The 57,353-nt window shown below is 59.3% G+C and carries 52 protein-coding genes (1 of these 52 running past the window's edge); 17 read left to right on the forward strand and 35 right to left on the reverse strand.

Annotated features, from left to right (window positions below):
• Positions 1–43: 43 nt before the first annotated feature.
• Both aspS and hisS read right to left on the reverse strand, forming a co-directional pair.
• On the reverse strand, positions 44–1,840 hold the full coding sequence (aspS, locus tag ACRDT3_RS00005; protein ID WP_431491005.1) for an aspartate--tRNA ligase: 1,797 nt from the start codon (positions 1,838–1,840) through the stop codon (positions 44–46).
• A gap of 89 nt (positions 1,841–1,929) precedes the next feature.
• Positions 1,930–3,252, reverse strand: a complete 1,323-nt coding sequence (gene hisS / locus ACRDT3_RS00010) for a histidine--tRNA ligase (protein WP_431491006.1) — start codon at positions 3,250–3,252, stop codon at positions 1,930–1,932.
• A gap of 143 nt (positions 3,253–3,395) precedes the next feature.
• Here hisS and ACRDT3_RS00015 point away from each other — a divergent pair, with 143 nt between their 5' ends.
• Both ACRDT3_RS00015 and ACRDT3_RS00020 read left to right on the forward strand, forming a co-directional pair.
• Entirely contained in the window at positions 3,396–4,754 is a 1,359-nt protein-coding gene (locus ACRDT3_RS00015) for a DUF349 domain-containing protein (RefSeq protein WP_431491007.1), read from the forward strand.
• A 60-nt stretch (positions 4,755–4,814) separates the two neighbouring features.
• Positions 4,815–5,438 (forward strand): hypothetical protein, encoded by a 624-nt coding sequence (locus ACRDT3_RS00020; RefSeq protein WP_431491008.1) that lies wholly within the window; start codon positions 4,815–4,817, stop codon positions 5,436–5,438.
• 27 nt (positions 5,439–5,465) lie between these two features.
• Here ACRDT3_RS00020 and ACRDT3_RS00025 read toward each other — a convergent pair whose 3' ends face one another.
• The 9 genes from ACRDT3_RS00025 to pdxT form a co-directional block, all read right to left on the reverse strand.
• Positions 5,466–7,733, reverse strand: a complete 2,268-nt coding sequence (locus ACRDT3_RS00025) for a RelA/SpoT family protein (RefSeq protein ID WP_431491009.1) — start codon at positions 7,731–7,733, stop codon at positions 5,466–5,468.
• Between the two features lie 238 nt (positions 7,734–7,971).
• A complete protein-coding gene (secF, locus tag ACRDT3_RS00030) occupies positions 7,972–8,940 on the reverse strand; it encodes a protein translocase subunit SecF (protein ID WP_431491010.1) in 969 nt (322 codons plus the stop codon).
• The gene (secD, locus tag ACRDT3_RS00035; RefSeq protein ID WP_431491011.1) at positions 8,933–10,675 is read right to left on the reverse strand and encodes a protein translocase subunit SecD; all 1,743 of its coding nucleotides are present in this window, start codon (positions 10,673–10,675) and stop codon (positions 8,933–8,935) included. Before secD ends, secF begins: the two co-directional genes overlap by 8 nt.
• 60 nt (positions 10,676–10,735) lie before the next feature.
• Complete coding sequence (gene yajC, locus ACRDT3_RS00040) at positions 10,736–11,146, reverse strand: preprotein translocase subunit YajC (protein WP_431491012.1); 411 nt, start codon at positions 11,144–11,146, stop codon at positions 10,736–10,738.
• Between the two features lie 187 nt (positions 11,147–11,333).
• On the reverse strand, positions 11,334–12,383 hold the full coding sequence (ruvB, locus tag ACRDT3_RS00045) for a Holliday junction branch migration DNA helicase RuvB (RefSeq protein ID WP_105658278.1): 1,050 nt from the start codon (positions 12,381–12,383) through the stop codon (positions 11,334–11,336).
• 26 nt (positions 12,384–12,409) lie between these two features.
• Positions 12,410–13,027, reverse strand: coding sequence for a Holliday junction branch migration protein RuvA (gene ruvA, locus ACRDT3_RS00050; protein WP_431491013.1), 618 nt, complete (start codon positions 13,025–13,027; stop codon positions 12,410–12,412).
• Between the two features lie 108 nt (positions 13,028–13,135).
• Complete coding sequence (gene ruvC, locus ACRDT3_RS00055; RefSeq protein ID WP_431491014.1) at positions 13,136–13,735, reverse strand: crossover junction endodeoxyribonuclease RuvC; 600 nt, start codon at positions 13,733–13,735, stop codon at positions 13,136–13,138.
• A 3-nt stretch (positions 13,736–13,738) separates the two neighbouring features.
• The gene (locus ACRDT3_RS00060) at positions 13,739–14,497 is read right to left on the reverse strand and encodes a YebC/PmpR family DNA-binding transcriptional regulator (RefSeq protein ID WP_431491015.1); all 759 of its coding nucleotides are present in this window, start codon (positions 14,495–14,497) and stop codon (positions 13,739–13,741) included.
• A gap of 3 nt (positions 14,498–14,500) precedes the next feature.
• The gene (gene pdxT / locus ACRDT3_RS00065) at positions 14,501–15,112 is read right to left on the reverse strand and encodes a pyridoxal 5'-phosphate synthase glutaminase subunit PdxT (RefSeq protein ID WP_431491016.1); all 612 of its coding nucleotides are present in this window, start codon (positions 15,110–15,112) and stop codon (positions 14,501–14,503) included.
• A gap of 158 nt (positions 15,113–15,270) precedes the next feature.
• On the opposite strand from pdxT, the gene ACRDT3_RS00070 reads away from it, so the two are divergent.
• Both ACRDT3_RS00070 and ACRDT3_RS00075 read left to right on the forward strand, forming a co-directional pair.
• Positions 15,271–16,104, forward strand: coding sequence for an aldo/keto reductase (locus ACRDT3_RS00070; protein WP_431491017.1), 834 nt, complete (start codon positions 15,271–15,273; stop codon positions 16,102–16,104).
• Between the two features lie 43 nt (positions 16,105–16,147).
• On the forward strand, positions 16,148–16,783 hold the full coding sequence (locus ACRDT3_RS00075) for a DUF6226 family protein (RefSeq protein ID WP_431491018.1): 636 nt from the start codon (positions 16,148–16,150) through the stop codon (positions 16,781–16,783).
• Position 16,784: 1 nt separating this feature from the next.
• On the opposite strand, the gene ACRDT3_RS00080 is transcribed toward ACRDT3_RS00075, so the two are convergent.
• Positions 16,785–18,002, reverse strand: a complete 1,218-nt coding sequence (locus ACRDT3_RS00080; protein ID WP_431491019.1) for a CapA family protein — start codon at positions 18,000–18,002, stop codon at positions 16,785–16,787.
• A gap of 76 nt (positions 18,003–18,078) precedes the next feature.
• On the opposite strand from ACRDT3_RS00080, the gene ACRDT3_RS00085 reads away from it, so the two are divergent.
• Both ACRDT3_RS00085 and ACRDT3_RS00090 read left to right on the forward strand, forming a co-directional pair.
• A complete protein-coding gene (locus ACRDT3_RS00085; RefSeq protein ID WP_431491020.1) occupies positions 18,079–20,091 on the forward strand; it encodes a M3 family metallopeptidase in 2,013 nt (670 codons plus the stop codon).
• A complete protein-coding gene (locus ACRDT3_RS00090; protein ID WP_426734231.1) occupies positions 20,091–20,858 on the forward strand; it encodes a GNAT family N-acetyltransferase in 768 nt (255 codons plus the stop codon). Before ACRDT3_RS00085 ends, ACRDT3_RS00090 begins: the two co-directional genes overlap by 1 nt.
• A gap of 72 nt (positions 20,859–20,930) precedes the next feature.
• On the opposite strand, the gene ACRDT3_RS00095 is transcribed toward ACRDT3_RS00090, so the two are convergent.
• From ACRDT3_RS00095 to ACRDT3_RS00105, 3 genes are all read right to left on the reverse strand, one after another.
• Positions 20,931–21,491 carry a dihydrofolate reductase family protein gene (locus ACRDT3_RS00095; RefSeq protein ID WP_431491021.1) on the reverse strand — a complete coding sequence of 187 codons (561 nt, stop codon included), beginning with the start codon at positions 21,489–21,491 and terminating at the stop codon, positions 20,931–20,933.
• Between the two features lie 27 nt (positions 21,492–21,518).
• Positions 21,519–22,397: a class II glutamine amidotransferase gene (locus ACRDT3_RS00100; RefSeq protein WP_431491022.1), complete on the reverse strand. Its 879-nt coding sequence runs from the start codon at positions 22,395–22,397 to the stop codon at positions 21,519–21,521.
• Positions 22,398–22,681: 284 nt separating this feature from the next.
• On the reverse strand, positions 22,682–24,430 hold the full coding sequence (locus ACRDT3_RS00105; RefSeq protein WP_431491023.1) for a hypothetical protein: 1,749 nt from the start codon (positions 24,428–24,430) through the stop codon (positions 22,682–22,684).
• A 555-nt stretch (positions 24,431–24,985) separates the two neighbouring features.
• Here ACRDT3_RS00105 and ACRDT3_RS00110 point away from each other — a divergent pair.
• Positions 24,986–27,088: a restriction endonuclease gene (locus ACRDT3_RS00110; RefSeq protein ID WP_431491024.1), complete on the forward strand. Its 2,103-nt coding sequence runs from the start codon at positions 24,986–24,988 to the stop codon at positions 27,086–27,088.
• A gap of 497 nt (positions 27,089–27,585) precedes the next feature.
• On the opposite strand, the gene pdxS is transcribed toward ACRDT3_RS00110, so the two are convergent.
• The 5 genes from pdxS to ACRDT3_RS00135 form a co-directional block, all read right to left on the reverse strand.
• The gene (gene pdxS / locus ACRDT3_RS00115; protein WP_105658267.1) at positions 27,586–28,488 is read right to left on the reverse strand and encodes a pyridoxal 5'-phosphate synthase lyase subunit PdxS; all 903 of its coding nucleotides are present in this window, start codon (positions 28,486–28,488) and stop codon (positions 27,586–27,588) included.
• Positions 28,489–28,685: 197 nt separating this feature from the next.
• Positions 28,686–29,300, reverse strand: coding sequence for a hypothetical protein (locus tag ACRDT3_RS00120; RefSeq protein ID WP_431491025.1), 615 nt, complete (start codon positions 29,298–29,300; stop codon positions 28,686–28,688).
• 153 nt (positions 29,301–29,453) lie between these two features.
• Entirely contained in the window at positions 29,454–30,020 is a 567-nt protein-coding gene (locus ACRDT3_RS00125) for an HIT family protein (protein WP_431491026.1), read from the reverse strand.
• Positions 30,021–30,043: 23 nt separating this feature from the next.
• On the reverse strand, positions 30,044–32,059 hold the full coding sequence (gene thrS, locus ACRDT3_RS00130) for a threonine--tRNA ligase (RefSeq protein ID WP_431491027.1): 2,016 nt from the start codon (positions 32,057–32,059) through the stop codon (positions 30,044–30,046).
• 120 nt (positions 32,060–32,179) lie between these two features.
• On the reverse strand, positions 32,180–32,815 hold the full coding sequence (locus ACRDT3_RS00135) for a helix-turn-helix domain-containing protein (protein ID WP_431491028.1): 636 nt from the start codon (positions 32,813–32,815) through the stop codon (positions 32,180–32,182).
• An 81-nt stretch (positions 32,816–32,896) separates the two neighbouring features.
• On the opposite strand from ACRDT3_RS00135, the gene ACRDT3_RS00140 reads away from it, so the two are divergent.
• The 3 genes from ACRDT3_RS00140 (at position 32,897) to ACRDT3_RS00150 (ending at position 34,961) form a co-directional block, all read left to right on the forward strand.
• Positions 32,897–34,279, forward strand: coding sequence for an MFS transporter (locus tag ACRDT3_RS00140; RefSeq protein ID WP_431491029.1), 1,383 nt, complete (start codon positions 32,897–32,899; stop codon positions 34,277–34,279).
• Entirely contained in the window at positions 34,276–34,452 is a 177-nt protein-coding gene (locus ACRDT3_RS00145; RefSeq protein WP_431491030.1) for a hypothetical protein, read from the forward strand. The genes ACRDT3_RS00140 and ACRDT3_RS00145 overlap by 4 nt, the downstream gene beginning before the upstream one ends.
• Positions 34,453–34,520: 68 nt before the next feature.
• A complete protein-coding gene (locus ACRDT3_RS00150; RefSeq protein ID WP_431491031.1) occupies positions 34,521–34,961 on the forward strand; it encodes a VOC family protein in 441 nt (146 codons plus the stop codon).
• Here the strand turns inward: ACRDT3_RS00150 and ACRDT3_RS00155 are convergent, their stop codons facing one another.
• The 3 genes from ACRDT3_RS00155 to ACRDT3_RS00165 form a co-directional block, all read right to left on the reverse strand.
• Positions 34,962–38,417 carry a DNA polymerase III subunit alpha gene (locus ACRDT3_RS00155; protein ID WP_431491032.1) on the reverse strand — a complete coding sequence of 1,152 codons (3,456 nt, stop codon included), beginning with the start codon at positions 38,415–38,417 and terminating at the stop codon, positions 34,962–34,964. It lies immediately after the preceding gene.
• A 36-nt stretch (positions 38,418–38,453) separates the two neighbouring features.
• On the reverse strand, positions 38,454–38,762 hold the full coding sequence (locus tag ACRDT3_RS00160) for a hypothetical protein (RefSeq protein WP_431491376.1): 309 nt from the start codon (positions 38,760–38,762) through the stop codon (positions 38,454–38,456).
• Between the two features lie 67 nt (positions 38,763–38,829).
• Positions 38,830–39,228, reverse strand: coding sequence for a helix-turn-helix domain-containing protein (locus ACRDT3_RS00165; protein WP_431491033.1), 399 nt, complete (start codon positions 39,226–39,228; stop codon positions 38,830–38,832).
• A 143-nt stretch (positions 39,229–39,371) separates the two neighbouring features.
• On the opposite strand from ACRDT3_RS00165, the gene ACRDT3_RS00170 reads away from it, so the two are divergent.
• The 3 genes from ACRDT3_RS00170 to ACRDT3_RS00180 all read left to right on the forward strand — a co-directional run bounded on the left by ACRDT3_RS00170 (position 39,372) and on the right by ACRDT3_RS00180 (position 41,702).
• On the forward strand, positions 39,372–40,457 hold the full coding sequence (locus ACRDT3_RS00170) for an S-(hydroxymethyl)mycothiol dehydrogenase (protein ID WP_105661387.1): 1,086 nt from the start codon (positions 39,372–39,374) through the stop codon (positions 40,455–40,457).
• Positions 40,457–41,086 (forward strand): MBL fold metallo-hydrolase, encoded by a 630-nt coding sequence (locus ACRDT3_RS00175; protein ID WP_431491034.1) that lies wholly within the window; start codon positions 40,457–40,459, stop codon positions 41,084–41,086. The genes ACRDT3_RS00170 and ACRDT3_RS00175 overlap by 1 nt, the downstream gene beginning before the upstream one ends.
• Before the next feature lie 103 nt (positions 41,087–41,189).
• Positions 41,190–41,702, forward strand: coding sequence for a hypothetical protein (locus ACRDT3_RS00180; RefSeq protein WP_431491035.1), 513 nt, complete (start codon positions 41,190–41,192; stop codon positions 41,700–41,702).
• Here ACRDT3_RS00180 and ACRDT3_RS00185 read toward each other — a convergent pair.
• Complete coding sequence (locus ACRDT3_RS00185) at positions 41,699–42,427, reverse strand: SOS response-associated peptidase (protein WP_431491036.1); 729 nt, start codon at positions 42,425–42,427, stop codon at positions 41,699–41,701. The genes ACRDT3_RS00180 and ACRDT3_RS00185 overlap by 4 nt on opposite strands.
• A gap of 127 nt (positions 42,428–42,554) precedes the next feature.
• On the opposite strand from ACRDT3_RS00185, the gene ACRDT3_RS00190 reads away from it, so the two are divergent.
• A complete protein-coding gene (locus tag ACRDT3_RS00190; protein ID WP_105661390.1) occupies positions 42,555–42,833 on the forward strand; it encodes a glutaredoxin domain-containing protein in 279 nt (92 codons plus the stop codon).
• Between the two features lie 62 nt (positions 42,834–42,895).
• Here the strand turns inward: ACRDT3_RS00190 and ACRDT3_RS00195 are convergent, their stop codons facing one another.
• Positions 42,896–43,633 carry a lipoate--protein ligase family protein gene (locus ACRDT3_RS00195; RefSeq protein WP_431491037.1) on the reverse strand — a complete coding sequence of 246 codons (738 nt, stop codon included), beginning with the start codon at positions 43,631–43,633 and terminating at the stop codon, positions 42,896–42,898.
• Positions 43,634–43,674: 41 nt separating this feature from the next.
• Between ACRDT3_RS00195 and ACRDT3_RS00200 the strand changes: the two genes are divergently transcribed.
• A complete protein-coding gene (locus ACRDT3_RS00200) occupies positions 43,675–44,343 on the forward strand; it encodes a uridine kinase family protein (RefSeq protein ID WP_431491038.1) in 669 nt (222 codons plus the stop codon).
• Here the strand turns inward: ACRDT3_RS00200 and ACRDT3_RS00205 are convergent.
• Both ACRDT3_RS00205 and ACRDT3_RS00210 read right to left on the reverse strand, forming a co-directional pair.
• A complete protein-coding gene (locus ACRDT3_RS00205; RefSeq protein ID WP_431491039.1) occupies positions 44,340–45,158 on the reverse strand; it encodes a thioesterase family protein in 819 nt (272 codons plus the stop codon). The two genes, ACRDT3_RS00200 and ACRDT3_RS00205, sit on opposite strands and share 4 nt — an antisense overlap.
• 72 nt (positions 45,159–45,230) lie before the next feature.
• A complete protein-coding gene (locus tag ACRDT3_RS00210) occupies positions 45,231–45,806 on the reverse strand; it encodes a helix-turn-helix domain-containing protein (RefSeq protein WP_431491040.1) in 576 nt (191 codons plus the stop codon).
• On the opposite strand from ACRDT3_RS00210, the gene ACRDT3_RS00215 reads away from it, so the two are divergent.
• Complete coding sequence (locus ACRDT3_RS00215) at positions 45,780–46,817, forward strand: NAD(P)/FAD-dependent oxidoreductase (RefSeq protein ID WP_431491041.1); 1,038 nt, start codon at positions 45,780–45,782, stop codon at positions 46,815–46,817. The genes ACRDT3_RS00210 and ACRDT3_RS00215 overlap by 27 nt on opposite strands.
• 678 nt (positions 46,818–47,495) lie before the next feature.
• Positions 47,496–47,699, forward strand: a complete 204-nt coding sequence (locus tag ACRDT3_RS00220) for a cold-shock protein (RefSeq protein ID WP_013349123.1) — start codon at positions 47,496–47,498, stop codon at positions 47,697–47,699.
• Positions 47,700–47,767: 68 nt separating this feature from the next.
• Here the strand turns inward: ACRDT3_RS00220 and ACRDT3_RS00225 are convergent, their stop codons facing one another.
• The 8 genes from ACRDT3_RS00225 to poxB all read right to left on the reverse strand — a co-directional run.
• Positions 47,768–48,982 carry an FAD-dependent oxidoreductase gene (locus tag ACRDT3_RS00225; RefSeq protein WP_431491042.1) on the reverse strand — a complete coding sequence of 405 codons (1,215 nt, stop codon included), beginning with the start codon at positions 48,980–48,982 and terminating at the stop codon, positions 47,768–47,770.
• A 51-nt stretch (positions 48,983–49,033) separates the two neighbouring features.
• Positions 49,034–50,305, reverse strand: coding sequence for an MFS transporter (locus ACRDT3_RS00230; RefSeq protein WP_431491043.1), 1,272 nt, complete (start codon positions 50,303–50,305; stop codon positions 49,034–49,036).
• A 129-nt stretch (positions 50,306–50,434) separates the two neighbouring features.
• Positions 50,435–51,409: a class 1b ribonucleoside-diphosphate reductase subunit beta gene (nrdF, locus tag ACRDT3_RS00235; protein ID WP_431491044.1), complete on the reverse strand. Its 975-nt coding sequence runs from the start codon at positions 51,407–51,409 to the stop codon at positions 50,435–50,437.
• A 214-nt stretch (positions 51,410–51,623) separates the two neighbouring features.
• A complete protein-coding gene (gene nrdE, locus ACRDT3_RS00240) occupies positions 51,624–53,762 on the reverse strand; it encodes a class 1b ribonucleoside-diphosphate reductase subunit alpha (RefSeq protein ID WP_431491045.1) in 2,139 nt (712 codons plus the stop codon).
• A complete protein-coding gene (nrdI, locus tag ACRDT3_RS00245) occupies positions 53,759–54,244 on the reverse strand; it encodes a class Ib ribonucleoside-diphosphate reductase assembly flavoprotein NrdI (protein ID WP_431491046.1) in 486 nt (161 codons plus the stop codon). Before nrdI ends, nrdE begins: the two co-directional genes overlap by 4 nt.
• Before the next feature lie 42 nt (positions 54,245–54,286).
• Positions 54,287–54,517, reverse strand: a complete 231-nt coding sequence (gene nrdH / locus ACRDT3_RS00250; protein ID WP_013349130.1) for a glutaredoxin-like protein NrdH — start codon at positions 54,515–54,517, stop codon at positions 54,287–54,289.
• A gap of 515 nt (positions 54,518–55,032) precedes the next feature.
• Positions 55,033–55,770, reverse strand: a complete 738-nt coding sequence (locus ACRDT3_RS00255) for a YggS family pyridoxal phosphate-dependent enzyme (protein ID WP_431491047.1) — start codon at positions 55,768–55,770, stop codon at positions 55,033–55,035.
• A gap of 75 nt (positions 55,771–55,845) precedes the next feature.
• On the reverse strand, positions 55,846–57,353 hold the 3' portion of the coding sequence (gene poxB, locus ACRDT3_RS00260) for a ubiquinone-dependent pyruvate dehydrogenase (RefSeq protein ID WP_431491048.1). Its footprint extends 217 nt past the window's final position; only the last 1,508 of its 1,725 coding nucleotides appear in the window; the start codon falls outside the window, past its right edge; the stop codon is at positions 55,846–55,848.

The raw sequence follows: 57,353 nt of genomic DNA on the forward strand, positions 1-57,353 counted from the left end.
ACGCATGAATGCGTTCCATCCGGCTTCTTGAAGCTGCGTAATCCTACTTGGCTTCGGCCTTGGCTGCGGTTTCTTCAGCCTTCTTCTCTGGCTTGAAGTCGATGCCGGCTTCCTTGCGCTGCTGCGGGGTAATTGGCGCAGGAGCGGCGGTCAGCGGATCGAAGCCGCCACCGGTCTTCGGGAAGGCGATGACGTCACGGATGGACTCCGAATTGGTCAGCAGCTGCAGTACGCGGTCCCAGCCCAGTGCGATGCCGCCATGCGGTGGGGCACCGTACTTGAAGCCCTCGAGCAGGAAGCCGAACTGGGTGTCGGCCTGCTCCTGGGTCACGCCCATGAGCTTGAAGACGCGTTCCTGGATGTCGCGCTTGTGGATACGGATCGAACCGCCACCGATTTCGTTGCCGTTGCAGACGATGTCGTAGGCGTACGACAGGGCCGAGGCCGGGTCGGTGTCGAAGGTGTCCATGAACTCCGGCTTAGGGCTGGTGAACGCGTGGTGCACAGCGGTCCATGCGCCCGCGCCCACGGCCACGTCGCCCGAGGCGACAGCGTCGGAAGCGGCTTCGAACATCGGCGCATCGACGATCCAGACGAAAGCCCAGTCGCCTTCCTTGATCAAACCGGTGCGGTGGCCGATCTCGACACGGACCGAGCCGAGCAGTGCGCGGGATTCGTTCTTCTTGCCGGCGGAGAAGAAGATGCAGTCGCCTGGCTGCGCGCCGGTGGCTGCGGCCAGGCCGGCCTTCTCTTCATCCGAGAGGTTCTTGGCCACTGGGCCAGCCAGCTCGCCATCTTCCTTGATCAGCACGTAGGCAAGGCCCTTGGCGCCGCGCTGCTTGGCGAATTCCTGCCAGGCATCCAGGGTGCGGCGTGGCTGCGAAGCGCCGCCAGGCATGACAACGGCACCGACATACTCGGACTGGAAGACCTTGAAGGAGGTGTTCGCGAAGTACTCGGTCATTTCAGCCAGTTCCAGGCCGAAGCGCAGATCCGGCTTGTCCGAACCATACTTGGCCATGGCCTCCGAGTACGCCATGCGGCGGATGGGGGTCGGGACCTGCACGTCGATCAGGTTCCACAGTTCGGTGACCAGCTTCTCGCCGAGCTCGATGATGTCGTCTTCCTCGACGAACGACGCTTCGATATCCAGCTGGGTGAACTCCGGCTGGCGGTCCGCGCGGAAATCCTCATCGCGGTAGCAGCGGGCGATCTGGTAGTACTTCTCGAATCCGCCGACCTGCAGCAGCTGCTTGAACAGCTGCGGGGACTGCGGCAGTGCGTACCACGAGCCCGGTGCCAGGCGCGCAGGCACGACGAAGTCGCGGGCGCCTTCCGGGGTGGAACGGGTCAGGGTCGGGGTTTCGATTTCGATGAAGCCCTGATCGTGCAGCAGGTTGCGTGCGACGCGGTTCGCCTCGGAGCGAAGGCGGATGTTGCGTGCCGGGGTCGGGCGGCGCAGGTCCAGGTAGCGGTGGCGCAGACGCGCCTCTTCGCCGACCTCGACGTGCTCGTCGACCTGGAATGGCAGCGGGGCGGCGGTGTTCAGCACGGTTACGGTTTCCGCGATGACCTCGATCTGCCCGGTAGGCAGGTTCGGGTTCTCGTTGCCCTCTGGGCGGCGCTCGACGTTGCCGACGATCTGCAGCACGAACTCATTGCGCAGCGGATGGAAGTCCTCTTCATCGCGCACGACGACCTGGGCCACGCCCGAGGCATCACGCAAATCCAAGAAGGCGACGCCACCGTGGTCACGGCGACGTGCGACCCAGCCGGTGAGTGTGACCTGCTGTCCAATGTGCTCGGCGTTCAAGACGCCCAGCTGATGAGTGCGTAGCACTACGATCCTTTCGGTCGGTTGGGAAAGTTTCTTCCCATGAAGTTTAGTGCACCGCGGTTGGTGCACGGGCGGGCGATGAAGCCCAAAAACTAGCTGATGGCGATCTTCAGGTCCGCTTCGGCCGGCATCCAGGTGGCTGGATCGGCAGCAAGCTGCTCGCCGGAACGGATGTCCTTGACCTCGTGGGTGCCATCGGCATGGGTGAACCAGACGAACGGAATCCCGCGTCGATCAGCGAATTTGATCTGCTTGCCGAACTTTTCCGCGCTGGCTGCGACCTCGCAGGCGATGCCGCGCTCACGCAGCTGCGAGGCGACATCCTGCGCCTCGTGCCAGGACTCGTCGTTGGCCAAGGTGACATATACCACCGAAGGCACCGAACGGCTCGCGGTCACTACCTCTTCGGCAAGGATGCGCGAGATCAGGCGGGTGACGCCGATGGACAGGCCCACGCCCGGGTAGTTCTTCTTGCCCTTGGACGCCAGCGATTCGTAGCGGCCGCCGGAGCAGATCGAGCCCAGGGATTCGTGGCCCACCAGCACGGTTTCGTACACGGTGCCGGTGTAGTAATCCAGGCCGCGGGCGATGGACAAATCGGCCATGACCTTGCCCGGCGCACGCTTGGACGCGGCATCGATGACCTGCGAGAGCTCATCCAAGCCGGTATCGAGCAATTCGTGGCTGACGCCCAGTGCGCGGACCTGCTCGACGAAAGAGGTGTCCAGGGTGCGGATCTTGGCCAGGGCCAGGGCGGCGGAGGCCTGCTCGGCGGTGGCGCCGGCTTCTTCTACCAGGATCTTGGCGACGCCGTCTTCGCCGATCTTCTCCAGCTTGTCGATCGCGCGCAGTACTGCATCCGGATCTTCCAGGCCCAGGCCGAGGTAGAAGCCCTCGGCCAGCTTGCGGTTGTTAACGCGCAGGCGGAAATCGCCGATCGGCAGTGCTGACAGCGCGTCGGCGATGGTCAATGCCAGTTCCACGTCGTAGCTGAATGGCAAGGTGCCATCGCCCACGACGTCGATGTCGGCCTGGGTGAATTCGCGGAAGCGGCCATCCTGCGGGCGTTCGCCACGCCAGACTTTCTGCATCTGGTAGCGGCGGAAGGGGAAGGCCAGGTGGCCTGCGTTCTCCACCACATACCGCGCAAAAGGCACGGTGAGGTCGAAGTGCAGGGCCAGCGCGTTCGGATCGTTCTTGTCGTCCTCCGCAGCCAAGCGGGACAGCCCGTAGACTTCCTTGTCGATTTCTCCCTTGCGGAGAAGCTGCGCGCGGGTTTCCACCGCACGGGTCTCGATATTGGCGAATCCATGCAGTTCGAAGACATGGCGCAAGGTGTCCAGCACGTGCTGTTCAACAGCCCGTTCGGCTGGAAGCCATTCTGGGAAACCTGATAGTGAGGCCTTGCGTGCCATGAAACTCCTTAGTGCAAATTGGGCTACCTACCCATCTTATAGCCCGAAACCTAAGAAACCTGTGCACGTCGGCTTACTAAGAAGCGGAGGTCACAGGTAGAGTTGGCTAAAGCAAGTGCTCGTAAAGTGAAAGAGTTTCAGCGGTGACCACCAGTCAGCAATCCGACGACAGCCAGAAGACCCCATTGCCACAGGCGCAGAAGCCTGCCGCAAAGCCGGTTGTAGCGCCAAGCGTCGCACACACCACTCCCCTCGAAGAAGCGGCCAAATTTGCCCGCGTGACCGAGGATGGCCACGTCTTCGTAATCATCGACGGCGCCGAGTTCCCCGTGGGCCAATACCCGGACGCAACGCAGGAAGAAGCCCTGGGCTACTTCGTGCGCAAATATGACGACGCGCTCTCGCAGCTGATGCTCTTGGAGCAGCGTGTAGTTGCCAAGGCCCCGGCCGGCGAGCTCAGCAAGGCTGTGCAGGCGCTCTCGGCCACCGTCGCCGAACGCCATATGGTCGGCGACATCCCGGCGCTGGAAGCCCGCCTGGAAAATACGCGCGTAGCCGTCGAGGCATTGACCAGCGAACAGCGCAAGGCCAACGACGAGGCTCGCGCGGAGCAGCTCGCTGCCCGCGAATCCATCGTCGAACAGGCTGAAGCCTTGGCCGGCAAGCGCCCGGAGCAGATCCAGTGGAAGACCGCTTCGGCGGCGATGAACGAGCTGTTCGACGCATGGAAGGGCTCGCAGCGTTCCTCGGTTCGCCTGCCCCGGGCCACCGAAGATGCGCTGTGGAAGCGATTCCGCTCCGCTCGCACTACCTTCGACCGCCACCGCCGCGCATACTTCTCGCAGCTGGATTCGACCAACGCGGCCGCCAAGGAAGTGAAGGAAGAGCTGATCGCTCGCGCCGAGGCGCTGCAGGGGTCCACCGACTGGACTGCTACCGCCGCCGAATACCGCAAGCTCATGGATGAGTGGAAGAAGTCGCGCCGTGCCTCGCGCAAGGACGATGACCAGCTCTGGAGCCGCTTCCGCGCTGCCCAGGATGTCTTCTTCCAGGCCCGCGCAGCAGCAAACGCAAAGATCGATGAAGAGTACTCCCAGAACCTCGTGGTGAAGGAAGCCCTGCTGGAAGAAGCTCGCGCACTGCTTCCCATCAAGGATCTGGCTGCCGCCAAGAACAAGCTGGATTCGATCCGCACCCGTTGGGAAGCTGCCGGCAAGGTGCCGCGCAACGACCTGCAGCGCATTGAGTCTGCTCTGCGCCAGGTCGAGGACGCGGTCAAGGGTGCCGAGGACGAGCAGTGGCGTCGTTCCAACCCGGAGACCAAGGCCCGCTCCAACTCGATGCTCTCGCAGCTGCAGGACACCATCTCCGCCTTGGAGGATGATCTGGCAGCAGCCCAGGCCAAGGGCAACGCCAAGCAGATCGCGGCAGCCCAGGAAGCCCTGGATGCACGCCGCATGTGGCTGAGCACCTTGGAGAAGTCGGCTGCCGACTTCCAGTAAGTAATCCACAGATCGCTTGCAAACCGCCAACGCGGCGGCGCGAACTGGTTCAGTAGCTCTATGGAAACGAGAAATTCCCCAGCTACCGGACCTCGCGCCGCCGCGTTGCGCATTCCCGGGGATCTTTGGATCGCAGGTGAGATGTTCACCCGCAACGAGTTGCACGCCATGGCCCACAACGGCCTGCTGCTCGAGGTCCTCGGTGATTATTTTTTGCCCAGCAGCATCCGGATCAACGCTTCGGTGCGTGCTCGGATTGCAGGTTTCGCCTGTGGACGCGAGCTGGCCCGCGATGCGGTGCTAGCTCGTCAAACTGCAGCCTGGATCCACGGACTCTTGCCGTCAGTGTTCACCTTGTGCATCTACACCAAGAACTACCACCGGCCGTTTTATCCCGGGCACGGCCTGAAGGCCGAATTCGCTCAAATGAAAGTGCCGGATACGGAAATGGTGTTCCGCAGCCGCATCAGGGTCACCACGGCATTGCGCAGCGCCTGCGATTGCGCCAAATATGATCCATTACCCATTGCCAGCCGTGTTCTGGGCACAGTCATGGCCCTGGCAGATCCCTACCTGACTTTGGACGCTATCAAACAAGCCCTGGCATCCGAGGTTCCTTCACCTGAACGGTCCAGGGCCCTGCGCCTAGTGCAGTCCTTCTCCGATTCGGCACAAGCGGCCTAGGCCGCCGCAGCGGGGTGCACCGCGCAGCTAGCGGCGGGACCCTGCGGTGGTGCGGTAGACATCGTAGACGCCATCGATGCGACGCACCTGGTTCAGCACGTGGCTCAGGAACTTGGGGTCGCCCATTTCAAAGGAGAAGCGGGAAATAGCCACACGGTCCTTGCTCGTCTGCACGCTGGCCGAAAGGATGTTCAAGTGGCTTTCGGAGAGAATTCGGGTGACGTCGGAGAGCAGCGACTTGCGGTCCAATGCTTCGACCTGGATTTCCACCAGGAACACGCCGTGGTGCTTGGTGGCCCACGTGACGTTGACCAGTCGATCCGGCTGCTCGGCGAGCTGCGTCAGGTTCAGGCAGTCGGTGCGGTGCACCGAGACTCCGGCGCCACGGGTTACGAAGCCCTGGATTTCATCCGGCGGCACCGGGGTGCAGCATCGCGCCAGCTTCACCAGCACGTCTCCCAGGCCCTCGACGATCACGCCGGCGTCATTGCCCGTAGCGGGGCTCGGAGCCACTGGGCGGACTACCGCTTCCTCATCGACCTGTTCGGCTTCTGGAGGGCCAATCAGAGCCGTTAAGTGCTCAATTACGTTCTGTGCACTGGTATGGCTGTCGCCTACGGACTGGTACAGAGCCGAAATATCCGTGTGGTGCAGTTCGTTGGCTACCGCGGTGAGCAGGTCGTGAGTCATCAATTTCTGCAATGGCAGCTGGTTGCGACGCAGTTCCTTGGTCAGCAGCTCCTTGCCTTTTTCGATGGCCTCTTCGCGGCGCTCCTTGGAGAAGTAACCGCGGATCTTTGCCTTGGCACGTGGTGAACGAACAAAGTTCTGCCAATCCTGGGATGGGCCCGCGCCTTCGGCCTTGGAGGTGAAGACCTCCACCACGTCACCCTGCTTGAGCTCGGTATGCAATGGGACGAGCTTGCCATTGACACGGGAGCCGATGGTGCGGTGGCCCACGTCGGTGTGGATCGAGTAGGCGAAGTCCACCGGTGTGGCACCAACCGGCAAGGACATGATGTCGCCCTTGGGAGTGAAGACATAGACTTCAGCGGAGCTGATGGTGTAGCGAAGGCCATCCAAGAACTCTTCGGAGTCGGCTGTATCCGCCTGCCACTCCATCAAGGAACGCAGCCAATCCATATTCTGTTCCGGTGAGAGCATGGAGTTATCGGTCTGGCCATGCTTGTACTGGAAGTGCGCTGCTACACCGTATTCGGCGCGCACGTGCATATCGTGGGTGCGGATCTGGATCTCTACCGGCTTGCCTTCAGGACCCATCACCGTGGTGTGCAGCGACTGGTAGAGGTTCAGCTTCGGGATCGCAATATAGTCCTTGAAGCGGTTGGGCAGTGGATTCCACTCTGCGTGCACGACGCCAAGGGCGCCGTAGCAATCCTTGACGGTGTCCACCAGGATGCGTACGCCCATGAGGTCATGGATGTCGTCGAAGTCCTTGCCGCGCACGATCATCTTCTGGTAGATCGAGTAGTAATGCTTCGGCCGGCCGGATACCGAGGCATGGATGGCTACATCGCCGAGATCGCCCGAAAGCGTCTGGCGGATCGAGGAGAGGTACTTTTCGCGTTCCGGAGTGCGATCGCCGACCATGCGGACGATCTCTTGGTACACCTTGGGGTGCAAGGCGGCGAAGGACAGGTCCTCCAGCTCCCACTTGACGGTGTTCATGCCCAGACGGTGTGCCAGGGGCGCGAAGATTTCCAAGGTTTCCTTCGCCTTGCGCGAGGAAGATTCCGGGGATACGTACCGCCAGGTGCGGGCATTATGCAGGCGGTCGGCCAGCTTGATCAGCAGCACGCGAATGTCGCGGGACATGGCCACGACCATTTTGCGCACGGTCTCGGCGGGGGCCGCATCGCCGTAGGTGACCTTATCCAGCTTGGTCACGCCATCGACCAGCATGGCGATTTCCTCGGAGAATTCCTTCTTAACCGACTCCAGGGAGTATTCGGTGTCTTCCACGGTGTCGTGCAGCAAGGCGGCGGCAAGAATCGAGCCGGTCATCCCCATCTCCGCCAGGATCGTGGCTACGGCGACCGGGTGGGTAATGTACGGATCGCCGCTCTTGCGCTTCTGGCCTTCATGGTACTTTTCGGCGACCTCGTAGGCGTGGACCAGCAGGTCCAGATCCGCCTTCGGATGCTTGGACTTGACCGTACGCAATAACGGTTCAAGGGTCGGCGATGTGCTCGGGGTGCTCCCCCGGCCAGCAAAGCGCACCAAACGAGAGATAGAGCGTCGTTTCGAATTGTTCAGGTTAGGCGTATTCGCCATGCCCCGCTCCTTCCCGTTGCCGTTGAGTTCTTCCCGAAGCCTGCGTGAAGCCCGATGGAATTCAACGGTAGTTTCGGGCCGCCAGATCACTGGTGGCCGTGCACTGAAAAAACACCTTCTTTAGTTCAAACGTTATAGCACGTTCGCGCGGTGACAACTAATTACGCATCTTCTCGCTTAAGCGAATTGGTGCCCCCAGCAAATGCTGGGGGCACCAAATTCAGATCTTCAGATCATTTTAGGCGGCAGCCATCTTCTTGTCGTGCGCTACCACGTCTTCGTCCTTGTGGCGGAGCCAGTGGAACATTGGCGCCTGAACGAACAAGGTCGACAGGGCCGAGACGATGATACCGACGAACAGCGCCAAGGACAGGTCCTTGAGCGTACCGGCACCCAACAGGTAGGACCCGATGAACAGGATCGCGGCCACTGGAAGGACAGCAACGACCGAGGTGTTGATCGAGCGAACCAGGGTCTGGTTCACGGCGAGGTTGACCAGCTGCTCGAAGGTGCGCTTGGACTGCTGGGTGTAGTCCTTGGTGTTTTCGCGGACCTTGTCGAAGACCACCACGGTGTCATACAGCGAGTAGCTCAGAATGGTCAGGAAGCCGATGATCGCGCTGGGCGTGATTTCGAAACCGGACAGCGAGTAGATGCCCGCAGTCACGATCACCACGGCAATCAGGCCCACAATCGCAGCCAGCGACATCTTCCAGGTGCGGAAGTAGGCAGCCATCAGCAAGCCCACCAGGACCACGAAGACAATCAAGCCAACCAGTGCCTGGCGCGAAACGTCTTCACCCCAGGTCGGGCCGATGAAGTTACTGGTAACTTCATCGCTGGTGACACCGTAGTTCTTCGCGAGCTGGTCGGCGATGGCCAAGGTCTGGTCATCGCTCAAGCGCTCGGTCTGCACGCGCATGGTCCCCGGGGCAATGTTGGTGACCGTTGCCTCGGCGCCCGAAGCCACCGAGGTAACCGCCTTTTCACCAATGGAGATATCGGTTTCCTGCACGTCCGAAACGGTGAATTCAGAACCACCGCGGAAGTCGATGCCCAGGTTGAAGCCGCCCTTGACCACTGGAACCAGGATCGACAGGATCACCAGAATGCCGGCGATCAGGAACCACAAGCGGTGCTTGGAGGTGAACGGGTAGGAACGCTTGCCGGTGTAGAGCTCGTTGCCCCAAGTGACTAGCTTATTCATTGTTCTCCTCCTGGGCCTTGGTCTGCGTGCTGCCAGACTTGCCCGAGCCAGTGGTCTGCTCGGCCTGTGCACGGCGCCGTTCGGCAATGGTCATGCGCTTGGCGGCCTCGACCGAAGCCTTGGCATTCTTCTTGCCGCGGTTGGCCTCGACGTTCTCATCGAAGCGGCGAACCTTGCCTGCACCTTGGTACAGCGGCTTGACGCCAAGCAATGATGGATCCATGCCCGAGAGCGGATGGCCGTTGGCGAAGAACTTGGTGCGTGCCAGCAGGACCAGGGTTGGGTGGGTCAGACCGTACACGACGACGAGGTCAACGATTGCGGTCAGGCCCAGGGTGAAGGCGAAGCCTCGCACGTTGCCCACGGCAACGATGTAGAGCACTACTGCGGCCAGCACGTTCACGGCCTTGGAAGCCAGGATGGTGCGCTTGGCGCGCTTCCAGCCGATATCCACGGCGCTTGCCAATGGCCGGCCTTCGCGCAGCTCATCGCGAACACGCTCGAAGTACACGATGAACGAGTCGGCGATCAGGCCGATGGCCACGATCAAACCGGCCACGCCCGCCAGCGACAAGCGGTAGTTCATGCCCCAGCCGAGCAGAACCAGGCAGAGGTAGGTGAGCACACCGGCCACGAGCAGCGAAGCGATGGTCACCAGGCCCAAGGCCCGGTACTGGAAGAGCGAGTAGATGAACACCAAGATCAGGCCGATAACACCGGCGATGAGGCCTGCGGTCAGCTGGTCAGCACCCAGCGTTGCAGAAACCTGCCGCTCGGACTGGATGTCGAAGCTGATTGGCAGTGCGCCGTACTTCAGCTGCTCGGCCAACGCCTGCGAGCTGTCCTGGGTGAAGCCACCGGAAATCTGCGGACGGCCATCGGAAATCACCGCGTTGGTGGTTGGTGCCGAAATGGTTTCGCCATCAAGCACGATCGCGAACTGGTTCTGCGAACCCTGCAGGGCAATCAGACGCTGGGTGGTGTCGGCGAAGATCTTGGTGCCTTCGGCATTGAACTCGATGACGACAACCCATTCGCCGGTAACCGAACCGTTGACGCCACGGGCCAGTTGCGCGTACGCGTCCTTGATCTTGTCACCGGAGATTTCCTGCGGGCCAAGAATGTACTTGACACCCATATCGCGGTCGCAGGAGATCATTGGCTTGCTTGGGTCAGCGGCTTCGCCGCCACGGTCCTGGAGTTCCACGTCGCAGTCGTAGCCTTCGAACTCCTGGAAGAGCTCTGCGGTGATCCAGTTGGTGTCCGATGGGTTCTCTGGCTCAGCGCTGGGCTTTGGCAGGTCTTCCTTAGGAGTGCGATCTTCCTCGGGAGTCGCTGCGAAGCCACCGGTGATCAGCACCGGACGGAACTCCATGTTGGCCGAAGCCTGGATCAAATCGCGGGTGGTCTGGTCCGGAGTGCCGGGCATCGAGACCACAACGTTGCGACCGGACTGGGTGGTGATTTCCGATTCGGTAACACCGGAACCGTCCACGCGCTGGCGGATGATCTCCACCGCTTGGTCCAGCTGCTCTTGGTTGATCGCTTCGTCGCCCTGGACCCGAGGGGCCAGGATCATCTCGGTGCCGCCTTCGAGGTCGAGGGCCAGCTTCGGTCCCCATCCGGTTTTACCATTCGCTGCACCACCCACCAACACGCCGGTTGCGATGATGAAGACGATCAGCAACCACAGCAACGCTTTGCGCGCCTGCTTAACAGGTCTGATTGATGACATCTAATGTGCTTTCTGGTTCGGGTGGCTTAGGCTTCAGGCCACCGCTATGCTGCCCGGGACTTAGGCGTTGCGCTCGTCCTTGCCTTCATCGTTCAGGCGACGCAGGGACTCTTCCGGGGTTTCGGTGGTGCTGGCGGATTCAGCTGCTTCGTCGGCTACGGCCGGGGTTGCTGCGTCCTTGTCCAGGAAGGTAGCAATGGCCTGGCGGTGCAGGTTCAGCACGACGCCCGGTGCGACCTCGACCTGGACGCGATCCTCTGCGTCAACGCCGACGACGGTGCCGAAGATACCTGAGTTGGTCATCACCTTGGCGCCCGGCACGGTGTTGTTCTTCAGCTTCTCCTGCTGGGCGGACTGCTTCTTGCGGCCACGGAACATCATGAAGATCAGCACTGCGAACAGTGCGACCATCAGGATCAGCGAAGGGTTGAAGCCGCCACCAGCGGCCTGTGCGATTACGAGGGGATTCACGTATTTACCTGCTAACGAATTGTTGCGATTTGATCTAAAGTTCTGGGATGCTGTTGCGGCTATTTCTGGCGTAGAACAGCAAAGACGCCCCACCTCGCCCCGAAACGGGCATAGGTCGGGCGTCTTTAGTCTAATGCGTCACGGTGAACCGGTAGACCATTTACGCGGGCAGTGAAGTAATGCTTGCCTAATCCTCATCGTTTTCATAGCTTTGCGCACTGGCGAAGATGGCATCCTTGGGCATCGCCAAGCCCAGATGCGCCCAGGCTCCGGGCATGGCAATACGCCCACGCGGAGTACGGCCCATCAAGCCTTCACGCACCAGGTATGGCTCTGCGACAGTCTCGACGGTTTCGGTTTCTTCACCCACGGCGATGGCCAAGGTCGATAGTCCCACCGGCCCCCCGCCGAATTTGGTGCACAAGGCTTCGAGCACACCTCGGTCCAGGCGATCCAGGCCACGCGCATCGACCTCGTACATGTCCAAGGCGGCGGCTGCCGCTTTGGCATCGATCTCCTCGAGCTTGTGCACCAGGGCCCAGTCACGCACGCGGCGCAGCAGGCGGTTGGCAATACGAGGAGTGCCGCGGGAGCGTCCGGCGATCTCGGTGAACGCGGCCGAAGTGACGCTCAGATCAAGCATCATGGCCGAGCGGCGCAAAACCAGTTCAAGCTCCTTAACCGCGTAGAACTCCAGGTGGCCGGTGAAGCCGAAGCGGTCGCGCAACGGGCCGGGCAAGAGGCCCGCGCGCGTGGTTGCGCCAACGAGGGTGAAGGGCGGAAGCTCCAGGGGAATGGCCGTGGCTCCGGCGCCCTTGCCGACGATGATGTCCACGCGGAAGTCTTCCATGGCCATGTAGAGCATTTCCTCGGCCGGCCGGGACATGCGATGGATTTCATCGAGGAACAGCACCTCGCCCTCGGTCAGCGAGGAGAGGATCGCGGCCAAGTCACCGGCGTGCTGGATCGCTGGGCCGGAGGAAATGCGCAATGGCGCGTTCATCTCGGCAGCGATAATCATCGACAGGGTGGTCTTGCCCAGCCCCGGCGGGCCAGAGAGCAGAACATGGTCCGCGGTGCGTTCACGGATTTTTGCTGCTTCAAGCACCAGCGAGAGCTGCTGGCGAACGCGGGACTGGCCGACGAAGTCGTCGAGGTTCCGCGGGCGCAGGGCCGCTTCGATTACCCGTTCCTCGGGTTCGCTGCCGGCATTCGTGAGCCCGGTGGAGTCATTCATGGTCAGTTGATCCTCTCGCAGACCGCTTAGGCGCGGGTTCCGCTGGACATGCTGCGCAGTGCAGCACGCAAGATTTCTGCGACGTTGCCGGTGGCAACGACTTCTGGATCAGCCTTGGACAGCGATTTCAGGGTGCTGGTTGCATCCTTTTCGCTCCAGCCCAGGCCGGTCAGCGCCTCGATCACCTGCGGTTCCCAGACACTCGCATTGCCGCCGCCGGAAACCGGGGCCACTGGCGCGCCGGTCGGGATCAGCTTGCCGTTCAGTTCCAGCACGATGCGGCTCGCGCCCTTGGGGCCAATGCCGGAAACCTTGGTGAAAGCGGCGGTGTCCTTGGTGTTCGCCGCGATGCGGACTTCTTCCGGAGAATGCACGGCCAAGATGGCCAGGCCGGTGCGTGGCCCGATGCCCGATACGGAGACCAGGACCTCGAACACATCGCGTTCCTCAGCGGTGGCGAAGCCAAAGAGGGTCATCGAGTCCTCGCGGACCACCATGGAGGTGAATACGGTTGCCTCGCGTCCTGCCTGCAGGGTGGACAGCGTCCCGGGGGTGGCATTGACCAGCATCCCGAAGCCGTTAACGTCAATTACCGCGGTATTCAGGGCTACCGCCTGCACGGTGCCGGTCAATGAGCTGATCATGCCACTCCTTGGGATATATGTTCGATCGAATCCAGTTTATCGAAGATACCTACGAATATCGATCCGCCGCGTTTCCCGGTGGGTCGAGGCCACTGCCCCGCTGGCCGGCTAGCGGCGCACTGCACGGCGCTTCGCCGACGCCTCGGCGGCAATCCACGCCTGCTGCGCACCGGTCAGCTGCGACGAGCCACCGGCATTGGCCGCGGAGGCCGAGGCGTTCGAGCCTGTTGCCGCGCCGCGCCAACCGTGGGTAATCGCCAAGGCCACCGCATCAGCGGCGTCGGCAGGCTTAGGCGGTTCATCGAGCCGGCAGATCTTGGCGACCATCTTGCCGATCGCCGCCTTGGTGGCCTGGCCGGAACCGGTCACCGCGGCCTTGACCTCGGTCGGGGTATGCAGGGCGACCGGAATGCCGCGTCGTGCTGCCGCGGTGATCACGACGCCGGTGACCTGCGCGGTGCCGATCACCGTGGATACGTTCGCCGAGGCGAACACGCGTTCCAAGGCGAGCACATCCGGCTTATGCAGATCCAGCCACGCATCAATCGCGTTGGCGATCGTCAATAGCCGGGCATCCAGCGGGGTGCCCGGTGGGGTGCCGGCGACGGTGACGTCCACCAGCGAAACTTGCCTGTTTGCAGCGACGTCGACCACGGCGAGACCGCAACGGGTCAGGCCGGGGTCGACTCCGACAACACGTAAGGCCAAGCCTTACTGCTCTTCGTCCAGTGCGGCGCGAACTTCATCGGACAGATCAGCGTTGGTGTAGATGCCCTGGACATCGTCCAGTTCTTCCAGCGCGTCGTAGAGCTTGAGGAACTTGCGAGCCCCGTCAACGTCCAGGTCCACCTTCATTGAAGGCAGGAATTCCATTTCGTCGGACTCGTAGGCGATGTCCGCTTCGTCCAGGGCCGTGGCGACAGCGCGCAGGTCCGATGGATCGCAGACGATGGCGAAGGTCTCGTCCTCGTCCAGGATCTCGTCGGCACCGGCATCCAGCACGATCATCAGCAGGTCGTCTTCGGTCAGCTCGCCCTTAGGCAGGCGGACAACGCCCTGGCGGTTGAACAGGTACGCGACCGACCCCGGGTCGGCGATGGTGCCGCCGTTGCGGGTGATGCCCACGCGGACCTCGGAGGCTGCACGGTTCTTGTTGTCGGTCAGGCACTCGATCAGCAGGGCCGAGCCCTGCGGGCCGCGTGCTTCGTAGATGATCTCGGTGTAATCGACGACCTCACCGGTCAGGCCTGCACCACGCTTGACTGCGCGGTCGATGTTGTTGATCGGCACCGAGTTCTTCTTGGCCTTGCTGACAGCAAGTTCCAGTGCCGGGTTGCCGGCCATGTCGGCGCCGCCGGCACGGGCGGCAACTTCAATGCCCTTGATGAATTTTGCGAAGGCCTTGGCGCGCTTGGCGTCGATCGCAGCCTTCTTGTGCTTGGTAGTTGCCCATTTGGAGTGGCCTGACATGCTTTAAGCGTCTCCTCGCGTGAGATTGATGAAAAATTGGTGGATAGCAGTGCTGCCGGTGACTTCCGGGTGAAAGCTGGTTGCCAACAATTTTCCCTGGCGTACTGCAACAATTCTACCCTGTTCGTGATCCGACCCCGCTTGAACGGTGCTGATCACCTGGACGTCCGGGCCAATTTGCACGGCTTCCGGGGCGCGGATGAACACCGCTTCGAGATTTTGCCCGTTGAAGTCCAGCTGGTGCTCGAATGAGTCGACCTGGCGCCCGAAAGCGTTGCGCTTCACCGTCATGTCGATGCCGCCGAAGCTTTGCTGAACCGCGCCATCTCGCGAGATTGCAGGGTTCTCGATGCGGTCGGCCAGCATGATCATTCCGGCACAGGAGCCGTAGACCGGCATGCCATCTGCGATGCGCTCCTTGATGGGATCAGCTAGCCCGTAGTTGCGGGAAAGCCGGTCAATCACCGAGGACTCGCCGCCGGGAATCACCAGCGCGTCGACCTGCTGCAAATCGGCGACGGTGCGCACCATGTGCGCGCGCTGCCCGAGCCGCTCCAAAGAGGCCAGATGTTCGCGGAAATCCCCTTGCAGAGCGAGGACGCCTATTTTCGGCATGGTTCTAACCTTCGTGGTGTTCGGTGGTTGGCAGCACGGAAATGCGCCGAAACAACGTTAAACCCATGGACGCCGTGCGCCAGTTTTGTTTCCCGGTGTGTCGCGGATTCTTCGACCCCGCCTCCCGGTCGGCAGTGAAGCTTGGTAGGTTCGAGGACATGATTGCTGATATTTCTTCCCTCGAACTTGCCGGCGGCGTGAGCATGCCCTCGATCGGTTTGGGCACGTGGCCCATGCGTGGCCAAGAGGCGGCTGCCGCGGTCCTGTCAGCCCTCGAGGTTGGCTACCGCCGCATTGATACAGCGGAGAACTATGAGAATGAGGACGCCGTGGGCAAGGCCCTGGCGCAGAGCCGGCTTGATCGCGATGAAATTTTCGTAACCACCAAGTTCAACAAGCAATGGCATTCGGCCCAAGGCGTGCGCCAGGCGTTGGAGAACTCCCTGGACCGCTTGGGTCTTGAGTACGTGGATCTGTTCTTGGTCCACTGGCCTAATCCCCAGCAGAACACCTACGTTGAAGCCTTCACGGAGCTGGGCAAACTAGTTGACGAGGGCAAGATTCGGGCTGCGGGAGTCTCGAACTTCAAGCCCTACCAGCTGCAGAACGTCCTGGATTCGGGGCTCGTCCCGGCGCTGAACCAGATCCAGGTTGATCCTGAACGGCAAAGCGTCGAATGGCAAGGTTTCAACACCGAGCATGGCGTTCGGACCGAAGCCTATTCCCCGCTGGGACGCAAGAAATCTGGATTCCTTTCACATCCTGCCCTGGTCCGGATCGCCCAAGCGCATGGGAAGAGCAGCGCGCAGGTGACCTTGCGCTGGCATGTCCAGTCCGGGCGGGCAGCGGCACCGAAATCGGCAGACCAGCGGCGGCAGAGCGAGAACCTGGACATTTTCGACTTCCAGCTCACCCAGGCGGAAATGGCCGCCATCAATGCCATGGATACTGGTGCTGGCCCCTTCACCGATTCGGATGAGTTCGGGCACTGAATTCCCGCAATACCTGCATGCGGCAGAAACGGAGAACCCAAACATGCTTCACGGCTACCAGCGCCCAGATATCGAAGTGGCGGATTACTTCGACGAGCACGGTGCGCTGATCCCCTATGGCCAGCGCTGGGATGAGCAGCCTCCAGCGGAGAGCTATTCGCTGACCTCCCATGTGCAACGCTTTGCCCCGTTGCCGCAGGTAGCCCAGGCATTGCTGGATTGGCTGCGCGAGCAGTATGAGGTGCGTTGCTTCGAAGATCCCGGGCTGGCCAGGCAAATGCGGATTAAACCGGGCGATGCGGTGCGTTCTGTTCGCATCTTTCCGGTGGATTCGCGCTGCGCGCCACTGGGCATGGTCTTCACCACGTTTCCCGCGGTGCATCTGGAGCTCGGTGCGTTGTACCAAGCGGTATTTCCGCCGTGCGGCTGCGATGGATGCGACGAAGTTGTCCCAGAAATCCTTGAGGAACTCGAGATCCAGGTCGGTGCCGCCGTGTCCGGAGGATTCGGCGAGTTCCTGGATCGAGGCAGGGGCCGCCTCGTGCACTGTTTCGACGTTGACGGGACAGGATTCAGCGAGCAGTCCCGCGGCCTCGAAGACATATCGCCGGCACGGCTAGCCAGGGCGCGCGCCACTCTTCCCTCAAGCCGCGTGTGGGCACCCTGGCCATTGCGCTAGGTCAGTCCAGCGTCCACTCTTGAAGTCCGTCGTCGAATGCGCCATAGGCATTCACTGTGGCCTTGCTGCGCTTCAAGGAGGCCTTCGCTTCGTCTTCCGGAATGCATCCAGCAGCATCGAAGACTTGGCACCAGGCCACAGGCTCATTCGAAAGCTGGTGCGGAACCCACCGCAATTCGCTGACATCCCATTCACCGGGCGCTTCCTGGGTAAACGTTGCCTTTACGCTGATGCCTTCGCGGTTAAGAATGGTTGGTGTGGCATGTTTTGCCACGGAGTTGCCCAAACCGTAGACGATCCAAGTTCCGTCGTGCTTCTCTATGGGCAATACCGAGTGGGTGTGGTGCATGTAAATGAAATCGAAGACACCGGACTCTGCCAAGGCTCGACCGAGCCTTTTTTGAGACGCTGTCGGTTCGGTGGTGTATTCAGCCCCATCGTGCACGGCAGCCACGACGATGTCCGCTCCCGCCTTGCGAGTTGCCTTGCCCCTGGCTATCAGTTGCTGCGCATCCACCCCGGTATCGACTTGCCAGTCAGCTTCTTCCGGCAATCCGTTGAGCGAATAGGTGCTGGTTACTACACCGAGCTTCACGCCTTCCATTTCCAGGATCGATGGCTTCTCGGATTCTTTTTCACTGCGGTAGGAGCCGGTCGCGAAAAGCCCATTCGCTTCCAGAGCGTCCAGCGTTCGCTCAACACCGGCAGTACCGGCATCTACCGTGTGATTGGTGGCAGTGGTGCATCCGTCGTAGCCAATAGCGTCGAGCTCGGCCAGGATTCGATCTGGAACTGTGAACCGCGGATACCCCGAATACGGAGGGACGCCAATCGGTGTTTCCAGATTGCATAGCGCCACATCTGCGTCTTGGACATAAGGAGCCAGGCCCGCAAGCAATGGGCTGAAATCGTAGTCCCCACCATTCCCCGATTCCGCTCCAGCCGCTTGCTTCGCTTCATCCAGAAGCTGCGGATGCAGCAGTACATCGCCGGTAACCATCAGCGATAGCTCTTCGGGCGCTGAGTGCGTGGCCGAGGCATCCTCTATGGCTGAACTCGAAGCCGGTTCCGGCGAGGCTGGAACGCTGGCCTGGGCGGAAGGCTGTGGGGCTGCTGGTTCTGCGTTGTCGCTCGGAACTGCAGAGCAACCGCCAATCAGCAATGCGGCCAGTAGAGTTGAGCTAAGCGGAAGAAATGCAGGCAGTGCACGTTGAGGCATGCATCGAGCCTAGCTCAGCTAGGCATCTGGGGTGTAAATGCAAGGTAAATCACGTTTTCCATGAAAACCTAGGCCTATGCAAAACCCGCTTCTGATTCCCAGCACCAGGCCCTACCAGTGGCCAGCCTTCGACCAGCTCACCGCTGAGCATTACCTGGAGGCAGTCCGGCTCGGCGCAGCCGAACAGCGTGAAGAGCTGCAGCGCATCATCGACGATACCCAGGCCCCCAGTTTTGAGAACACTTTCCTCGCGCTGGAAACCTGCGGGCAGACCCTGCGCCGTGCGCTCATGACGTATTTCTCGGTCATTTCTGCCCATGGCACCGAAGATCTGCGGGCGATTCAATCGGAGATTTCTTCGATTTGGACCAAGCAAGAGGATGAGATTTACCTGAACCAAACCTTGTACTCGCGTCTACAAGCTTTGGATTGCGCGGGGCTCCAGGGCGAGGATGCCCGTTTAGCGGATCAAACGCTGAAGAATTTCCAATTGGCCGGCGCGGGCTTGGGCGACGCCGAAAAGGACCAGTTGAAGGCACTGAACGCCAAACTCGCTGAGCTTTCCACGCAGTTCGCTGACCTCGTCCTGGAAAATCAGAATGCCCACGCTGTGCACTTCGACGACGCTGAGGAACTCGCCGGGCTTTCCAGCCAAGCGATCGAGTCCGCTGCGCAAGCTGCCAAGCAAGCAGGCCACGCATCGGGGTACTTGCTGACGCTGGTTTCGCCTACCCAGCAACCGGTCCTGGAATCGCTGGCATCAAGCCAGTCCCGCCGCAAGGTGTTCAATGCATCGATCAGCCGTGGCACGGAGGAAAACGCGACCATTCATGTCGCCGCCGAAATGGCACAGCTTCGCGCTGAGCGCGCCGCTCTGCTCGGATTCGCCAACCATGCAGAAACCGTGCTCGCCCAGGCCACTGCTCCTTCCACCGCTGCGGTGGAAGAACGCCTGGCCGAGCTAACCAAGGCCGCCATGGCAAATGCTCGCAAGGAAGCCGAGGTACTGGGCAAGATCGCCGGTGCCGAAATCAACGCGTGGGATTGGAAATACTTCTCCAATCAGGTATTGCGTGACGAGTACTCGGTGGATTCCGAGGCACTGCGCAACTACTTCGAACTAGACCGGGTCTTGGTCGATGGAGTCTTCGCGACCGCTACCAAGCTGTTTGGAATTACCTTCAGCGAGCGGTTCGATCTTCCGGCCTACCACCAGGATGTTCGCGTCTTCGAAGTTTTCGATGCCGAGGGCAAGCCGCTGGCACTCTACACCGGCGACTACCTGACCAGGGATACTAAGAAGGGGGGCGCGTGGATGACCAGCCTGCGCGATGCCGCTTCTTTCCTGGATGAGCGGCCAATCGTCACCAACACCTTGAATATCACCCCGCCTGCGCCGGGTGATCCGATTCTGCTGTCCATGGATGAGGCAAATACGCTTTTCCACGAGTTCGGCCACGCGCTGCACGGCATGTTCTCCAGTGGAAAGTACGCTTCCCTTTCTGGTACCTCGGTCCCCCGGGACTTCGTGGAGTTCCCATCGCAGGTCAACGAGATGTGGATGCTACACGAGGATGTCGTATCCGGTTATGCCGTCCACCACCAGAGCGGCGAAGTGCTAGAAGACGCGCTGATCGAGAAGGTCCGCGCAGCTTCGCTGTGGGGCCAGGGTTTTGCAACGACTGAGTACCTCGCTGCCAGCGTCCTTGACTGGGCATGGCACACCATCAGCGCCGGGACTGTCATCGAAGATCCGCTGCAGTTCGAACAGGACGCACTTCAGGGCGCCGGCTTCGACTCCGCAATGATTCCGCCCCGCTACCGCACCGGTTATTTCCAGCACATTTTTGCCAATGGATACTCCGCTGGCTACTACTCCTACATCTGGAGTGAGGTGCTCGATGCCGACACTGTGCAGTGGTTCGAGGAAAATGGGGGCTTAATGCGCGAAAATGGTAATCGGTTCCGTGAGGAACTGCTTTCGCGCGGCAATACGCGCGATCCCCTTGAGTCCTACGAATTATTCCGCGGCCGCACCGCATTGGTTGAACCGTTGTTGCGCCGTCGAGGATTGGTGAACGCAGAATAATGACCACTATTGCCTCCGCACAGGAAGCACTAAGCCACTGGCATCAGGCACTTGCAGTAGCCACCGGCGGCAAGATCTTTACCACCCACGGATGCTCATGGGCATGGCAGCCAGTACGCAAGCGGCTGATCCTGCTGTTCCCCGAGCAACCAGAACAGGCGGGCCTGCGTCCGGCGCTAGCCGAAGGCCACCGGCTAGGTGCCCGGCGCGTGGAAGCTTGGGTTAACTCTGGCGCCCACGCAGATGAGCTGAGGGCGACCGGATTCTCCGATAATGCCCAGGTTTCCTGGCATGCTGGCCCATTGGCCATTCCAATGGATCGTTGGACCGGCAAGATCCGATTGGGCAATAACGTGCCTGAGGCCACCGGCGCTGATGCGGCCGAGCTGAACGTGACGAACCTATGGCGCGAGACCAGCACCCAGCTCTCCAGCGGGCATCCGGCATTGCGTCGCGTCGAGCACGCCTTGGCCCGTACCGACGAGGGAGAGATCGTGGGCCGGGGCTTTGCCCAGCAGGGCCTGAACGGCCAGCTCATGGTGCATTCCTTGGCCGTGGGCAAGGAACATCGCCGCCATGGCGTTGGCACTGCCCTGCTTCATGGCCTGTCGCGTTCAATGATCAATCCGCTGTCGCCGCCAGACGATGAGGTACCGCAGGAACTGCTCGCTGCGGCCACGCCGTCGAGCGCCGACTTCTTCAGCGCCAATGGGCTCAAGCTCCTTGGACGTGGACGCCACATGATCTTGCGCTCATGGAACCAGTAGGGATCATCTAATACAGCAGGAGCCCAACCGGCCCGGGATTTCCCGTGGCCGGTTGAGTTCGTTAAAGCTTGTTCACCGGTTTGAAAGTACACGGTAGACAAGGCGGGCGAACGGCCCGGCCTGCCGTGCTTCAACCAGTTCCAATCGATCGCTGCCAATTCTTCGCGGCAGCAAGGCGGCACCCGCTGGCAGCGCTGCTGGAGCAATGGTCAACGCCAAGGAATCGAGCGCATCGATGTCCAGGAACTGCCCAAGAAGCTCCCCTCCGCCGAGCACCCAGATGTTCTTCTCCCCCGCAGCCTCGCGGATTTCGGGCAAGAACTCGTTGACCGGGCCATTAACCAGGCGAATGTCGGCACCATCAGGGATCGGCAAGTCCCGCGAGGTGAAGACGTAGGTGGTGATCCCCTGATAGTATTCCTGCCACTTCTGCGGGTTCTCGATCAACTGCTCATTCTCGATCAGCCACATATAGGTATTCGCGCCTTCGACATGCACGCCGACATTCTTGGGCAGCAGGTCCGGATCGGGTTCATGGGCCCCGGGCACGTCAAAGAGCCACTGCAGGCTGTGGTTCTCATCTGCCAGATAGCCGTTGAGGGTTACTGCCGCGTCGAAAATAATCTCGCCCATGCTCTCTAGTCTGTCATGTCCGGAAGACTATAGGTGCAAATCCGCGGGCGCAAAGACCGGCGTCTGGCCGGTGCGCATTACCCCGACGGTTCCCGAAGGAACCTCGTGCCAGGTCTGGCTGCTCCAATGCAGTTCCAGCGGTTCGGAAACGACCAGCTGCGCGTCCTGAGGCAACTGGTCCGCGGTACCGTCCCTGGTGAGCAGCATGGCAGGACCTGCCGCGTGGTAGAGGGAAGGCGCTACTTCGCCCGGCACCTCCGGGCTGACCCAGCCCAGCACCACCAGCTGTTGCCCGTCAGATGCGCATATCGTGGCGCGGAACGGGGCCTCGATGCCGTGCTCGGCGCGGGCCCGCTTGACCCGGGCAACCATCCGCGACAAGCCCGCCACCGGGTCCCTGGCCAAGCCGCAGAACGGGACCAAATAGAAGCAGACCTCGGTATCGGCGTTGCCCAGAATCATCGGGTAGCGTGACGGATCCACGTCGAAGGTCGGTTCGCGCTTGAGCGTGTCGAAGTCCGGAATTAACCCGTTGTGCTGGAACATCCAGCCCTCATCGACGAAAGGGTGGCAGTTCTGCTCGGCGATGGTCCTGCCCGGCGCCGCGCACACATGGGCCAGGATGCATTCTAAGGCGATCTGCGCCGCCAGGTGCCGCAGATTCTGGCTGTCCGAGGCCGGTCCGATCTGCCGGTACTGCCCGAGCATTCCCGAGTACCCTGCCCAGGCCATGCCGAGCCCGTCGCCGTTGGTCGGGAAGGCATGGTCCGCGAAGCCGGAGGCGAGCTCATCCAGGGGAAGGTAGAGCTGGCGGGCATGCAGTCTCTGGTCGATCAGCGAATGCGTGGGACGCACGAGAATATCGGCGATGTCGATCGGGGAACCCAGATAGGAAGCCAGCGGCACATGTCAGCTTCTTGGGGTCGGCGCGAATTCCGGGTTCCACCAACCTACGCCCGGCGGCATCCACCGACAAGGCCGGCCTGGGCCGTTTGCATCGTGCCAGATGCCGCCGTTGCCAGACTCGATGGACATTGGCCGGTGTTCGGTACGTTCGCCGTGCATCCTGGCCTGGGCCGCCACAGCAGAATGGCCACTCGAAGGCCCATGCTGACACTGGAGCACGGGTGGGCTGCGGACACGCTGAACTCAGACCCGGCCATCCTGTTCACGAAATAGTTCGCAGAGAATTAGCCGAACTGGATGCTTCCAAGAGTCCAATCGACAACCTTCGCCGTTGTGACCGAGTCATCCGCTCCGGGCACGAGCCGGAACGTGTCCCCAGATTTTAGCCTTGCAAGGTCGACACCTTGTTCGAGCTGTACTGAATGCACACTACTGGCGAGGGGATGATCAACTGTGTAGGTCCGGTTCCCGAGAGCGAAGACGGGCACTTCCACCTGCACGATGGTGCCACGGCCGGCGATAGCGTTGGTTACTACGTTCTTAGTGGATGCTACCTCTAAACCGCCCTCGGGAACTTGGAACGTAAGTTCCGTCCAATTCCAGCGATGAGGAATGCCCCCATATGTAGTGGCAAGGAGCGAGAGATGCCGGAATTGACGGTCGGTGATCTCAACGACCGAAGGCATAACAAGTGCAGGAGTCGTATGTTTTTGAAGCAGGGTCAGGTGACGGGCGATGGGAAGATAGATCGCCTCCAGTGCAGAGGGGAGGACAGCACCATGCGCTCGGAGAAGTGCGCTCCCTGCCTCAGTTTCCACGGACATGACGTCGCTCTCGCAAATGCCAAATAACTCCTCGAGCTCATCACAGACCGACTCCGGATTACGCCCATCGACGTTTCCCATTTGAACTTTCGCTTCTGCGTTATCTCCCGGTTTGAAACGCAGCTCTAAGTTCAGCGACCGCTCTGGCGTATCGAGAACCAGACGCAGCCAGCCCGTTTGTGAACCGACAGTTTGGGAGGTAACTTCCAGTGGCATCCTGAACCGGCGTTGCCCGTTGCTCTCTGTACACCGCAGATATAGCAAGGGGATGTTGGCATGACTTCTTTCGAAAATGGAGACTGTGGACTCCACCGCTTCCTCATGAGCGAATGGACCACCCGTGGTTGTTATCCGGACCCGCACGTCTTTGAACGCAGTACCCCACGCTTCCCAAGCCTGGACTGCGGCATGCTCGGGTGTCCCGGGAATCGTCAGGAACTCAACGTCCATGCAGATCGGGTCAATTTTCGAGGCCTCGGGCGTGCGAGGCACAATGGATTCGTATTTCCAGCGGCAATCTCCAAGGTAGGTCATCCTGTGAAAGACCGCTGAATCGCCTTCGTGAGGCAGGGGTATTTCCTGATTGCTGGATACGGTGCGGGTGCCGTGCTCGATCCGATAGTTGTCGTGGATAGTGTTGCGGAGGGCATCGAGTGCGTCCTGTCGGGTCTCTATGGCATCAAGCATCTTCAACGGCTCTCCCCTTTCAACTGGCGAGGCAGCGAGCATGGCTTTCTGGCTAATAAACTGTTCCAACACCGCCTCACCGTAAGTAAACCGCTGCATAGTCTCGGGGAAGCGGTCTGCCAGCCCCGAAATGAAGGCATCACCGTCCCACTGACAGGGGAATGCAACGCCTGCAGTGAGCTTGTCGAAGTCCGCGACTCGTTCCTCAGTAGGCGTCCACGGCGTGACCAGGTGATAGCGGATAATTGGCTTCCCACCGGGTCTGACATGCTCCTCAAGGAATCGTTTCCAAGAGTTCTTGACCTGACCGAATTGATTACTGGAAATCGACGTCGTGAAGCCTTTGACCTGCCAAATCTCAACTCCGTCGGGTAATGTGCGGAGGATGTCGATCCCGCCATCCCCCTGCGAAGGATTAATCTGCCGCGCGTCGACGAATTCGCGGCGCAGGAGGGTTGCAATAAGGGACTCGATCGAGTCGCCACTTCGCTGCTGAATCAGCGGCCAGTCATAGGTTGGCATGATCCAATACTACGAATTAATTCAAGCATCTGGCGATCCGCTCTCCAATTGATTTCCCTGGTACAACTTCGGCGGCAGGCCACGGTACGCTTCTGGGTGGGAAGCGAAAGGCTACAAGCGACCAACGATCTAGGCAGATTCTTCGGTCGTGTAGGGGCCAGGCAAACCCATAGCGGGAGGTTGAAATCGAAGAATTCGTAGACTCACTCCATTCGCTGCCGAGCGGCCCCGTGAGACTGACAGGCTTAGCTGTTCCCACAGCAGCAATGTAGGCACCGACTAATCGAGGGGCCCATTCGGTTGCCGTGGCGCTGATCGGTTCAGTGAACAGATCTTCGGCGGTTCCCAGCGATCCAATCGTAACCAGACAGATTGGTCTGGCGCCTTACCCAAATCTTTTGATGCCTTTCCCGACATGCGGTCATGGTTCAACAGGCATGTAAACAATCTTCAAAATCCAATCTATTCATGCACATTTCGAGATTCACAAATCAATTTCGAGATTACATAAATGACTTCCATAATTATTGTGATCATTTCCCATAGACTTGATCCATGTCATCGACAATCACCGAAGCGAACTTTCCCGTGGAAGACCAACGGGCCCTATGGCGTAGACAGTCTGCGAGCTTACCTTCGCTCCATGGTGGGAAGCGCGCATGGCTAAAGCTTATTTTCGAGCTGGTATCACAAGTGCAAGAAGCGGGTGCGGATATCATGATGAATGCCCGTCCGAATATACCTGACACAGTATTCAAGGATTCCGAATCACGATCGGGAGCATCAGCCGTACGAGAGCCATTGACGTGGGGCGAGTACAGCAGATTCCTCAAGGCTGCAGGCCTCGTTCGAGCGGAAGACACCAAACTAGTGCTCACCGGTGTCGGCCATAAGTATCTAATCACCGGTTCACCATCCGTTCTGGGTACGTCACTAGCAAAATGTTTCCGGCTACTCTCAGAATCACTGAATTTTATTGCAAGTTCACCAGAAACCGTGGAGGAAGTTGATAAATTCCTCAAAGCTGCTTATCACACCGACTGGAAAAGCCTTGGTGGCGTTCGTGCGCGCCTAGATTGGCTCGATGCCCTCGGTGCAATTGAGGCGACCGCAGGTCGACGGTGGATGATCACTTCTATTGGCCAAGAGATGCTGATGGCTTGTCACTTGGTCACCCCGGAAGCACTTGAAATCGAAGCATCTCCAGTTGAAACAATAGAGCCCGCGCCAATACAGATTAAAAACTTGCTGGCTGAACTGAGCGATGGAACTCGTTTGCAGTCGTCTCGGAGCACTTACAATATCTGGGTGCCGAGCCCGGCTACTCATTCAAACAAGGTGGAAAATCTACGTGTCATCGTGAATGCGTTGATCGATCCACTCAGTCGTTCCGAACTCCTCGGATTCATCGCCAACACATTCAGTCTTCGACGTTCCAGCGTGGACTCAATGTTGCCCTTCCTACGAGCTTCGGGACTCATCGTCGAGGTGGGTCTAGGTATATATCAAGCATCCCCTACGGCTCGTGCATGGCTCCAGTCAGGCAGCAACATTAACTTCATCCGGATTCTTCACGCCAATATGCGTTTCGTCGGTGAGATGCTCCTTGCGGCGGAGGGCGGCGCGACTCGAGCCGATGTCTATGCTGAAGCAAAACGCCATGGTCTAAATGTGGATAAGTCCCGCTGGATCGCGGCATTCCTAATGGACACGGGGCTCATAGTGCCACCGAAATATGGCAGCCTGCGGACGACTCCCACAGGGGTAGCTCTTCTCGAAGAGCTACCCCTGGCAGAACCAGAAGTGCAGCCCGATTCTGATCCAGAAAATATCCCTACATCAGACAACAAGTCAGCTTTCTGTTCATCGAGCCTGGCCGAGTCATTAGATGAGCTTTCCCGCACGCCTATGGCGAAAGAACGAGGGGCTGGGAAGGCCTTTGAACGGGCAATCAGTGACGCCTTCACTCTCATGGGATTCGATGCCCGCGTACTTAGTGGTTCAGGCACCACAGACGTACTCGTAAAATGGCGAGACCACAAGGGTGCAAAACGTACCTCAATTGTCGAAGCCAAATCGCGTTCCAGCGGTAGCATCTCGCACACGGATGTCAGTGATGTTGCACTTGAATCACATAAAGTTCAACATCATGCTGATTACGTTGCGGTAATTGCCCCAGCGTTTGTCGGCGACACGACCAAGAATATGGCGCGGGCACGTAGCTGGACTCTCATCGACGCATCAATGCTTGGAGCCATCGCGGACAAGGCGCTAGCGCTAGGTATCGGACCTGAATTATCGGGAGCGTTATTTGAGTCCAACGGCGGTGTCGACGCAACTATGAAGGCGATTGCCGACAAACAACGTGAGCTCGCAGTCCTCACATACGTGGTCGGGCAGCTTGCCGAAGAGGCAAAGGAATCAGGTGACCCGATCACGCCTCGCGACATATCTAGAGATGGCCGCCGAAGTGAAGTTAAGCCTTCAGTTAGTGAAGTTCTCTCGGCCCTTAGTACCTTGCAAGATCTCGCACCGGGTGCGGTCCGGAAGACAAACGAGAACAACGATCCCAAATTTTCTAGTTTCGAGCTTGGTAGCCCTCGCTCCTCGGCATTAGGTCTACGAGCAATCGCGGAAGCAATCGAAGCGCCACTTTGAGCAACGGTGCCATGGAAAACATGTACGACAGATGAAGCGAACCCATCAGTTGGACTGTCCAAGTGACACCTCAGACATACCAGACGAAGGCTGGTCCATACATCGAAACAGCAATTGGATGTCTCTCCGAGATGACTCGCAAAGTGTGGAACAAACGCTCACTCATTTTTGGATCGACACAGATCAAGACAGTGGACCTTGGTTGGCCTGAGGTTCTACGACACAGCGATGAATCTCGGACAATACACCTTGTTTCAGTCCAAGATGCGGAATGACCCACTCGATCTGCTCACATGAGATGGATGTTCAGCAGACGTTTATTGGCTCGGTGGGAGCGTTAGTATGTGACTGCTTGTCAAGATGCAACTGTAGACAACTTTATCGACGGATACGCCGTTTAGACTACGGTTTCCACCCGAATCACTGCTCTGGGAACGTCAAGCCCACGCCACCGGGAATTCGGTGGCGTGGGCTTGCAATGCTGGGAACGTCGGCGCTTACCAGCCGCGCTCCGAAAGGCGGTGAGGTACCGGCACGTCGGCGACGTTGATGCCGACCATTGCTTCACCCAGACCACGGGAGATCTTGGCCAGCTCGTCCGGGTTGTCGAAGAAGGTGGTTGCCTTCACGATGGCCTCGGCGCGCTGCACTGGATTGCCGGACTTGAAGATGCCCGAGCCGACGAAGACGCCATCGGCACCCAGCTGCATCATCATTGCTGCATCGGCCGGGGTGGCAATGCCGCCCGCGGTGAACAGCACTACCGGCAGCTTGCCGGTCTGCGCGATTTCCTTGACCAGCTCATACGGTGCCTGCAGCTCCTTGGCAGCCACGTACAGCTCATCTTCCGGCAGTGCGGCCAGCTTGGCGATCTCTGCACGGATCTTGCGCATGTGCCCGGTGGCGTTCGAAACATCGCCGGTGCCGGCTTCGCCCTTCGAGCGGATCATCGCGGCACCTTCGTTGATGCGACGCAATGCCTCACCGAGGTTGGTGGCGCCGCAAACGAATGGAACGGTGAAAGGCCACTTATCGATGTGGTTCTCGTAGTCTGCTGGCGAAAGGACCTCGGACTCATCAATGTAGTCGACGCCGAGGGACTGCAGGATCTGCGCCTCGACAAAGTGGCCAATACGAGCCTTGGCCATCACCGGGATGGACACCTCGGCGATGATGCCATCGATCATATCCGGGTCGCTCATGCGCGAGACGCCACCCTGGGCACGGATATCCGCAGGAACGCGTTCCAGAGCCATGACGGCCACGGCACCTGCATCTTCGGCGATGCGTGCCTGCTCTGGGGTGACTACGTCCATAATGACGCCGCCCTTGAGCATTTCGGCCATGCCGCGCTTGACGCGGTCCGAGCCGACGACGGAGTTCTGGTTGTTCGTAGACATGGTGTGGAGGGGTTCCTTTCGACACTGCGGTGACTCGTTTTTGCCCCAGAATTTCGGGGATATAAGCGAGGTGGTACGCCAGTAATCGTAGGATCGCTTTGCTTTATTACCTCACGTGTTGCGTCACAATGTTGCACCAGGAGACTTGTCCACTGATCGGAGGTTAGTGCGTAACATAGTCTTTCAAGCTAAAACTGCTAGTCAGAGATAATTTTTGCGCGCAGTCGAGGGTTTCCCTCCAATAGCTCAGCGACAATGTTTTTTGCTGGTTTTTCATTCGCGTCATATTCGCCAGTTTCCATGCGCGCCACTTCATCTGACATGTACTTCACCAAGTGCACGTCCCCATCAATCTTTTCTGCCACTGCCTGCAGCTGTTCGGCGTAGTCCAATAGCTGCGTGGTGCAGGCCCGGGTGAAAGATGGATCAGGGTCGTCGGCGCGTTCGTGGATGCCGCTGAAGCATTCGGCCAGCTCATCAATCCCAGGCTTCGCAGCTTCCATTACTTGGAGCAGTGCGCGGTCATCTGCCCGTGCTGTGTCTAAGAGCCCTAGGCGGTAGTGGGATTCGGTGGCCACGGCCGCTGCGAGCCGTTCCAGCGGATCCAGGGTATCCAGCCAACCGCGCAGGAACGTATCGCAGTTTGCATCGTGCTCGTAGCCCAGTTCTTCAAGCAGCTGATCAATCATGCCGATCGAGTAGCGGGCCGCTCCTTGGATAGCGAAACGCATTTCATGCTCGGAGCCGCTGATAATCCAGTCGCGGATGTCTTCGATGGTGCCGATTGGTTCGGGAGACCTGGGAATATTCAACGATGCTCATTTCGTGGGGAAGTTGTTCCTCTATGCCACCATAATCCGCCGCATTCTTATTTTCACAGGTCAAGACGGTTGTTTTGGGGTTAAATGACATTGGGCCCGACAGGACATTTCCATGTCCTGTCAGGCCCGCGTGCCGGCTAGTGCCTAGTTCGGTGTTTCGCTGTCCCATGCATCAGCAATGGCACTGCGAACCTCGGACAAGGTCTGCGGGATGGCTTTTGTCTGCGCGATGATCGGGAAGAAATTCCCGTCTCCGTTCCACCGGGGCACGATGTGCTGGTGCAGGTGGGCGGCAATGCCGGCTCCCCCAGCTTCGCCCTGGTTCATGCCCAGGTTGAACCCGGCAGGGTTGGATACCTTGCGCAGTACGCGCATTGACTGCTGGGCCAACGCTGCCATTTCGGCCGTTTCTTCCAAGGTGATGTCGGTGTAATTCGGCACGTGGCGGTAGGGGCAGACCAGCAGGTGGCCCGGGTTGTACGGGAACAAGTTCAGGATCACGTAGCAGGTTTTGCCACGGTGCACGATCAGCGCTTCTTCGTCGGTCCGCCCGGGACCGGCGCAGAATGGGCAGCTGGCCTCATCCTTGACCTGGTCCTGCCCGCCCTTGATATAAGCCATCCGGTAGGGAGTCCAAAGACGCTGGAACGAATCCGGCACTCCGGCGAGTTCAAAGTCGTCGGTGACGGACTGGTCTGCGTGTTCCTGCATGCTCAATGGACTCCCTGTCCGAACTAGTTGTTGTTGTCGCGGCTCTTGATGGCTTCAACGATGCGGGCTACCGCATCATCGATTGGCACCTGGTTTTCCTGGCTGCCATCGCGGAAGCGGAAGGACACGGCGTTTGCATCAGCATCTTCGCCACCGGCGATGAGCACGAATGGAATCTTGTCCTTGGACGCGTTGCGGATCTTCTTCGGGAAGCGATCCGAAGAGTCATCCAGCTCCACGCGGACACCCTGCGCCTTGAGCTTCGCAACTACCTCTTCGAGGTAGCCGTTGAAGGCCTCGGCCACTGGGATCGCGCGAACCTGCACCGGCGAGAGCCATGCAGGGAAGGCACCTGCGTAGTGCTCGGTGAGCACGCCCAGGAAGCGCTCGATGGAACCGAACTTCGCCGCGTGGATCATCACTGGTTCCTGGCGGGAACCGTCGGCAGCCTGGTACTCCAAGCCGAAGCGCGCTGGCTGGTTGAAGTCGTACTGCACGGTGCCCATCTGCCAGGTGCGCCCGATGGCGTCCTTGGCCTGGACCGAGATCTTCGGGCCGTAGAATGCGGCTCCGCCCGGATCGGCAACCAGTTCGACGCCGGACTCGGTGGCGACGCGCTCGAGCACGGCGGTGGCTTCATCCCACTGCTCGTCCGAGCCGATGAACTTGTCCGATTCCGGGTCACGCGTGGACAGCTCCAGGTAGAAGTCATCCATGCCGAAGTCGCGCAAGAGCGAAAGCATGAAGTTCAGCAGGTGCTCGACTTCAGCAGGCGCTTGTTCCTTGGTGACGTAGGAGTGGCTGTCGTCCTGGGAGAAACCGCGCACACGGGTCAGGCCATGGACCACGCCGGACTTCTCGTAGCGGTAGACGTGGCCGAATTCGAACAGGCGCAGTGGCAGTTCACGGTAGCTGCGTCCGCGACCGCGGAAGATCAGGTTGTGCATCGGGCAGTTCATTGCCTTCAGGCGGTATTCCTGGCCCTGCTTGGTGATGTTGCCATCTTCATCGCGCTCTTCGTCGATGTGCAGCGCCGGGAACATGGTGTCAGCGTAGTAAGGCAGGTGGCCCGAGGTGTGGAACAGCCCATCCTTGGAGATGTGCGGGGTGCCCACGTACTGGAAGCCTTCTTCGACGTGGCGGTCGCGTACGTAGTCTTCCATCTCGCGCTTGATGATGCCGCCCTTGGGGTGGAACACCGGCAGACCCGAGCCCAGCTCATCGGGGAAGGAGAACAGGTCCAGTTCGGCACCGAGCTTGCGGTGGTCGCGGCGCTCGGCTTCGGCCAGGCGCTCCTGGTAGGCCTTCAGGTCATCCTTGGTTGGCCATGCGGTGCCGTAGATGCGCTGCAGTTGCTTGTTCTTCTCGCTGCCCAGCCAGTAGGCGGCGGCCGAGCGAGTCAGCGCGTAGGCGTTCTTGATCAGCTTGGTGTTCGGCAGGTGCGGGCCGCGGCACAGGTCCTTCCAGACGGTGTCGCCGGACTTGCGGTCCACGTTGTCGTAGATGGTGGTTTCGCCAGCGGCAACCTCAACGGTGACGCCTTCGCCGGAAGTGTCAGCGGAGTCGGCCTTGGCCAGCAGCTCGCACTTGTATGGCTCGTTGGCCATTTCAGCCTTGGCTTCCTCCGGGGAAACTTCGCGGCGAACAAAGAGCTGGTTCTGGTTGATGATCTTCTGCATCATCTTTTCCAGCTGCTTCAAGTCTTCTGGAGTGAACGGGTCCTCGACATCGAAGTCGAAGTAGAAACCATCGGTGATGTATGGACCGATTCCCAGCTTGGAGTCCGGGCGCAGCTGCTGCACAGCCTGGGCCATCACGTGGGCGGTCGAGTGGCGCAGCACCTCCAATCCTTCTGGATCGTTGATGGTTACGCGGGTGACAGTGGTTCCGGCTTCCAGTTCGCGGGCCAGGTCGCGCAATACGCCATCGACGTGCATAACAACCACGTCTTTATCATTGGCGAAATACTGCAGACCGGTCGTTCCCGCGTCCACCTGTACCTGCTCGCCGTCAAGGGTGAGAGTCAGCTGCTCGCTCATGAGATCGGGTTCTACCTTTCAATCTGTGATGGCTTCATAGCTTGTGGCATACCTTGGCCACAGCCAGCCAAAATCCAGTTTAGTTCAGGACCCCACCTCAGCGCGCGTTCACATCGGGTTTTACAACGGTTGATCATTGCCATGTGACTCGTTCAACAGCGATTCCGCATTGAGCAAGGTCATCACATGCCAGACTTCGCGCTGCTCGGCTGGCTGGGAGCTCGCGACCTCGCCGTTCTTTAAGTCCTCGCGAAATGCAGGGATGACTTTTTCCAGCCGGCGGACCAGCTCGTTCATTTCATCTGGAGTAAGCATCAGGTCACTGGTCATCAACCGGGCTTTGGCGTTGCCGTCTTCCTCGCCGGAATAATGCCGCCCTCCGTGGAGCATCGCCGCTTGCAATCGCCGCTGCTCGTCATGCACGACCTGCCCCAAGTAGGCGTCCATGGCCAGGCCCGCGGGATCGTCTTCCCGCTCCCCGACCTCGCCGGTGGTGAACCCGTCGGCCGCGGGCTTCCATACGCGGTCGCGCTTATCCCGGGCCAGTTCAGGACCTTCGGTGATCATCTCGGCCTTGGCCAGCTCGCGCAGATGGAAACTGACCTTGTTCGCCGGCACTTCCAGAACTTCAGCCAAGTCTGCCGCACGAGCCGAACCCATAGCCGAAAGCGTGTTGAGGATCTGCCTGCGCAGCGGGTTGGCAATCGCTTTAAGCATCGGCGTAGTGAATGTGACTAGCGACTCTTTGTTGCTCATGTGCACAGCATAACAATCCCCCCAATTTAAATTGCGCAAATTCTATTGCGCAACTTTACTTGCGGGCTTACAGTGGGTTCCATGACCACTACCCAACCCGCCGGTTCCCCCGGGCCTGAGGCGGCCGAAGCATCCTCGCTTCCGCCGCTGCGCGCCCAGCGCAACTACCGAATCTGGTGGCTGGCCGACACCTCAGCCTTGCTGGCCGGCGGCATCTACGGATTCATCCTTCCGTTGATCTTGCTGGCTACAACCCAATCCCCGGTCTGGGCCGGAGCACTGGCGGCCTTGGGCGTAGCAGCCAGAGCCAGCCTCACCTTGGCAGGCGGCGCCATGGCAGACCGCAGTGACCGCGCCCGCATGATGCTGATCAATGGAGTGTGCGCAGCGGCAATGACTGGGGCTCTTGCCTTGGGCATCAGCACCCACTCACTTTCCGCAACTGCCCTTTGCATCGCGCATATCCTCATGGAACTGCGCGGCGGGTACTTCGGGTCGACAACGAATGCCGCCCTGAAGGATCTCGTCCACCCCAAGCAATTGGGCCGCGCATTGGCTGCCAACCAGGGCCGCGACTCGGTATTGATGCTCGGAGCGTCTCCGCTGGGCGGTTTACTTCTTGGCCTTGGTGGAGGAATCGCGCTTCTGGCAGTGGGCGTCTTGAACTTGCTGGCGGGTCTTGCCGGCTTCACCCTTCGCCGTCCGCTGCGAGCAGCCGCCGAAGAAACTCGCAAGCGCCGCGAGGATCCCGGAAGCACTGGGGAGACAGTAGCCCATGGCATCGTTGCCGGCATGCGCTGGTGCTTTGCACGCCCTCGATTGCGCGCGATCTTACTGGTCATCATGGTCGTCAATATTGGCGTCAATGGCTTGATGACCGCTTTGATCTACGGCCTGCAGCAGCGCGGGGAAACCGCGTGGGTCATTGGCTTGGCATCGACATTCATGGGCGTTGGCATGCTGATCGGATCAGTTGCAGCAACCGCTGCCATCGACAAGTTCCGTACCGGCTTGCTGGCTTGCGTCTGCCTCACCATATTGGGAATTGCCATGCTGCTCATCGGCTTCAACACCAACCTGCTCTGGATGGGCATCATGCTTCTGGTGAGTTTCCTCAGCGTTCCAGCTCTCAATGCAGCGATTGGCGGCTATTTCATGGCCGCCATTCCTCCAGAAATGGCTGGTCGAGCCAACTCCTTGATCATGTTCATGGCGCTAGCTGCCGGCCCCTTGGCTCCGTTGGCAGCGGGCGTTGGGCTGGAATGGCTGGGCATGGGACCAACCCTCATTTTCTTCGGAGCTTTCGTGATGCTCAGCGCACTAGTTGCTTGGCTGTCTCCTCGGATTCGGAATATTCCCCACCCGGAAAATTGGGTTCAGGAAGCCGCAATCGAAATGCCAGTTCCCGAGGATCCAGCTGGCAGCGACCCCGTCAGCAAATACGGCAAGGAGAAACTGAAGTGAATTCCATACCAGACCGGAATCAGCCAGTACCCCGCAAGCGTTCAAAGCGCCGCAGGGTTTTCAGCAGCGAGGCACGCTACGCCTACGGAAGCTTTGCGGCAGCTAACGGGGTTCAGCAGTCCTTGGACGCCAAGGACGCCATTCAGCGCAATGAGCAGTGGATCTACCTGTGACCCTGAAAAGGACCTCGGATAGCGGCCAACCCATGGCGTTCGCCTCCAAACGCTCCTACCCTTGAACCATGAACAAGTCGACACCACCGGTCATCAGCGCTATCACCCTCGGCGTGCGCGATGTCGGCGTTTCAACCAAGTTCTACACCGAGGGCCTGGGGTTCGATCTGGTTCAGCCTGCTCACCCGGAAATTGCTTTTGTCCGGGCCGGTTACGGCCTGATGCTGGCGTTGTGGGACATCGAGCAGATGCCCTCCGAATACGGCAACGTCGGCCACGGCGACATGGCTCCCCCACTCTCATTGGGCCACAACGTCCACACCGATGCAGAGGTGGATCAGCACTACCGGCGAGCGCTGGAGGCGGGAGCAGCTTCGATTTCGGAGCCAACGGTGCAGCCGTGGGGCGGTAAGAGCGCGTGCATTGCAGACCCTGATGGTTTCCGTTGGGACTTCGTGCATAACCCGTCATTTGTTATTGATGCCGATGGGCACATTTCCTCGGTTTAGTCACGCCCCGCGCTGGTCTAGCCCTTCGGCTTCCATGCGCCTTGCCAGTTCGCCGACACTCTCGCTCTTGCGCGCACCCTCACCGAGCTTTGGCCGATAGCTTGGTTGCGGGCGCGTGACCTCTTCGAGGTATCCGGCGGCTGGCAGGGTCTCTGGCTGATGCAGGTCCCAGGCGTTCAGCGCTTGGAGGGAAATGCCGCGCGGTCCGGTACGGCGCGTGACCCCGTGGATGAGCAGCATCCGTGTGGAGAAGAGCAAGGGTGCTGTGCGTTGCTGCGTATCGTCGAAGAAGGTTGCGTCAATGCAGCCGCTTCCGTCGTCTACAGAGATGAACACCACGCGTTTGCCTCCGCGCATCGGCGGGGTTTGCGTTGCCACGCGCACCCCGGCAACCAGAACTTCGGTTCCGTTGCGCAGGTGCAGCAGCTCGGCTGCCTGCGTAATGGGCAGGTGCGCCAGTCGTTGGCGGTACGAGGTGATCAGATGCTCGCTGGCGTCCACATGCATGAGGTCCAATTCGGTGCGTACTACTTCCGCGGGATCCAGTGCTTTGCCGGTCTGGTCGATATATTCGATCTGCCCCAGGTCCAGGGCGAGTTGCCCGGGCCCCGGGCGGTATTTAGCTGGCAGGGAGCTGTGCGCCATGGATTGCGTGTGGGCGATCGTATCGGCACGGGAGGTCCCGGCCAATAAGGAATCGAATACCCCCAGGGCGGCGAGGTTCTGGTAGGTGCGTCGCGAGAGGCCTGCACGGGCGCGGACATCGGCGAGGTGCTCATAGGGTTGGCCTGCGACCAGGCGTTCGACTTCGCGTTCGCTCATCTGGTGGATGTCGCGGAAAGCCAGCCGGATTCCATAGCGCCCAGGGCGCAGCGAGCTGGGTGCGCGGGGCACCACAGGAACCTTCGCTGGAGCAGATTCGAATATTCGTTCGACTCTGTAGTGCCCGGTGGAGCGGTTGATATCCAACGGGAGGATGGGAACGCCCATTCTCCGTGCTTCCGAGACCAGCAGCCGCTTGGGATACATGCCCGGGTCGTGCTCCCAGATGCCGGCAAGGAAAGCTTCGGGGTGGTGCGCCTTGAGCCAGGCTGAATGATAGGTGGGGACGGCAAAGGCCGCTCCATGCGCCTTGCAGAAGCCGAAGGAGCCGAAGCCGGCGAGCACTGCCCAGACCTTGTCGATGACTTCAGGGGTGAAGCCATTCTTCACCGCTTCGGTGCGCACATACTTCTCGACGGCTAGCTCCTTCTCGGGATTGCCCAGTAAGCGCCGGTAGACATCGGCCATGCCCAATCCGCATCCGGTGAGCACATCAAGCATGCGCAGCACCTGTTCGTGGAAGACGGTGACCCCGTGGGTTTCGGCGAGCGCGGGAATCAATTTGGCGTGCAGGTATTGGGCAGGGGCGAAGCCGTGGCGGTGCTCCAGGTAGGGCTTGACCATATTCGACTGCATGGGACCCGGGCGGAACAGGGAGATATCGATGATCAGGTCGTTGAATTCGCGGGGAGCGAGCTTGCCGATCAGTTCGCGTTGCCCCGGGGACTCGATCTGGAAGCAGCCCAGCGTATACGTGGAGCGGATCAATTCGAAAGTAGGTTCGTCATCCAGTGGCACCCTGGACAGGTCGATCGCTCCGGTAGCGGAGATATAGCTGTCGTCGGCGTGCCCTCCGGCGCGAGCGGCCGCTTGCTTATCCGGGTGCATGCGGGCGATTTCCTCGAGCGTGTAGGCGATGGCTGATTGCATGCGCACACCGAGCACGTCGAGCTTGATCAAACCCATCAGGTCCATGTCGTGCTTGTCGAACTGGCTCATCTGCAGTCCGATGCCCGAGGGCTGGACCGGGGTGCGGTCCAGCAGGCTCGCGTCGGAGAGGATCACTCCGCAGGGGTGCATGGAGATATGGCGAGGCAGCCGGTCGAGACGTTCGGTAGCATCGATGAGGATATCGAGCTGGGTGTCATCGGTAATGCGTTCTGCCAATGCGGCCAGCTCCGGCTTCTCGGTGAGCGCTTCGCGGAAAGAGGATGCGGAGAAGCGCCAGAGCTGCTTCGCGATCTCATCCACCTGTTCCTGCTCTACCCCGAGGGCGGCTCCTGCATCACGTACCGCGCCGCGCGCACGGTAGGCGTTCTGCATGCTCATCAGGCTGACGCGCTCTTCCCCGAAGCTGGAGAAGATCTCGCGGTAGATCTCGTGGCGGCGTGCGGATTCCACGTCAATGTCGATATCCGGCAGGGTGGTGCGGGTATCGGAGAGGAAGCGTTCGAACACCAGGTCGTGGGCCAGCGGGTTCACCTGGCTGATGCCCAGCAGGTAGTTCACCAGCGAGGAGGCGCCGGAGCCGCGGGCGGCCACGCGGATTCCCATGCTGGTGATCAGCTTGACGGTTTCGGCGACGGTCAGGAAATACCCGGCGAAGTCCAGCCGGTCGATCACCCCGAGTTCCAGAGCCAGCTGTCTTTCAATGAGGCTGGGCTTGGTGTGCGGCAAGAGCCCAGGCACCGCCGCATAGACTCGCTCGGTGAGTTCTTGCATGGCCGGACGGTGCAGGCCGATGACTTTCGCTTCGGGGATCACCGGCTTCTTCCATCCGAGGTCGGCTACCGGGTCTGCCGCTGCCCATTCGGCGAGCGCTTCAGTTTCCCGCAAAAGCTGTTGGGCCCAGCTTTTTTCGGTGGCTTGGCCGATCTCTTTGGCCAGCTGGCGCATCTCTTGCGGGGTTTTCAGCCACCCTTGGCCATTGGGTTGGCAGGAGTCCAGGTTCTTCAGGCTATGCAGGGCGCGCGCTGAGTCCAGGATGTCTGCGGTGACCGCCCCGTCGGGGTCTACGTAGCGTACGGCATTGGTGAGCACGGCTTTGATCCCCCGCTCTTGGGCGTACCGCAGCAAGCGGGCTGCTTCACCGAGGCTGTAGCGCGATCCGGGACTGGACAGGTGCGTGGTGATTTCTACTCGCAGCATCTTTCCCAGCTGCTTCTTCCAGCTGGCAAGCAGTGCCCGGGCTTGGGCATAGCTTGCCTTGAGGATTGCGCGGGCCACGTCTGATTCGCCGCCGAGCAGGATCATCAGGTTCCCTGCAGCACCCAGGTGTGCCAGTTGCTCAGTTCTCAGCCCCGGAACGCCGTGCGCAGTGCTATGCGCGAGGGTGATGGCTCGGCACAGCGCCGCATACCCCACGCCATTGCAGCGCCCACGGGCCAGCAGGACGATCCGCCCTTGGGTTTCTCCGTGGTTATCGAGCACGGCAAGGTTCACCCCGAGAATCGGTTGCAGCCCTTCTGCCATGCAGGCCGACACATGCTTGACCGTTCCATAGAGCCCGTCCCGGTCAGTCAGCGCGAGCATCTGGGCACCCTGCGCTTTGGCCGCTTGGGCCAGCTGCTTTGGGTGCGAGACTCCGTAATGGGCGCTATAGGAAGAACTGACGTTCAGGTGGGTGAAGCTCATGGAGGTCCTTCGAATATATGTTCCCCTGCAGGGGAATTAGGCGCTGCGGGCCAGCGACTCATGCACACGCACCAGGCGCCACCGTTCAGTTTGCGCATCAAAACTCACATCAACGCTGTGCACTTGCCGGGACCCGCGCACCGCGACCAGTTGCAGGCGCCACATCTCATAATCGGCAATCCCCGCACCGGCTCCGCGAGGAATCCGCAGGTTTTCATCCCACCATTTGCGGCGCTCGAACCAGCGCTGGGGTTCGGCCACCAAGCGATAGTCCTGCCCTTGCCAGCTCACGCGCAACGGCATTCCATTCGCTGCGCGGGCAACCTCGATCGACTCGGTGAACATCCCCACGTGTGCACTCCTTACTTAGTAGAACCATTCTATTCGAACACGTGTTCGAATGACAGTTACACTAGTCAGCGCGACCGACAGTTTGGGTTAGCCAAGGGCAGCGGATCTCAGCGCCGACGGGTCTGGTTGAATAAACCCTGCGAAAGGCCGCGCTGAGCGCAAAGGGTGAAAAATATCCGACATCACGGGCAATCCGAGACAGCGGTGCATCGCTGGCGAGCAGCGCATCATGAGCCAAGGCCAGACGCAATTTGGTGAGGTACCCCATGGGCGCCAGGCCCATGCACTCGCAGACAAGATCAGCGGGTGCATTGCCCCATGCACGCACCCGGTGGCGCAATCCCTGGACCAGGTGAACAGATACCTCCAGCGCCCCCATCACCGAGCTTGTTTTCCTCGGCTTGCTCTCCATCGCCCGGGGTTTGAGAGGGATGCAGCACTCCTGCCCCGTCACATTCATCCCCGGGGCAACCGGTGATCGACCTGCACAAATTGGCTCTGCGCGAAACTGCCTGCGTCATTGTGTCTCGAATGCTCGATTAGCACCTGAGACACCGATAGCATCGAGACAGCACTAGTCAATCGTTCCAGGAGCTAAATCCCATGTCCCATAAGGTCAAAGCCGTTATTTCCCGCGTCAAGGACGCTCCAGTAGAGGTCGTAGACATCATCGTTCCGGATCCAGGTCCCGGAGAAGTAGTTGTCGATGTGCTCACCACCGGTGTCTGCCACACCGACCTGCACTACAAGCTCGGCGGGATTGGCGACGAGTACCCGTACCTGCTGGGCCACGAGTCCACTGCAGTAGTCAGCCAGATCGGCGAGAACGTCACCAATGTCAAGGTCGGCGACCGCGTGATCCTGAATTGGCGTGCAGTATGCGGCCAGTGCCGCGCTTGCGCCAAGGGCGAGCCGAAGTACTGCTTCAACACTTTCAACGCCACCCAGAAGATGACCCTCGAGGACGGCACCGAGCTTTCGCCAGCGCTGGGCATCGGCTCCTTCGCCGAAAAAACCCTGGTCCACTCCGGCCAGTGCACCATCGTGGATGAAGAAGCCGATCCAGCCGCCGTCGGCCTGCTCGGTTGCGGCGTCATGGCCGGAATCGGGGCAGCGATCAACACCGGCGAGATCAAGCGCGGCGAGTCCGTCGCCGTGATCGGTTGCGGTGGCGTCGGCGCTGCTGCCATTGCTGGCGCGCAGCTGGCCGGCGCAACCACCATCATCGCGGTGGACGTGAACCCGGACAAGCTGGAAGGCGCCAAGAAGTTCGGTGCCACCCACACCGTGGATTCCTCCAAGGTCGACGCCGTGGAAGCCATCCAGGCACTCACCGGCGGCTTCGGCGCTGACGTCGTCATCGACGCGGTGGGCCGCCCCGAAACCTACAAGCAGGCCTTCTACGCCCGCGACCTTGCTGGCCGCGTCGTATTGGTAGGCGTGCCGACTCCGGAGATGAAGCTCGAGCTGCCGCTGCTCGATGTCTTCGGCCGCGGCGGCTCGCTGAAGAGCTCGTGGTACGGCGATTGCCTGCCAAGCCACGACTTCCCGATGCTTGTCGAGCAGTACAAGCTCGGCCGCCTGGATCTGGATGCCTTTGTCACCGAACGCATCACGATCGATGAAATCGAAGAGGCGTTCACCAAGATGCATGAAGGCACCGTGCTTCGTTCTGTGGTGGAGCTCTAATGGCCGCCCGCATCGAGAACGTCCTCACTTCCGGCACCTTCTCCCTGGATGGCGGCACGTGGGATGTCGATAACAACGTCTGGATCATCGGCGATGATTCCGAGGTGATGGTCATCGACCCAGCACATGATGTTGCCAAGATCCGCGAAGCCGTGGGCGACCGCGAGGTAATGGCCGTGCTGCTTACCCACGGGCACGATGACCACATCCGCGCTGCCGGCGAATTCGCCGACGCCGTGGATGCACCGCTGTTCTTGAACCCGGAAGACCGCATGCTCTGGGAAGCTGTCTACCCGGAACGCGACGTGGACGCAGAAATCAGCGAAGGCGATTCATTCACCATCGCCGGCACCACGCTGACCGCACTGCACACCCCAGGGCACTCGCCGGGTTCAACCTGCTTCTACGCAGAAGACCTCGGCGTACTGTTCAGCGGTGACACCCTGTTCAACGGTGGCCCAGGTGCTACCGGCCGCAGCTACTCCAGCTTCGAAACGATCATCGAATCGATCCGCACCAAGCTGCTGGCCCTGCCAGCTGAAACCGTGGTCAATACCGGTCACGGCGATGCCACCTCCATCGGTGCCGAAGCACCGAACCTGGATGAATGGATCAAGCGCGGTCACTAAGCACCACGCATCGAGCGGCAGCAGGCCATTTTGGCCGGCTGCCGCTCTTGATTTAACCTAAGATTTGATGCGTAAAACCTCTGGTGATGGCAAGATTAAATACATGCCTTCAGATAAAAGCCGCAAGTCTACCCCTGCATTGTTCCTAGGTGCTGCAGTATTCATCCTCGTCGGCATCGCCGTGCTGTGGTGGGACCACCAGCAAGAAGAAGTTTTCTACGCTGGATCCTATGTACCGCTGGTCGAAGACTCTGAAATCTACTTTGGCCCGGGTCCCACCGAAATTTTCGGTTGGGTGCTGGCTTTGCTCGGCGTTGGCGCGCTTGGGGTTGCCGGCGGCTCATCGCTTCGCCAGCTCGCTCGGTTCAAGGTCTGGTTCCTGATCGCCGGGCTGCTGTTGGCAGCAGGTGGCATCGGAGCACTGGTATGGGACTACAACCAGGTTCGAACCTTCGGCTGGTTCGCCTATGCACCGCTGAGCGAAACAGAATTCGCTCCTGTCAGCGCAGCCCACGTCATAGGCAAGCTGGGGCTTGTGGCAGGAACCCTGCTGGCCAGCAGCTATCTGGGGTTCCGGCACGGTTCCAAGCCCAGCGGCTCAGCCATCCGCGGCTAAAACAGCGAGTTGCTGTGCGCCTCAATCAGCTCCGGCGAATTATTGCGCACATTGCCAACAGCGGTATCGACCTCATGCATGGTCCAATCCGAAGCCACATCAAAAGCTTCTGCGCGAATCTGCTCGATCAGCCCTTCACCATCCTCCTCGGCAGGATTCATCCATCGGCCCATCATTTCTTTGCCCAACGGAATGGGCAGGCGATCATGCAGGCCCGCAAGTTCGCCGAGCACCCCGGGCTCCTCGGCCGAAGGTGAATCCATAGTCATGATCGAGGTGGAAAGAATCCAGGATCCGTCCTCGTCCTTCCACCATTCATAGAGGCCGGCGAAGAAGATCAACTTTTCATCCTCGCGGTGCACGTAGAAAGGACGCTTCTTGCTGCCTTCCTTTTTCCATTCGTAGTAGCCTTCCACCGGGACGACGGCACGGCGCTTCTTCACCGCCGAACGGAAGGTCGGCTTGGTGCTGGCTGTCTCGCTGCGTGCATTGAAGGCACGCACCCCGACCGAGAGCTCCTTGGCCCATCCTGGCACCAGTCCCCACCGGGCTACATGGATCTGGCGGTGCAGCTCATCGTCGATCAGCCGCTCGAGCACAACCGGCACGTCGGTAGTCGGAGCAACGTTCCAGGACTGGCGCAGTTCCAGATTGGCGTCCGCTTCCGCCTCGGCCTCTGCCACCAGATCGCCGATGGCTTTGGCCATCACATATCGTCCGCACATCGCCTACCCCTTAGAACCGGCATCAAGGAAAATCTGCTCCCCAGTCTAGCGAGCGGGGCCAAAGAATTCAGCGAACTTTTTCTACCGGTCCGGGAACAAAGTAAACATAACTGCCGTTACACCAAGTATGAGCAACGAATTGAACCTTGACCAGTACGTTCCCGCTGCAGGCGGAGTCACCATGTTCACCACCAGCTGGTGCGGCTACTGCCGCAACCTCAAGCGCCTGATGGACCAGAAGGGTGTCGCATACACCGAGGTGAATATCGAAGAAGTTGAAGGCACCGCAGAGATCGTCGAGGCGTTCAACAACGGCAACCAAACCGTGCCAACCCTGATCTTCCCGGACGGCACCGCAGCCACCAACCCGCGCATTGACGAGGTTGTTGAGCGCGTCGGCGCCTAGATCCAGTCGCGAACCAAGAATCGGCACCCGCCTCGGGTGCCGGTTCTTACTTTTAAGCTGCGCTAGATGCCTTGCAGCGTGGCGTGCTCGCGATACTCCTCGAGCAACGCGGAAATAAATGCTTCGGTGGTGACACCGGCGAGCAGATCATTAGCCGCGCCTACCGTCGTGGGATCCATTGGAACTCCCATAGCTTGGTAGACCCCATCGAGGACCTGTCGCAATGACGCGGAATCCTCGACAACAAAGACCGAAGAGAATAGCCACGCCCCGGAAACCACGCGCTGAGCTGTGCCGACCAGCTTCACTGGATAGTTGCGCGGCGATTTCCCGTCAGGGAGGCCATGTACCGAATAATCCCCCGGGCAATACTCCCCCGGGATTGGCCCGACTTGCGCATTCACGCCAAGGCGCTGGAAAGCGTTTGCATACACCTGCGCGAAGGCCTCGAAGCGATTCTGCTGGCGCATCACCGCTTCGGCTTCGGGCTCAATATGATCAACGATCAAGGTACCCCGGTGATACGCTGCGGCCCGGCCTCCGGCCTTGCGCACCAATGGAGCAAAGCCTTGCTGCTGCGCTACGTCACGAGCTGCCTCATAACCGCCTAGCCGCACATCGCGCTGGCCGAAAGCCAGGGTCGGGTCCGGTCGATAGAGCCGTAGCAGCGCGCCGCTTTCGCCTGATTGGACGTTGCGCAGCAGTTGCACTCCACGTTCTAGGTCGGCAGCCGGGTCTCCGCTAGGATTTTCGATTTCCACGGATAACGGCGCATCTGACTGGGGGTTCCACAAACTCATAAAACCGAGTCTAATTCAGCAATTCGCTTCAGGCGGAGCAGATGTCACAGCATCCGATTGCCGATGCCCGGCATTTCTGGGCCATAATAAAAGGCGTGCCAAATTCTTCAACCCCTGTCATCCTGATCGGCGGACCGTCCGGATCCGGCAAGTCCTATCTCGCGTCGAAATTCGGCCAGCCCCATCTGCCGCTGGACGAGTTCTACCGCCAGATCAGTGAAGACGGGAATCCCGTTGATTTCCCCCGTACCGGCTACGGCGAAATCGACTGGGACGATTCGGCTACCTGGAATCAGGAAGCGGCACTGCAGGCTATAGATGATTTGCTTCTGCGCGGTACCACGCTGGTCCCCAACTACTCGATCACGACGTCGAGCTACAACGGGCATCGTGAAATCGCTTGCGCGGGCGGACCGATCGTCGCCGAAGGCATTTTCCTCTACGAAATCCTTGAGCCGCTGCGCGCCAAGGGCATTAACGTCCAAGCCTATTACGTCGATGAACCGGCATTGGTGACCGCTCTTCGACGGTTCGTGCGCGATGTCGCACAGCGCCGGAAACCGGTCTTATTCTTGGTCAAGCGCGGCTACGCACTTTTCCAGGCCCACGGTGCAGACCGGGAAAAGTACCGCCAGCGTCAGTTCACGCTGAAGTCCAAGCCAGAGCTCAAGAAGCTACTGGCCAAGCTTTCAGCCGGCGCATCGAGCTAGCGCGAACGGACCGTCAGGATCTGTTCGGCACGGCCGAAAGGGCCTGTTTCATCGTGCAATACCGTTGAGGTCAGGCCGATGCCGTCTGTGCCGAAGCTCTGCTGGACATCCAGGCCCAGCCACTTGCCTTCCGGCTTGCGGTACATGTGGATCTGCAGATCCACGTTCGGGTAGATCCATGTTCCTTCACCCGGATCCACCCGTGGCACCACACCATTTGCCGTGTCGATCATTCCCACCAAGCTGGACATCGCAGTGGCGTCTCCTGTGTCAACCAGGGCATAAGGAGTACGCAGCCACGCAAAACCTCGACCCGGGCGCAGCTCGTCATTGGCGCGCATTTCGATGGATTTGATGTAGCCGCCAGGCCACTGTTCACTGATATCTCGAACCGCGCAGGTGTCTGGGCCCGGAATCGCCTTGTCTTCAGTCCCTGCGACAGTACTGGTGTCACCGGTAATCACTCGCCACGCGCGCGCCACGATGCTGGTGCGTCCCTTGGCTGTCATCTCGGCCTCGATCAATTCGATGGTGCGACCGGGACGGACCATTCGCGTTGTGATCTCAAATTCTCCGGCATGAATGAGGCCATGGATCTCATAGCTGATCCGTGCGATGCGCATATCTTCACGAGGCTGGAAATTTTCCAAGGCGTAAGCCAAGATTCCAGAGGCAGGACCCATGTGCTGCTCATGCGGATTCCACGCACCTTGGGAATGCCACGACGAGCGATAGCGGCCTTCACCGAGTGCTTCGAAATAGAAATTGCCATCAGCTAGTACCTGTTCAAGCTCCTCGTTGAGCTGGTGCGTCATCGTTGCCCTCCTGGCATCGCAGTGTTCAATACTCTGCCCTCAGGTTATCCAAGAGTAATTGAAATCACTAAACTAGCTGGCTGTGTCGTGCTCATGGGCCCGTTGGCCGGCATGATCCATGATTCCGAGCACCTCAGCAACGCCATTGACCGCCCACATGGCATGAGGAGTCATTGTGTCGAACTGCGCAGATTGCCCCGCCTTCACGTGATAGGTGCGATCTCCTAGCTTTAGCTGGATTTCGCCGAGGAGCACCGTGAACCATTCCTTGCCCGGATGAATACGCAGCTCTGTGGGAGCAGGTGCCTGCGAAGGATCGAAACGCATTTTCGAAACATTCACCCCATTAACAGCATCATCGGTGGACAGCTTCCACATTGTTATCCCCGGCATCGAAATCGGCTCCGGGCGGATAATAATCTCGGCTTCCGAAGTTGACACGAGCTCGTCCAAGCTAGTGTTCAGTGCCTTGGCAATCGGAACCAGCTGGTCAAGGGCAATACGCCGGCTTCCTGTTTCAATTCTGCTGAGCGTGGAAACACTCAGGGAAGCTTTGCCCGCCAACGATTCCAAAGACCATCCAAGGTTCTGCCGCAGCGTTCTAATGCGCTGCCTGATAACTTGATCAACTTCGAATTCTTGCGTCATGCGCAAAACGGTACACCTTGCAGCGCAAAACGTCGATACCGTAGACGCAACATCACATACAACAAGGAGAGGGACATGGAGCATTTCGAAGCGATCATTATTGGCGGCGGCAGTGCTGGACTCGCGGCCGCAATTGCGTTGGGCCGCTCGCGGCGCACGGTCTTGATTATCGATGAGGGCAACCCGCGAAACGCGGCAGCGCGGCATGCGCACAACATCCTGGGACACGAAGGCATCAATCCGCTGGATCTCTTGTCCCGCGGGCGACAGGAGGCCATTAGCTATGGTGTGCAAATTATCGAAGGGGCGGTGGACAACCTCACCGGATCCCTGGATGCCGGATTCAGCGTCTCAACAGCCGGTCAATCTTTTACTGCAGAGCGCATCGTGCTGGCGACGGGCCTGGTCGATGATTTGCCTGCGATCCCAGGACTGGCTCGCGCATGGGGCGATACCGCGATCCACTGCGCATACTGCCATGGCTGGGAAGTTCGCGACCAGGAGATCTTGGTTCTTGGAATCGGCCCCATGAGCACCCACCAAGCAATGATGTTCAGCCAACTGAGCCCGAAAATCACCTTCGTCAACCACACCCCGGAAGCATTGAACGACGAAAATCGCGCGACACTAGCAGCACTGCGAATACCGGTAGTTGAGCAATCAGTGCAAGCGATCGATTTCGATGCTGGGGGAAATCTCGATTCGGTGAAACTTGAAGATGGCCGGAAGATCAGCGCGCAAGCTCTGGTAATTGCAAGCCAGATGAACGCGCAGGCCTCGCTCTATCTGTCGCTCGGCGGGCAGCTTGCCGAGCATCCGCTTGGCACCTTCATCCACGTCAATGAAATGGGTGCCACCGCCCTGCCAGGGGTTTATGCGGCAGGAAACGTCAGCAACCTGGGTGCGATGGTCATGGCAGCAGCTGCATCTGGGACGATCGCTGGAGCAGCCATTAATGCAGACCTGCTGGGCAATCAGCTGGCTAAGGTCCAGGCGCAAGCGAAGCTGTAGTCGCTGGCTCTACCCCTGGAGCTCCGGCTCAAAGGGGGTAGAGCCACGGCCGCCAGGTGAGTACGAAAATAGCGCGCATCAATTTTCCAGAAAAATTAATTTTTCACTAACTTACTAGTCAACAGGCAGATGACGCATGCCAATGGGACGATTTGCATCGCCAAAACGCCCAAGTATCACGCGTCACGCCCCACAGACCAGCGATCAATGGTACGCTTTATTTGTTACCTCAACGGTTGCAGGTGTGAGTCCCCGCCAGCAATTGTTAGCAGTAGGATTTGTAGCACAGCCAACAAATCGTCTGTGCTTTACAAATCGGTTCATCGATCCTTAGATTGAATGAACTCCTATCGAAACGAATTCTTCATCTTCTCTTCTTCACTGCAGATAAAACATCTCGACGACTCCGTACGTCACTTTTCTGTGGATTCCTTGTTCTACTCCGCTAGCGTGGGGTCATTACCCGTTAGCAGCCTGGATACCGACGATGTTTAAGCAAGTGCAGCGACCCCCGTTTTGGCCGATACCGGCAAAATCAGTATTCGATTCTCCGTATCGACGGCAGGCGAATCGTTCTCGGCAGCTCTGCGCGAGGTAACCCCTAAATTTTCCGATTCGGAACTTCGGATCGGCAACCAGGCCACATCGTGGCCAATCAATAAATAAGGATATAACACTATGGCCACTGGCACCGTGAAATGGTTCAACGCTGAAAAGGGCTTCGGCTTCATCGCTCCTTCGGATGGATCGGCTGACGTCTTCGCACACTACAGCGCAATCCAGAGCTTCGGTTTCCGTAGCCTCGAAGAGGGCCAGACCGTTGAGTACACCCTGGAAGCTGGTCCAAAGGGCCCACAGGCTACCAACATTCAGGCTCGCTAAGAGACTTTCTTCAAAGGTGTAGTTCCCCGCAAGGTCGGAACTGCACCTTTGTTGCTTTTAACCGGTTCCTAGCGGCAGGCTTCGATCGGAGGACGTTCGCGAAGAACCCCCACGCCAAGCAGTCGAGCCGGCAGTGTCGTTAGTTTCGGGAACAAGCGGAAAGCTGCAGCTGCCAGCACCGGTAACCGGAATTCGGCATTGGTCTGCATGACGCGGAATAGCCCCCGATGCATAATCCGCTGAACCATCTGGGTAGCAACAGTTGGAATGGTTCGGCGGCGCTGGACTGCAGCCACATCATGATCAGAGATCGTCCCTTCTCGAAGAGGCAGTGCCAGGATCCGTGCCGCAGCTACAGCATCCTGCACGGCTAGGTTGACGCCGATTCCCCCAACGGGGCTCATGGCATGAGCCGAATCCCCGATGCACAGCAAGCCTCGACGCCACCACCGTTTGGCACGGTTTAGCTTTACATCCAAAAGCTTCGCATCATCCAAGGCCAAGTTCTGGACGCCCTCCTCAAGCTCGGGGGCGGCCTCAATAATTGATTGCCGCCAAGGCTGAACACCTTCAGCGCGCAGCTGGGCATCGTGCCCCTTCGGCAAGAGCATGGCCGATTGCACGTACCCCTTGCGTGGAATCAGTACAAAAGAGCGATCCTTGGCGAACGCAGGGGTCAGCACGTTTTTTCGGTCCAATACGCTTGGAATCTTGAACCACCACACATCGATCGGTACAGAAAAATCTCGCATCTGGATTGCGGCTGCTTCTCTGACACGAGACCATCTGCCGTCTGCCGCGATGGTGAGCAAGGCCCGCATTTCACCGCTACCTGCCGAGTCTTCATATTTGACGCCAACTACGCGATCCCCCTCGGTAACCACGTCAGTTACCGAAGTGCTCATTTTCAGCTCGAAATTCGGTTCAGCATCACCTGCACGAGCCAACAGGTTGAGAAAGTCCCACTGCGGCGCCATGGCTATGAAAGGAAAAGGATGCTGCATTCGCGACAGGTCAAGAACGGTAGCTAGCGAACCGTCACTGGCGGGAATGCTTGCCTGCGTAACTTTGCTGAAATCGATCTTCTCGAATTCGCCCATCAGCCCGATTTCATCGAGCAACTGCAATGTCGAGGGGTGGATGGTGTCTCCACGAAAATCCCTGAGGAAATCGCCGTGCTTTTCAAAAACCGTTACTGGCACACCGCTGCGAGCAAGCAGTAATCCGGCCACCATTCCGGCCGGCCCTCCCCCAACGATGATGCATCGCGTTCCGTCTGCCATGAGCATGCTTCCCTCCGCATGAAGTGCCTGCTTCCACCTTGGCACTCTTGGCTAATCGTGAACAGCATCCGAGCTATTCGGCTTCAAATTCACAGCGATCATGAGCATCGCGAAGACCAACAGCACCACGGCCAGCCCTTGGAACCCGACAGCTCCCAGGATTGGCCCAGCACTGAGACCGCCGAGCACGCCAGCAAGATTCATGCAGAGATCGGAAGTGCCTTGCAGCTGAGGACGCTCCGCGATTCCGACCGCCCCAGTAATCATCGTTGCTCCGGCAACGGTAGCCGCCGACCAGCCGAGTCCCAAGCTCAGCAAGGCAAAGGTTGTCACGGTGTGGTTCCCGGGATTGCTCCACACAAGGATACTTGCGGTAATCAGCAATGCCTGTCCTGCAAAGATGATCGTTCGCGGACCTGCCTTATCCGTGAGCCAGCCAAATACTGGCGACAGCGCGTACATCCCGGCGACATGAATAGAAATCGTGATGCCGATTAGCGTTAAGCTTGCCCCTTGATGCTGCATATGAATGGGGGTCATCGACATCATGGACACCATGTAGAGATGCGTGAAAGCCACTGTGAGCACCGCACGTCGGGCTGCGGGAGTGTTTTTTAAGATGTTCCGGCCTCGGCGACGAAGCTGCGCACTTTGCGCGTGGGCAGCTGCCCGATGCTGTGCAACCTGCAAAGGATCGGGACGTAAGCCCAACCAGTAAACAAGAACGCCAATCAATTGCGCGCACATGGCAATGAGAAAGCCTCCGGTAAACGGTGGAAGGCTGATAATCCGTGCGAGTTCTTCGCCAGGCTCGAACAAGTTAGGGCCAATGACCGCACCGACCGTTGTCGACCACACGACGACGGAAAGATCCCGGCCCCGAGTGGCCTTGGTGGACAAGTCCGTAGCAGCGAACCGAGATTGGAGGTTCATTGCCGAGCCGGTTCCCAGAACCAGCATTCCGAGCAGCAGCAACGGCCAGTATTTAAGAAATGCTGCGGCAATGATGATGACGACGCCGCTGGCCGCCAGCAAGGCACCTGTTGATAGCGAGATGCGCCGGCCGAATTTCTGAGCGAGCATCGCCAGCGGAAGTGCCATGACGGCAGCGCCTAAGGTATTCATGGTTGCTGCCATGCCAGCCAGTTCATCGAGTCCGGAAATGTCTACAATCAGCAGTGATCCCAAAGTCAGGGTCGCACCACTGCCCAGGCCGCCAAGAATCTGCCCTGCGGCGAGGACAGAAATCGACTTGCGTCGAATCCGCTGAATCTGCTGGTCATCCAATGAACTTTGTTCATTCGAAGTGGACTCGATCTGCACATTGACTCCCACGCTTTTATAGCTACTCGTACTGTCCAAGTATCTACTAATTATCGCTGTGCGTTGAGTCTGGCGCTGCTCATGGCAATGGCCCCACCGAGGTGGAGCCATTGCCAGAAAAGCTAGGTTCTAGAAATCCCAGTCTTCGTCTTCGGTATTCACTGCCTTGCCGATGACATATGAGGAACCGGAACCGGAGAAGAAGTCGTGGTTCTCATCAGCGTTCGGGCTCAATGCAGCCAAGATAGCTGGCGATACGTCGGTCACGGTGGATGGGAACATGGCCTCGTAGCCCAGGTTCATCAGGGCCTTGTTGGCGTTGTAATGCAAGAACTTCTTAACGTCCTCGGACAGGCCTACCGGATCGTAGAGATCATGGGTGTACTGGACTTCGTTTTCGTACAGTTCGTACATCAGCTCGAAGGTGTAGTCCTTCAGCTCCTGCTTGCGCTCTTCGCTGGCGCCTTCCAGACCCTTCTGGAACTTGTAGCCAATGTAGTAGCCGTGAACAGCTTCGTCACGGATGATCAGGCGGATCAAGTCAGCGGTGTTGGTCAGCTTGGCGTGCGAGGACCAGTGCATTGGCAGGTAGAAGCCCGAGTAGAACAGGAACGATTCGAGCAGGGTCGAAGCGATCTTGCGCTTGAGCGGATCTTCGCCGTGGTAGTAGCTCTCAATGATCTGAGCCTTCTTCTGCAGGTTCACGTTCTCGGTGGACCAGCGGAATGCTTCATCGATTTCCTTGGTCGAGGCCAGGGTCGAGAAGATCGAGGAGTAGCTCTTGGCGTGCACCGATTCCATGAAGGCGATGTTGGTGTACACGGCTTCCTCATGCGGGGTGAGCGCGTCCGGGATCAGCGAGACGGCGCCTACGGTACCCTGCAAGGTGTCCAGCAAGGTCAGGCCAGTGAAGACGCGCATGGTCAGCAGCTTTTCGTCTTCGGTAAGGGTGGCCCACGACTGGATGTCGTTGGACAGTGGCACCTTCTCCGGAAGCCAGAAGTTATTGACGAGGCGGTTCCAGACCTCCACGTCCTTCTCGTCCTGGATACGGTTCCAGTTGATTGCTTCAACCTTGTTGGTCAGCTGAATCTTCTCGGTCATTGCCCCTCATCGAAAAGCTAAATCGTGTTAAGAACTTTGCTTACAACTCTACCGTTCTTTCGAACGGCGCCGGTGCAGCAAGCCCCCAAGTTGTTGTCAGATCGGTGACACGATCTGAGGTCGTTTTGATATGCAACAGCTGCCGTAGGGCGGAACCGTGCGGCAGCTGTTGCGTGATGCCATTGGCCTGCAAGCCGGTCAATGGCTCAAGGCCTTACAGTGCGCAGGAAACGCAACCTTCAACCTCGGTGCCTTCCAGCGCGAGCTGGCGCAGGCGGATGTAGTACAGGCTCTTGATGCCCTTGCGCCATGCGTAGATCTGGGCCTTGTTGATGTCACGAGTAGTGACGGTGTCCTTGAAGAACAAGGTCAGCGACAAGCCCTGGTCAACGTGCTGGGTTGCAGCAGCGTAGGTGTCAATGATCTTCTCGTAGCCGATTTCGTAAGCGTCTTCGTAGAAGTCGATGTTCTCGTTGTTCATGTAAGGAGCCGGGTAGTAAACGCGACCGATCTTACCTTCCTTGCGGATCTCGATCTTCGCTGCGACCGGGTGGATCGAGGAAGTCGAGTTGTTGATGTACGAGATCGAACCGGTAGGTGGAACTGCCTGCAGGTTCTGGTTGTAGATGCCGTGCTCCATGACCGAAGCCTTCAGCGCCGTCCAGTCTTCCTGGGTAGGAATCTGCATGCCCTCGAACAGTTCGCGGACGCGCTCGGTAGCGGGAACCCATTCCTGCTCGGTGTATTTGTCGAAGAATTCACCGGAGGCGTACTTCGAGTTCTCGAAGTTATCGAAGGTCTCACCGCGCTCCATAGCGATCTTGTTCGATGCAGTCAGTGCATGGAACAGGATCGTGTAGAAGTAGATGTTGGTGAAGTCGATGCCTTCTTCGGAGCCGTAGTAGATGTGCTCACGAGCAAGGAAGCCGTGCAGGTTCATCTGGCCCAGGCCGATGGCGTGCGACTTGCTGTTGCCATCAGCAATCGAAGGAACCGAAGCGATGTACGACATGTCCGAAACGGCGCTCAGTGCACGGATGGCGATGTCTACCGAGGTAGCCAGATCCTTGCCGTCCATGGCCTTGGCGATGTTCATCGAACCGAGGTTGCAGGAGATGTCCTTGCCTACGGTCTTGTAGCTCAAGTCATCAGCGAACTCCGAAGCCGAAGAAACCTGGAGGATTTCCGAGCACAGGTTCGACATGGTGATGCGGCCGGCAATTGGGTTTGCCTTGTTCACGGTGTCTTCGAACATGATGTACGGGTAACCGGACTCGAACTGGATCTCGGCCAGAGTCTGGAAGAATTCGCGGGCGCTGATCTTCGTCTTCTTGATCCGCGCGTCGTCGACCATCTCGTAATACTTCTCGGTGACGGAGACCTCGCTGAACGGTACGCCATAGACGCGCTCAACGTCGTACGGGCTGAACAGGTACATGTCTTCGTTCTTGCGAGCCAGCTCGAAGGTGACATCCGGAATAACAACACCCAGGGACAGGGTCTTGATACGGATCTTCTCATCAGCGTTTTCGCGCTTGGTATCCAAGAAGCGGTAGATGTCCGGGTGGTGTGCGTTCAGGTAAACGGCACCGGCGCCCTGACGCGCACCGAGCTGGTTTGCGTAGGAGAAGGAATCTTCAAGAAGCTTCATCACCGGGATGACACCGGAAGACTGGTTCTCGATCTGCTTGATCGGGGCACCGTGCTCACGCAGGTTGGTCAGCGACAGGGCCACACCGCCGCCGCGCTTGGACAGCTGCAGCGAAGAGTTGACAGCGCGAGCAATCGACTCCATGTTGTCTTCGATGCGCAGCAGGAAGCAGGAGACGAGTTCGCCACGCTGCGCCTTGCCGGCATTCAGGAAGGTCGGGGTTGCAGGCTGGAAGCGGCCTTCGATGATCTCGTCGACCAGGTGCATGGCCAGCTTCTCGTCGCCACGTGCCAGGTGCAGGGCAACCATGCAGACGCGATCTTCATAGCGTTCCAGGTAGCGCTTGCCGTCGAAGGTCTTCAGGGTGTACGACGTGTAGAACTTGAAGGCACCCAAGAAGGTTTCGAAGCGGAACTTCTTGCCGAAGGCGTGCTTGAACAGATCCCGGATGAAGTTCATCGAGTACTGGTCGAGGGTTTCGCGCTCGTAGTACTCGTGCTTGACCAAGTATTCAAGCTTCTCATCGAGATCATGGAAGAACACGGTGTTGTTGTTCACATGATCCAAGAAGTACTGGCGAGCCGCGTAGCGGTCCACCTCAAACTGAATCTTTCCATCTGGACCATAAAGGTTCAGCATGGCATTCAGGTCGTTGTAGCTCAAGCCCTGGAACTGGGCTGGAAGCTCCTTGGAGCTCTTCATCGTTGCTGCCGGTTCTGCGACGCTGGTGTCCAAAAGGTTTCAAGCCCTTCTTTGACGTTGAGAACGTCTTCTGAGGTTCCCATAATTTCGAATGTATAAAGCACGGGTACGTTGCATTTCTCGGCAATGCGTTTTGCCGCAATGCAGTAGTACTCGCCGAAGTTTGTATTCCCCGCACCGATCACGCCGCGAAGATTCGCCCGGTTCACTTCATGCCGCAGGAACTTCATGATCTGCGGCATGATCGAGCGCTTGCCACGCTCTCCTCCATAAGTGGGTATGAGCAGCACGTATGGTGCGGTTGAGATCAGCTGCGGTTCGGTCGCATAGACCGGAATCCGCGCAGCGTCCATCTCGAGTTTCTCCACGAAACGCTTGGTGTTCTCCGAAACTGATGAGAAGTAAATCAGGTTCGAATCGGTGAATTCCAGCGGTTCCTGGGCCTCAGCATTTTGCCTGTCGGCAAGCGCTGTAGGTGACATTGCTTTTCGCCTCCACTACAAGCTAGCGGATGGAGTTCTGAATTAGTTGGCTGGAGCCAGCAGTTCGATCTTGTCTGGGCGGAAGCCCGACCAGTGATCGTCATCGGTGATTACGACAGGCGCCTGCATGTAGCCCAAGCCACGAACGTGCTCCAAGGCTGCCGCATCCTGAGAGATGTCTACCTTGTTGTACTCGACACCCTTCTTATCCAGCGCGCGGTAAGTAGCGTTGCACTGAACGCAGGAAGGCTTCGTGTAAACCGTGATGGCCATGTCCCTGATCCCCTTTGGAAAGTCTTTGTTTCGGCTAAGTTCCCGGATTTTCGGGAAATTCCTAGCCATCCTCTCGGATGCCTCGAAACCACTGTTTCGAGGTGCTTCTGGTGCGAGCCGCACCAACGGGTTCAATACTACATCTTGTGTTTGGCCGGTCAAGCGGCCACAACATGATGTATTACAAGTATGTCATTCATCCACCAAGACGTCCACAGGATCTGTGGATATTAACCCCCGTTTAAACCGCGATTTCTCGCGGACTCGAGTCCTTTGTCCACAGGTTGGCAGAAGTCCTTTGTGGGTTAAAAATTCTTCTTGTGAGATGTTCGTCGGCGTGTTCTGCACCCTTTATCTAGTTCTGGGTACACGGCGTGCACCACTACAGGTAGTGTCAGCCATTCCCCGGACAGTTTGGGTACCCCACGACCGATTGTGGAGAACATAGCTCAGGGGCAGCCGACGAATTATCAGCTGCCCCTGGTGGCGAAGCTTAGAAGCAACGCAGGCGCCCTTTAGGCGGGGTAGTTGCGAGCACCGAAGATTCCCTGGCCTACACGCACGACGGTGGCCCCCTCGGCGATGGCCAGCTCGTAGTCGCCGCTCATGCCCATGGATAGGTGCTGGAAGCTTTCAGGAGCATTCTGCTGCAATTGGTCACGGGTCTCGCGCAGCAACGCGAAGCTGCCACGGATGGATGCTTCGTCCTTGGTATTTGCGGCCATGGTCATCAAGCCCACCGGCTTCAACCGATCCAGCGGCGCCAAGCCGCCAAGCAAGCCCGCTGCCTCAGCAGCTTCGATTCCGGATTTGCTTTCCTCGCCGGAGGTATTGACCTGGATGAAGACCTCCAGTGTCCGATCTTCTGTCTCCAAACGGCGTTGCAAGGTCAGCGCCAGTTTCAGCGAGTCCAGGGCATGGAATTCATCAGCGAACTTCGCCACGAACTTCGCCTTGTTCGTTTGCAGCGGACCGATGATCGCATAACGCAGGTGCGGGAATTCCTCGCAGAAGTGCTCGTACTTGCCCTGGGCCTCTTGGACCTTGTTCTCCCCCAGCGTGTCCACACCGGCCGCAATGGCTAGGGCCAGGCGATCGGTGTCGATGGTTTTGGTCACCGGCAGCAGCCGAACCGAGCCAGCTTCTCGGCCCGCAGCGGTTGCCGCCGCGGCGATCTTCTGGTTGACCGTAGCCAGATTGCGGGTGAAATCCTCGATGGTGGCCGCGTGGGTAGCGGCAGGTTGCGAAGCCAAAGCGCCAACTTTCTTGATGTCACAAACGTGTTGCTGGTGCCAAGGGCACCAGCAACAAGCATAGGCATAAAAGGACTAGAACAATTGCCGCCAGTTGGTTTTCGCCAGGTCCAGCAGCTCATCGCCACGCCCGGAGAGCACGGTCCGTATGGCGTACAGCGCAAACCCCTTGGCCTGTTCCAACTTGATTTCCGGTGGCATCGACATCTCCTGGCGGTCGGTCACCACATCCAGCAGCGCAGGACCGTCGTGAGCCAGGAACTCCTGCACCGTAGCTTCAAGCGGCGCGGAATCATCCACCCGGTAGCCTTTGAGCCCCGAGGCGGTGGCCACGGCCCCGAAGTCGGGGTTCTGCAGATCGGTGGCGTAGGTGACGAATCCGGCGGCCTTCATTTCCAGTTCCACGAAATTCAGCGAGGAGTTGTTGAACACCACGATCTTGATCGGCAGCTTGTTCTGCGTAGCGGTCAGCAGCTCGCCGAGCATCATCGCCAATCCGCCATCCCCAGCGAAGGCGATGACCTGGCGCTGCCGGTCAATTGCTTGGGCGCCCAGGGCATGGCACAGCGCGTTGGCCATAGAACCGTGGTTGAAGGAGCCGAGCACCCGGCGCTTGCCGGTCATGGTCAGGTAACGGGCGGCCCAGATCACCGGGGAACCAACGTCTGCGGTGAAAATCGCATCTTCGTCGGCGTACTGGTCGATCAGCCGAGCCAGGTACTGCGGGTGGATTGCCGCCCCCGGCTTGGATGGCGTGGCAAGTTCGTCCAGCTTCGTGCGGGTCTTGCGGTAGTGCTCCACCGCAGTCTCCAGGTGCTTGCGGTGGGACTGCACCGGGAGCACCGCATCCAGTGCCGCGGCCGTGTCCTTCACGGTACCCACCAGAGGGATGTCCACCCGGGTGCGCTTGCCGATCTGCTCTCCGCGGATATCCACCTGGATGATCGTCGCATCCTGCGGGTAGAACTGCTGGTAGGGGAAGTCGGTGCCCAGCATCAGCAGCACCTCGCATTCAGCGATCGCCTTGGCGCCCGAAGCGAAACCCAGCAGGCCCGTCATGCCCACATCGAACGGGTTGCCGTACTCGATATGCTCCTTGCCGCGCATGGCGTGCACGATCGGCGCGCCGAGCTTCCCGGCCAGCGAGATGACCTCCTCATGGGCTCCGGCCACACCAGCACCTGCCAGGATGGTGACCTTGCGCGAGCCCGCGAGGACCTGGGCCGCACGCTCCAGCTCTTCTTCATTAGGCAGCACCCGCGGATTGGTCTTGGTGATTTTCTGGGTGGGCGTGCGTTCCATCTCGGCCAACGCGACATCGCCGGAGATCACCAGTACGGCCACACCGCGCTTCTCGATGGCCTCGCGCATCGCAATGCGCAGCATTCGCGGCAACTGCTTGGGGTCCGATACCTGTTCGGCGTAGACCGAGCAGCCACGGAAGACCTCCACCGGATGGGTCTCCTGGAAGTAGTTGGAGCCGATCTCCCCGGTAGGGATGTGCGCGGCAATGGCCAGAACCGGAACGCGCGAGCGGTTCGCGTCGTACAGCCCATTGATCAGGTGCAAGTTCCCCGGGCCGC

This window comes from Glutamicibacter sp., from assembly GCF_050701915.1.
GTDB lineage: Bacteria > Actinomycetota > Actinomycetes > Actinomycetales > Micrococcaceae > Glutamicibacter.

Bases quoted from the DNA above. Each gene is read 5' to 3' on its own strand.
- pdxT (WP_431491016.1), bottom strand. From the start codon at position 15,112: ATGCCGAAAATAGGCGTCCTCGCTCTGCAAGGGGATTTCCGCGAACAT.
- ACRDT3_RS00180 (WP_431491035.1), top strand. From the start codon at position 41,190: ATGCCTTCAGATAAAAGCCGCAAGTCTACCCCTGCATTGTTCCTAGGT.
- nrdI (WP_431491046.1), bottom strand. From the start codon at position 54,244: ATGTCACCTACAGCGCTTGCCGACAGGCAAAATGCTGAGGCCCAGGAA.
- ACRDT3_RS00080 (WP_431491019.1), bottom strand. From the start codon at position 18,002: ATGCCTCAACGTGCACTGCCTGCATTTCTTCCGCTTAGCTCAACTCTA.
- ACRDT3_RS00075 (WP_431491018.1), top strand. From the start codon at position 16,148: ATGCTTCACGGCTACCAGCGCCCAGATATCGAAGTGGCGGATTACTTC.
- ACRDT3_RS00165 (WP_431491033.1), bottom strand. From the start codon at position 39,228: ATGAATGTGACGGGGCAGGAGTGCTGCATCCCTCTCAAACCCCGGGCG.
- ACRDT3_RS00190 (WP_105661390.1), top strand. From the start codon at position 42,555: ATGAGCAACGAATTGAACCTTGACCAGTACGTTCCCGCTGCAGGCGGA.
- hisS (WP_431491006.1), bottom strand. From the start codon at position 3,252: ATGGCACGCAAGGCCTCACTATCAGGTTTCCCAGAATGGCTTCCAGCC.
- nrdH (WP_013349130.1), bottom strand. From the start codon at position 54,517: ATGGCCATCACGGTTTACACGAAGCCTTCCTGCGTTCAGTGCAACGCT.
- ACRDT3_RS00095 (WP_431491021.1), bottom strand. From the start codon at position 21,491: ATGGGCGAGATTATTTTCGACGCGGCAGTAACCCTCAACGGCTATCTG.
- ACRDT3_RS00225 (WP_431491042.1), bottom strand. From the start codon at position 48,982: ATGGCAGACGGAACGCGATGCATCATCGTTGGGGGAGGGCCGGCCGGA.
- nrdE (WP_431491045.1), bottom strand. From the start codon at position 53,762: ATGAAGAGCTCCAAGGAGCTTCCAGCCCAGTTCCAGGGCTTGAGCTAC.
- ACRDT3_RS00160 (WP_431491376.1), bottom strand. From the start codon at position 38,762: ATGTTCACCGAGTCGATCGAGGTTGCCCGCGCAGCGAATGGAATGCCG.
- ACRDT3_RS00175 (WP_431491034.1), top strand. From the start codon at position 40,457: ATGGCCGCCCGCATCGAGAACGTCCTCACTTCCGGCACCTTCTCCCTG.
- ACRDT3_RS00195 (WP_431491037.1), bottom strand. From the start codon at position 43,633: ATGAGTTTGTGGAACCCCCAGTCAGATGCGCCGTTATCCGTGGAAATC.
- secD (WP_431491011.1), bottom strand. From the start codon at position 10,675: ATGTCATCAATCAGACCTGTTAAGCAGGCGCGCAAAGCGTTGCTGTGG.
- ACRDT3_RS00220 (WP_013349123.1), top strand. From the start codon at position 47,496: ATGGCCACTGGCACCGTGAAATGGTTCAACGCTGAAAAGGGCTTCGGC.
- ACRDT3_RS00110 (WP_431491024.1), top strand. From the start codon at position 24,986: ATGTCATCGACAATCACCGAAGCGAACTTTCCCGTGGAAGACCAACGG.
- ACRDT3_RS00025 (WP_431491009.1), bottom strand. From the start codon at position 7,733: ATGGCGAATACGCCTAACCTGAACAATTCGAAACGACGCTCTATCTCT.
- ACRDT3_RS00200 (WP_431491038.1), top strand. From the start codon at position 43,675: ATGTCACAGCATCCGATTGCCGATGCCCGGCATTTCTGGGCCATAATA.
- ACRDT3_RS00125 (WP_431491026.1), bottom strand. From the start codon at position 30,020: ATGCAGGAACACGCAGACCAGTCCGTCACCGACGACTTTGAACTCGCC.
- ACRDT3_RS00020 (WP_431491008.1), top strand. From the start codon at position 4,815: ATGGAAACGAGAAATTCCCCAGCTACCGGACCTCGCGCCGCCGCGTTG.
- ACRDT3_RS00140 (WP_431491029.1), top strand. From the start codon at position 32,897: ATGACCACTACCCAACCCGCCGGTTCCCCCGGGCCTGAGGCGGCCGAA.
- ACRDT3_RS00135 (WP_431491028.1), bottom strand. From the start codon at position 32,815: ATGAGCAACAAAGAGTCGCTAGTCACATTCACTACGCCGATGCTTAAA.
- ruvA (WP_431491013.1), bottom strand. From the start codon at position 13,027: ATGATCAGCTCATTGACCGGCACCGTGCAGGCGGTAGCCCTGAATACC.
- secF (WP_431491010.1), bottom strand. From the start codon at position 8,940: ATGAATAAGCTAGTCACTTGGGGCAACGAGCTCTACACCGGCAAGCGT.
- ACRDT3_RS00170 (WP_105661387.1), top strand. From the start codon at position 39,372: ATGTCCCATAAGGTCAAAGCCGTTATTTCCCGCGTCAAGGACGCTCCA.
- ACRDT3_RS00210 (WP_431491040.1), bottom strand. From the start codon at position 45,806: ATGACGCAAGAATTCGAAGTTGATCAAGTTATCAGGCAGCGCATTAGA.
- ruvB (WP_105658278.1), bottom strand. From the start codon at position 12,383: ATGAATGACTCCACCGGGCTCACGAATGCCGGCAGCGAACCCGAGGAA.
- ACRDT3_RS00205 (WP_431491039.1), bottom strand. From the start codon at position 45,158: ATGACGCACCAGCTCAACGAGGAGCTTGAACAGGTACTAGCTGATGGC.
- ACRDT3_RS00155 (WP_431491032.1), bottom strand. From the start codon at position 38,417: ATGAGCTTCACCCACCTGAACGTCAGTTCTTCCTATAGCGCCCATTAC.
- ACRDT3_RS00150 (WP_431491031.1), top strand. From the start codon at position 34,521: ATGAACAAGTCGACACCACCGGTCATCAGCGCTATCACCCTCGGCGTG.
- ACRDT3_RS00185 (WP_431491036.1), bottom strand. From the start codon at position 42,427: ATGTGCGGACGATATGTGATGGCCAAAGCCATCGGCGATCTGGTGGCA.
- thrS (WP_431491027.1), bottom strand. From the start codon at position 32,059: ATGAGCGAGCAGCTGACTCTCACCCTTGACGGCGAGCAGGTACAGGTG.
- ACRDT3_RS00090 (WP_426734231.1), top strand. From the start codon at position 20,091: ATGACCACTATTGCCTCCGCACAGGAAGCACTAAGCCACTGGCATCAG.
- pdxS (WP_105658267.1), bottom strand. From the start codon at position 28,488: ATGTCTACGAACAACCAGAACTCCGTCGTCGGCTCGGACCGCGTCAAG.
- ACRDT3_RS00085 (WP_431491020.1), top strand. From the start codon at position 18,079: ATGCAAAACCCGCTTCTGATTCCCAGCACCAGGCCCTACCAGTGGCCA.
- ACRDT3_RS00070 (WP_431491017.1), top strand. From the start codon at position 15,271: ATGATTGCTGATATTTCTTCCCTCGAACTTGCCGGCGGCGTGAGCATG.
- ACRDT3_RS00105 (WP_431491023.1), bottom strand. From the start codon at position 24,430: ATGCCAACCTATGACTGGCCGCTGATTCAGCAGCGAAGTGGCGACTCG.
- nrdF (WP_431491044.1), bottom strand. From the start codon at position 51,409: ATGACCGAGAAGATTCAGCTGACCAACAAGGTTGAAGCAATCAACTGG.
- ACRDT3_RS00060 (WP_431491015.1), bottom strand. From the start codon at position 14,497: ATGTCAGGCCACTCCAAATGGGCAACTACCAAGCACAAGAAGGCTGCG.